This window comes from Acidovorax cavernicola (assembly GCF_003581445.1).
Window position 1 is genome coordinate 1 of the sequence record NZ_QXMN01000032.1, and the last position, 54,780, is coordinate 54,780.

The following is a 54,780-nucleotide window of genomic DNA, read 5'->3' on the forward strand; positions in this document are numbered from 1 at the left end:
GGTGTGGAAGGGGTGTTCGACATGGTTGGCTTTCTCCCTGCGGGCGTCGGTGGCCGGGCATCCTGAGGGTGATCGAAAGGTGACGAAGGGTGGGCTCAGTCGGTCGGCGGCACCAGCACGGTGGGTGCGGTGGGCTCGGCCAGCGAAGGGTAATCGCGACTGAAATGCAGGCCACGGCTCTCGTGGCGGGCCTGCGCGGAACGCACGATCAGCTCGGCCACCTGTACCAGGTTGCGCAGCTCGAGCAGGTCGCGCGTGACGTGGAAGTTCGCGTAGAACTCCTGGATCTCTGCCTGCAGCAGCGCGATGCGGTGGCTCGCACGCTCCAGGCGCTTGTTGGTGCGCACGATGCCGACGTAGTCCCACATGAAGCGGCGCAGCTCGTCCCAGTTGTGGGAGATGACTACGGCTTCGTCGGCGTCGGTGACGCGGCTTTTGTCCCAGGCGGGCAGCGCCACGCGTTCGCGTGCCGGCGCGTCGGCGATGGCACTGGCGGCAGCGCGCGCATAGACCATGCACTCGACCAGCGAGTTGCTGGCCAGCCGGTTGGCGCCGTGAAGGCCGGTGCAGGCGGTCTCGCCAATGGCGTACAGGCCCGGGATGTCGGTGCGCCCCGCCAGGTCGCTGAGCACGCCGCCGCAGGTGTAGTGCGCGGCGGGCACCACGGGAATCGGCTCGCGCGTGATGTCGATGCCCAGCTCCAGGCAGCGCGCCAGGATGTTGGGGAAGTGTTCCTTCAGGAACGCGGGGGGCTGGTGCGAGATGTCGAGGTACACGCAATCGAGCCCGTGCTTCTTCATCTCGAAGTCGATGGCACGGGCGACCACGTCGCGCGGCGCGAGTTCGGCGCGCTCGTCGTGTGTCGGCATGAAGCGTGTGCCGTCGGGCAATTTCAGCAGCCCGCCTTCACCGCGCACCGCCTCGCTGATCAGGAACGACTTGGCATGCGGGTGGTACAGGCAGGTCGGATGGAACTGGATGAACTCCAGGTTCGACACCCGGCAGCCCGCGCGCCAGGCGGCGGCAATGCCGTCGCCGGTGGCGGTGTCGGGATTGGTCGTGTACAGGTACACCTTGCCCGCGCCGCCCGTCGCCAGGATGGTGTGCGGCGCGCGAAAGGCCAGCACCTCGTCGGTCTCGTCGTCCAGCGCGTACAGGCCCTGGCACGACGGATCGTCCAGCCCGAGCTTGGTGCCGGTGACGAGGTCGACCAGCGTGTGATGCTCGAACAGCGTGATGTTCGGCGTGCGGCGCACGCGCTCGATCAGCACCTGCTGCACCGCCGCGCCGGTGGCGTCGGTCACGTGCACGATACGCCGCTGGCTGTGGCCGCCTTCGCGCGTCAGGTGCAGGCCTCCACCGTTTTCCTTGCCTTCTTCCGAGAAGGGCACGCCCAGCTCGCGCAGCCAGGCGATGGCCTTCGGTGCGCCCTCGACCACGAAGCGCGTGGCCTCGGGGTCGCACAGGCCGGCGCCGGCGATCAGCGTGTCTTCCACGTGGGCGTCGAAGCTGTCGCCCGCCGCCAGCACCGCCGCGATGCCGCCCTGCGCCCAGGCGCTGGAGCCGTCGTTCAGCGCGCGCTTGGTGAGCACGGCCACGCGGTGCGTGGGAGCCAGGTGGAGCGCGGCGGACAGGCCTGCGAGGCCGCTGCCGACAATGAGGACATCGAAGTCGCGAACGGCGGAAGTCACAGGCAAGGGAACCGGTTGGGTCAGGCTGGGGAGTAGGCCAGCCGGACGTAGATGGGGGCGAAGGCCTCGGCCTGCATGATGTCGATCAGCGTTTCTTTCGCGAGCTCGAGCATCGCGATGAAGGTGACGATCAGCACCGGCACGCCGCGCGAAACGTCGAAGAGCTTCTCGAACTCGACGAAGCGCTGGCCCTGCAGGTGGCGCAGCACGATGCTCATGTGCTCGCGCACGTTGAGTTCTTCGCGCGAGATCTTGTGGTGCTGCACGAGCTTGGCGCGCTTCATGATGTCCGCCCAGGCGTCGCGCAGCTCGACCACGTCGACGTCGGGGAAGCGCGGCTTGATCGACTGCTCGATGTAGACCTGCGCCTTCCAGAAGTCGCGCCCGTAGGTCGGCAGCGCGCTGATGGCGGCGGCCTGCAGCTTGGTCTGCTCGTACTCCATGAGCCGGCGGACCAGTTCGGCGCGCGGGTCTTCGGCTTCTTCGCCGTCCGCCATCTTCTTGGGCGGCAGCAGCATGCGCGACTTGATCTCGATCAGCATCGCGGCCATCAGCAAATACTCGGCCGCGAGTTCGAGGTTCGTCTGGCGGATCTCGTCGACGTAGCTCAGGTACTGCCGCGTGAGCCCCGCCATCGGGATGTCGAGGATGTTGAAGTTCTGCTTGCGGATCAGGTACAGCAACAGGTCGAGCGGACCCTCGAAGGCTTCGAGAAAGACCTGCAGCGCCTCGGGCGGGATGTACAGGTCCTTGGGCATCGCGAACAGCGGCTCGCCGTACAGCCGCGCCAGGGCGACCTGGTCGACGACCTCGGGCATGCTGGCCACGATCGTGCCGTTGTCCTCGTCTGCGCTCATGAAGCGGTTGCTATCAACTTAATAGCTGCGTGCGCAAGCCGGGCGGGCACCGTTCACTTGGGTTGGGTCTGGTAGACGTAGGCCTGCTGGGGCACGCGGGCTTCGCTGTACTCCTGGAGCAGGCTGCGGTCGAGGTGCTTGTCCCAGAGCAGGGCGCGGCCGGCGCGCTGTTCGGCTTCCAAGGTCGGCTTCTTTTCCTTCATCGTCTCGATGAAGTTCGTGATCTCGGAGGTGTAGTGGGGGCGGCGGAAGATGGACATAGACTGGACCTTTATGGCTCGAATTTTACCGGGGACGGCATGAAGCGAATTCAGAAGGGCCTGATCGGCCTTGCAGCGGGACTGCTGGCAGTGCTCATCGGGCTCGCCGGCTGCGATCCGCAGCGCATCAGCGAGCTGGAGGAAGGCGTTTCGACCGAGGCCGACGTGCGCGCCCGTTTCGGCGAGCCCGAGAACGTGTGGGACGTGCCCAACGGCCGCGTGCTGGAGTTCAACCGCCAGCCGCAAGGCCAGAAGAACTACATGATCACCATCGGTGCCGACGGCAAGATGAGCGCGCTGCGCCAGGTGCTCACGCCCGAGAACTTCGCCAAGGTGCAGCCCGGGATGATGATGGAAGACCTGCGCAAGCTGCTGGGCAAGCCGGCCAAGGTCACGCCCTATGCGCTCAAGCGCGAGACCGAATGGGAATGGCGCTGGGTGCAGCCGCCCAGCTCGGCGATGGTTTTCACCGCCACATTGAACGACGACCAGCGCGTGGTGCGCAGCGGGTCGTCGCCCGATCGGGGCACCGAGGCGCCCTGAGCGCTCGGGCCACCGTAAACGCCGCGCTTACAGCGTCGCCGCGTGCACCGCGGGCCGGCGCGCGGCCCAGGGCATGGCCTGTTCGAGCTGCGCGGCGAGCTGCAGCAGCGTGGCCTCGTCGCCCATCGGGGCCATGCAATGCACGCCGATGGGCAGGTCGCCCGCCATCGCCAGCGGCAGCGAGATCGCCGGCTGGCCCGTGAGGTTGGCCAGCGGGGTGCAGGTGGCGTAGTCGAACAGGTGATCGAAGAAGCCCCGCGCGTCGCGCGAGGCGTCGTCCTGGTCGAGGTAGCCCAGCGGCACGGGCGGGGTGCGCATCGTCGGCGACAGCAGGATGTCGTAGCGCGCGAAGAAGGGCGCGACCTCGCGCGAGACCGCGTTCATCTGCATCAGCGCCAGTTCCAGGTCCAGCGCGCGCAGGCCCAGCCCGTACTCGGCCGTGACGCGGGTGCAGGCCTGTACCTGGTCCAGCGCCTTGTCCAGCGGGATCTGCAGCGCCTGCGCCATGCCCGCCACGCCAGCGGCCAGGAACGAGGACCAGAAGGTGCGCGTGGCCGAGAGAAAAGCCTCGTGCGTGTAGGCCGGCGTGGCCCATTCCACCGCATGCCCCAGGCCGGCCAGCGTGCGCGCCGTCGCCTCGACCGCCTCGACGCAGGGCTGCGCCGACGGCTGCGTGCCGGGGAATTGCGTGCTCACCGCGATGCGCAGCTTGCGCGGCAGCGACTGGATGGCGCGGGCGTAGGACTGCGCGGGCGCCTGCATCAGGAAGGGGTCGCCGGGCTCGTTGCCGTGGATCGCGTCGAGCGCGGCGGCGGCGTCGCGCACCGTGCGGCACACCACGCCCTCGATGCCCAGGCCCATGAGCGGCTGGCCGTAGTCCGGGCCGGCGCTGACGCGGCCGCGGCTGGGCTTGAGCCCCACCAGGCCGCAGGCGGCGGCGGGCACGCGGATCGAGCCGCCGCCGTCGTTGGCATGCGCGATCGGCACGATGCCGGCGGCCACCGCCGCGGCCGAGCCGCCGCTGGAGCCGCCCGAACTGTGCGCCAGGTTCCACGGGTTGCGCGTGGCGCCGCCCAGGGCGCTCTCGGTGGTGGCGTTGAAGCCGAACTCCGGCGTGTGGGTGCGCCCGAGCGTGGCGAAGCCGGCGCGGCGAAAGCGCGCCATCAGCGCGCTGTCCGCCGCCGCCACCACGCCGTCGCCGAAGAGGCGGCTGCCGGCTTGCGAACGCACGCCCTCGGCATGCAGCACGAGGTCCTTGATGAGGAAGGGCACGCCGCCGAACGGCCCCTTCGCGTCGTGCGTCAGCGGCGCGTCGAAGAGTTCGATGACGGCGTTGATGCGCGGGTTGAGCGCGGCCGCGGCCTCGCGCGCGCACTGCTGCGCCTCGGCAGCGCTGATTTCCTTGTCGCGGATGCATTCGGCCAGCGCGGTGGCGTCGAGGCGGCTGTAGTCGGCGAGGTTCATGGCAACGGTGTCCTGTGAGTGCTGTGGTTGGGAACACCGTGCAGCGTAGGCAGACGAGCCCCGGGGCGGCAGTCGTTCAGATGAACGATGCGGGAATCTCCGCTGCCCGCGCGGGCGGGCCGTCTCTAAGATCGCGCCGCATGGAACAGATGGGTTCTTCGTCGGTGTCGAGCATCCCGGCCGCGCAACTCGGCGCGCTGTTGCTGGAGCTCTATCCGCGCGCGGCCGAGCCTGACGCGCCGGACGCCGGCGGGCTGCTCGAATGGCTGTCCGGGCACATCGCTTTCGACGCCGCCTGGTTCGGCCGCTCGGTGCTCGAAGCAGGGCTCCTGCGGCCGGAGGGCGGCCACACACACGGCCTGGCGCCGGGTTTCGTGGCCGACTGGTGCCGTGTGCGGCACCTCGATCCGATGGTGCCCGCGGCACTGGCGCACCTGGGCCATGGCGTCGCGATGACGGCGCAGGAGTTGCCGCAGGCCGCCTCGATGCGCGCCTTCGCCGCCGACCACCGCATCGACAACGCGCTCAGCGTGATCGTGCACGCGCCCGATTCCCCGTGGTGGATGCATCTCTCGCTCTACGGCCGCGACGCCGCCTTCGGCGCGCGCGAACGGGCGCTGCTGGAACTGCTGATGCCGCATCTGGTGTCGGCGCAAGGGCTGCGGCTGCGCGATGCCGCGGCGCCCGTTCCGGACGGGCTGGCGCTGCTGAGCCGGCGGGAGGCCGAGGTGGCCCGTCTCTTCGGCGAAGGCCACAGCTACAAGATGGTGGCCCGCACGCTCGGCAGCTCGCCGGCCACCGTGCGCCATCACCTGCGGCAGGTCTACGCCAAGCTCGGCATCACGAGCAAGGTGCAGATGGCGCGGCTGGTCTGCGGGCAGGCGGCGCAGGTCTAGGCGGACCTTTCCTCGGCGCGCCCCGCTGCCAGCTCCTCGGCCAGTCCTGAGCGCTCGATCACCTCGCGCGGCTGCGGCTGCAGCGACTCGATGCGCAGCAGCCCGTCTCGTGCCAGTACCGCCCGGTGCAGCTGCCGCAGCGCATCGACGCCGGTGGCGTCGATGTAGATCAGATGGGTGGCGTCCAGCACCACCGTCATGCCGCGCGGCGCGCGCTCGGCGGCGTTCATCGCCTCGTCGAGCTTGGCGGCTGCGCCGAAGAACAGCGCGCCGTACAGCTGGTAGGTGAGCACTGGCGGTTGCAGCGTGACGAGTTCGACGCTGAACAATCCGCTCATGCGCCGGATGAACAGCGCGCACGCGAGCACGATGCCCACCTGCACCGCCACCGTCAGGTCGAACACGACGGTGAGGAAGAAGGTACCGAGCATCAGCAGCCGGTAGTGGCGACTGAAGTGCCGCAACTGGCCGGGCGTGAACTCGCGCCATTCGCCCATGTTGAGCCCCACGAACACCAGGATGCCCGCTAGCACCGCGAGCGGCACGTGGCGCGCCAGCGGCGCGGCGAGCAGCACCACGACCAGCAGAGTGAGCGCATGCACGATGCCCGCGATCGGCGAGCTGCCGCCGGAGCGGATGTTGGTCACGGTGCGCGCGATGGTGCCGGTGGCCGGCATGCCGCCGAAGAAGGGCGTGACCATGTTGGCGATGCCCTGCGCCATCAGCTCCTGGTTGGGGTCATGGCGCGGCTGGCCGCTGACCTGATCGGCCACGCGCGCACACAGCAGCGACTCGATGGCGCCGAGCAGCGCGATGGTCAGCGTCGGCGTCACGAGCTGCTTGACGGTCTCCCACGAAAAATCGGGCAGCGCGAAGGCCGGCACGCCCTCGGGAATGCCGCCGAAGCGCGTGCCGATGGTCTCCACCGGCAGCGCGAAGCCCCACGACACGAGCGTGAGCGACACCAGCGCGACGATCGGCCCCGGCACGCGCCCGATCATCTGCACCGGACGCGTCTGCACCCAGCGCCCGCCCACGCGCTGCACGGCGCGCGCCAGCACCGAGTCGCCGCGAAACAGCCGCGACCACGCCAGCAGGCCGAGCACGCAGGCCAGCCCGAGCGCGAAGGCATGCGGGTTGAAGGTGTCCAGCCGCAGCGCCATCGCGTGCAGTTGCGAGAACACGTCGGCCGGCATGCGCTCCACCGTGAGGCCCAGCAGATCCTTGAGCTGCGACAGCAGGATCAGCACCGCGATGCCGTTGGTGAAGCCCACCACGATCGACAGCGGCACGAAGCGCACCAGCCGCCCGAGTCCGAAGAGCCCCGCGAGGAACAGCAGCCCGCCCGCGCAGGCGGTGGCGATCAGCAGGTTGGCGACACCGTAGCGCTCGACGATGCCGTAGACGATCACGATGAAGGCGCCGGCCGGCCCACCGATCTGCACCGCCGAGCCGCCCAAGAGAGAGATCAGGAAGCCCGCGATGATCGCGGTCCAGATACCGGCCTCGGGCTTGAGCCCCGACGCGATGGCAAAGGCCATGGCCAGCGGCAGCGCCACGATGCCCACCGTGGCGCCCGCGCCGAGGTCTCTCAGGAACCGTCCCCGGTCGTAGTCCGCCAGCGTGTCCAGCAGGCGAGGGCGGAAGCGGGTGAGGTTCAGCGGAGAAGACATGTGGGGCCATTGTGGCCCGCCCTCCGCGAGGTGCCGAGCCTATCGACCCGCGGATTCGTCGGGATCGTTCGTGCCGGCCTGTTCGTCGAGGCGGCGCTGCAGCAGTTCCATGGCCGCGGCCGCCAGCGCTTGCAGCTCGGCGAGCTTGTGCGCGGGCAGTCGGCGGGGCTCGAAGTCGTAGGCGCACAGCGTGCCGACGGTCTGCCCGTTCAGCACGAGGCGGCTCGCTGCATAGAAGCGCACGTGCGGCGGGCCCTTCACCAGCGGGTGGTCGGCGAAGGCCGGATGCCGGGCGGTGTCTTCCGCCACCACGAAGCTGTCGTCGGTGCCGAAGAAGACCTCGCAGAACGATGTCTCGGCCGCCGATTCCGCCACCGGCAGGCCCACGCAGGACAGGAACCAGTCCCGCTTCTCGTCGAGCAGGTTCACCATCGCGATGGGCACGCCGAAGCTGTTCGCCAGCGTCCGGGTGAGGTCCTCGAACACGCGCTGCGGCGAGGTGTCCAGGAGGGCGAGGCGGCGCAGCTGAGCCAGCCGTTGGGGGGAATTGCGCATGCGGGAATGCTAAAGATTTTTTTCGCAGCGCAGGGCTGCGGGCGCCTCAGCGCGGTCCGGCCGCGGCGAGCAGTTGCTCGATCCACCGCACAGGGATCGCGCCCGGCACGAAGGTGCTGTCGCTGAAGACCAGCGCCGGCGTGCCCCGGATGCCGAGCTTGCGTCCGAGCGCGGCGTTGCGTTGCAGCGCCGATGCATCGCACGGGCCAGCGGGCGCGGCGGGCTCGGTGCCCGACGCGATCCAGGCTTCCCACTGCCGGGCGCTGTCCCTGGCGCACCAGAGCTTGCGCGCCTTGGCCGACGAGTCCTCGCCGAGCACCGGGTAGAGGAAGACATGGACCGTGACGTTGCCGAGCGTTTTCAGGTCCTGGTCGACGCGCTTGCAGTGACCGCAGTTCGGATCGGAGAACACCGCGATCTGGCGCTTGCCGTCGCCGTGCACGACCTTGATCGCATCCTGGAAGGGCAGCTGGTCGAAGCGCAGTCCGTCGAGCTTGCCGAAGCGGCCTTCGACGGTGTCGGAGCGGCGCTGGGCGATGGCGGCCGGCAGCGCGCCGAACGCGCCGAACGCGCACGCGGCCAGGAGAAGGGTGCGGCGCAGAGCGAGAGGTATTTTCAAGGTCAGGCGTGTTCCAGGTGATCGGATTCGGCGAGCGATTCTCGCGGCCACAGCGCGAGCCCGCCAGCCAGGCTCCAGGCCTGCGCATGGCCCAGGCGGCGCAGTGCGCGCGCGGCCTGCGCGCTGCGGTTGCCGCTGCGGCAGAAGAACAGCACCGGGGTCTCATCCGGCAGGGCCAGCCAGTCGGGCAGGGCGTTGACCAGGCGCGACAGCGGCACCGCCCGCGCCTGCATCGCGGCGTCGGGCGCGAACGCGTGTCCGAGGCGCTGCTCGTAGGGCTCGCGCACGTCGACCAGCACCAGCCCGGGGTGGGTCTGCCGCAGGGCCGCCAGCGCCTCGGGCGTCAGTTCGAGCGGTGCCGCGCCAGCGGTGCAAGTGTCGACGCGGGCGCCGCAGGCCATGGTCTGGTACGCGGTCAGGCCCAGGTCGCGCTCCAGCGCTTCCTTGGCGTGCGCGAAGCCGGCCGCGTCGAGCGCGCCGCGCAGCACCTCGCGCAGCAGCGGCTGCGCCGCGCATTCGGTGCTGAGCGTTGCGGCGAAGCGGTCGTCGTAGTCGTGGCCCGGCAGCATCAGCGTGTCGGGTTGCAGCGCCTGCTGCAGCTTCAGCAGCGAAGGGCCGAAGGCCAGCGGCTCGCTCTGTGCGAAGTCGCTGCGGCCCAGGGCGCCGGGCATCACGGTGTCGCCGACGAAGGCCAGGCGCAGGCCGTCGGTGTCGTGCAGAAGGTAAGCCACGGCGTCGGCGGTGTGGCCGGGTACGGCCAGCCGGGTGAGCTTCAGTGTGCCGAGCGCGATCTGCTGCGCGCCTTCAGGCCACCCGAGCGCATCGACGGGCCCGGGCTCTCGTTGCGACGGCGGCACGGCCGCGCGCAGCACCGGCGCCGAGGAGGCGTGGTCGCCGTGGCTGTGCGTGTCGAGCACGGCCGCCAGCGTGTAGCCGTGGCAGCCCAGCCACTGCGTCAGCTGGCCGGTCAGCTCGGGCAGCGGATCGATGACGACGCAGCGCCGGCTGTCCGCGTCGGCGAGCAGGTAGCAACACGCGCCGTCGACGACGAAGCGGGTCAGCCGGTCGGGCGGCAGCGCGTGGTCTTGCGGTGTGGTGCTCAGGCAGCTCTCGCGCAGCGAGACGCCGCATTGGCTGATGCGGGCGCAGGCTTCGTCGATGAAGCCGTCGTCGGTCGCGGGGCCGAAGGACAGTCGCACCGCTGAAGCGCTCTGCCACGCGGGCAGTCCCATCGCCTCGAGCACGTAGCTCGGCAGCGCCTTGGAGGCGCCGCAGGCGGAGCCGCCGCTGACGCGCAGGTCGGCGGCGTCGAACAGGTCCAGCAGCAGCTTGGCGCTCAGGCCCGGCACGGAGAAGTTCAGCGTCGTGGGCAGCGACAGCGCCGGCGGCGCGTTGAACACGAGGCCCGGGAACGCGCTCTGCAGCGCGGCGGCGAGGCGCTCGCGGTAGACGGCGAGCCGGTCGTGGTCCTTGAAGGTCCGGCCGTCTTCCAGTGCCGCCAGCACGGCGCCCAGCGCGGCGATGCCCGACATGTTCTCGGTGCCGGAACGCAGCGCGCCTTCCTGGCCGCCGCCGGCCATCAGCGGCGTGAAGGGCGCGCCCTCGCGCACATAGAGCAGGCCGATGCCCTTGGGCGCGTAGAGCTTGTGGCCCGAGAACGGCGCGTAGTCGATGGGGCGCTCGCCCAGCCGCAGGGGCAGCTTGCCCAGGGCCTGCACGCTGTCGACCATCCACAGCGCCGGGCTGCCCACGAGCGCCGCCGCGATGCCGTCGAGGTCGCTCACCACCCCGGTCTCGTTGTTGGCCGCCATCGTGCAGACCAGGCCGGCGCGCGGCGCATGGGCGCGCAGCCAGTCGAGGTCGTGGCGTCCGTCGCGGCCGACCGGAATGGCCTGCACCTGCAGGCCCAGGCCCAGCAGCGTGTTCCAGTGCTTCAGCGCCTCGGGCACGGCCTTGTGCTCGGTCGCACCGTAGAGCAGCAGTTCCAGCGTGGCCTCGCCGGCCTGGCGCCGCGTGCGCAGGGCGCTCAGTGCCGACAGCACCGCGGTCTGGATGCCCTCGGTCGCGCCGCTGAGAAAGAGCAGCTGCCCCGTAGGCGCGCCGATCACCCGGCGCGCGCGGGCGCGCACCGCATCCATCAGCGCCCGGGCCTTCAGGCCGGTGGTGTGGGTGCTGCTGGGGTTGCCGAAGTCGCCGGCCATGGCGGCCAGCGCCGCGCTGCGGGCCTCGGGGAGAACGGGGGTCGTGGCGTTGGCGTCCAGATAGATTTCCATGCCGGAAATTCTGATCAGCCTCGCGAGGAAAAGGCTTGCGTCGTAGACTCTGATTTCTCTGTTTTTGAGAATTTCATTCTCATTTCAATGAAGAAGATAAAAATTGATTCCGTGGATCGCAAGATCCTGGAACTGCTGCAACGCAACGCCGAATGGCAGATCGCCGAGCTGGCCGCGCAGGTCGGCCTGTCGCAAACGCCCTGCTGGCGGCGCGTCCAGCGGCTGAAGGAGGCGGGCGTCATCACCCGCAGCGTGGTGCTGCTCGACCCGCAGAAGGTGAATGTGGGCGTCACCGTGTTCGTCGCGGTGCGCACCCGCACGCACACGCAGGCGTGGTTCGAGCACTTCAAGGCCGTGGTGGACGTGATCCCCGAGGTCGTCGAGTTCTATCGCATGAGCGGCGACATCGACTACCTGCTGCGCGTGGTGGTGCCGGACATCGCGGCCTACGACAAGGTCTACAAGCGCCTGATCGCCGACACCGACCTGTCCGACGTCAGCTCCAGCTTCGCGATGGAAGAGATCAAGTTCACGACCGCGCTGCCGCTGTCTTACGTCGAGTGAGACGGAGGCTGTGAACTTTCGGCCAACTTATCCAAGTCGAGGGATATCGATACATTTTTGACATTCATTCACATTTCGTCACTCACCTGACGGTGCCTCCCGATGCACATCCTGCTTGTCGCAAGTGCGTTCAACAGCCTGACGCAACGGGTGCTCACCGAACTCCAGGACCGGGGACACACCGCCGGTGTCGTACTGGCACTGGGTGACGACGAGGCGCTGCGTGAGGCGGTGCGCCAGCACGCCCCCGCGCTGATCGTCGCGCCGATGCTGACCACCGCCATCCCCGAGGACATCTGGCGCGCCCACACCTGCCTGATCGTGCATCCCGGCCCGCCCGGCGACCGGGGGCCTTCGTCGCTCGACTGGACCCTGCAGGCCGGCGCCGAAAGCTGGGGCGTCACCGTGCTCGAAGCCGTGGCCGAGATGGACGCGGGTGACGTCTGGGCGTGGTCGCCGCTGAAGGTGCCGCCGCTGGCCGGCAAGAGCGACCTCTATCGCGGCGAGGTGGCCGATGCGGCCGTCGACGCGGTGCTGCAGGCCGTCGAGCGCTTCGGTTCGGGGCGCTACAAGCCGAAGCGGCAGAAGGCGGCTGACCTTGCCGCCGGCTGGCGCCCGTTCCTGAAGCAGGCGCAGCGGCGCATCGACTGGGCCACGGACTCGACCGACACGGTGCTGCGGCAGCTGCGCGCGGCCGATTCGCAGCCCGGCGTGCTCGACGAGCTGCTGGGCGCGCCATGGCACCTGCACGGCGGCCATCCCGAGGACGAACTGCGCGGTGCGCCCGGCGAGTTGCTGGCGACCCGCGACGGCGCGATCTGCCGCGCCACCGTCGACGGCGCGGTCTGGATCGCGCAGTTGCGCCCGCCGGGCCTCTGCGCGTCGAGCTTCAAGCTGCCGGCCACCGAGGCGCTGGGCGCACGGCTTCCCGACAGCGTGCCCGAGGTGCCCGCGCCGCTCGACCTGCCGGCCAGCCGCCGTACCTGGCGCGAGATCCGCTACAGCGAGCGTGGGCCAGTCGGCGTGCTGAACTTCTCGTTCGCGGGCGGCGCCATGAGCACTGCGCAATGCCGCCGCCTGCTGGACGCCTACCGCTTCGCCTGCGCCCGGCCGACCTCGGTGCTGGTGCTGGGCGGGCTGCGCGACTTCTTCTCCAACGGCATCCATCTGAACGTGATCGAGGCGGCGGCCGATCCGGCGGAGGAATCTTGGGCCAACATCTATGCGATGAACGACCTCGTCGAGGCCGTGCTCACCACCACCGACCGGCTCACCGTGGCCGCGCTCGGCGGCAATGCGGCGGCAGGCGGCGTGATGCTCGCGCTGGCGGCCGACGAGGTGTGGTGCCGCGACGGCGTGGTGCTCAACCCGCACTACAGGCTCATGGGCCTGCACGGCTCCGAATACTGGACCTACAGCCTGCCACGCCGTGTCGGCGTCGAGGAAGCCGAGCGGCTCACGCAGTCGGCGTTGCCCGTCAGCGCGAAGCGGGCGGTGGCGCTGGGCCTCGCGCAGCGCGTGCTGCAGGCCGCGCCGGAAGAACTGGGCGACGAGGTCGAACGGCTGGCCGCGCAGCTGGCGGCATTGCCGGACCTGGCTGCGCGCATTGCGCAGAAGCAAGAGGCACGTGCCCGCGACGAGGCCATCAAGCCGCTGCAGGCCTACCGCGACGAGGAACTGGCGCACATGCGGCGCAATTTCTTCGAGGCGGGCGAGCCTTATCCGGCGTTGCGGTCGGCCTTCGTGCGCAAGCACAAGGCGCTGCACACGCCGCCGCATCTCGCGGCGCTGGGCCTGCCGCGCTGAGGCGCGAAGGAAGCGTTCAGTCCTTGCTGTCGGGAATCACCGCGTCGGCCGCTGCACCCACGGCCTTGCCGGTGATGCGCGCGGTGCCGATGGCGGCATCGGCCGCGAGGCCGACCGCGCCGGCGCCCACGCTCACAGCGGTGCTCGCGACGCTGACCACCGCGCAGCCGCCCAGCAGCAGGGCGCTCGCGAGGCCGAGCGCGGAAAGGATGAGGGGGCGGAGGCGGTCACGGCTTTGCATGGGCCGGATTCTGCACCCGTCGGCCTTGCCCTGCTCAGGCCTGCGCCAGCCCCGCCAGGATGGCCTCGCGGTCCTGGTCCAGCCGCGGCGGCTGCCGCCGCACCTGCGTGCGATGTCCGCCGACATGCACCGGGTTGCCCGCCACCGTGAGCGGCTGGCCACCCTGCGTGCGCACCTGCACCAGCATCTCGCGCGCCTGCACCTGCGGGTCGTTCACCACCGCGGCCACGTCGTTGTAGTCGCCGGTGGGGATGTTGTGCTGCATCAGCAGCGCCTGCCAGTGCGCGCAGGTCGCCGACGCCAGGCGTTCCTCGAGCAGCCGCTTCAGCACCTCGTGGTGCTGGCAGCGCGCAGGGTTGGTGGCAAAGCGGGCATCCTCGGCGAGCGCGGGCAGATCGAGGGCCGTGCACAGGCGCTGGAACAGCACGTCGTTGCCCGCCGCGACCACGAACCAGCCATCCGACGCGCGGAACACGTCGAAGGGCGTGATCGACGGATGCCGCGAGCCGATCGGCCCCGGCGCGCGGCCTTCGGCCTCCATGCGCGAGATCGCGTTCTCGAGCAGCGCGACCTGGCAGTCGAGCATGGCCACGTCGACGCGGTCGCCCACGCCTGTGCGGCCGCGTTGCAGCAGCGCGGCCTGCGTGCCGATGGCCGCGTACAGGCCGGCGCCGAGGTCGCCGATCGACACGCCCACGCGCGTCGGCGGTGCGCCCGGATGGCCGGTGAGGCTCATGATGCCGCCCATCGCCTGCACCACCATGTCGTAGGCCGGGCGCTTGCTGTAGGGCCCGGTCTGGCCGAAGCCCGAGACCGAGGTGAACACGAGTTTCGGAAAGCGCGCGTGCAGCGTCGGCCAGTCGTAGCCCAGCTTTTCCATCGTGCCGGGCCGGAAGTTCTCGACCAGCACGTCGGCCGTGGCCAGCAATTGCTCGAAGACCGTGCGGTCGGCCGGTGCCTTCAGGTCCAGCGCGATCGACTCCTTGTTGCGGTTGACCGACATGAAGTAGGCCGAGTCGCCTTCGACGAACGGACCGATCTGCCGTGCGTCGTCGCCCAGTCCCGGCTGCTCCACCTTGATGACGCGCGCGCCCAGGTCGGCGAGCAGCAAGGTGCAGTACGGACCCGCGAGCACGCGCGTGAGGTCGATGACGGTGAAGCCCTGCAGGGGGCCTGCCTTCGGTGCGTGGGGCGTCATTCGATGCTCGCGCCGGAGCGCTCGGTGAGTTCCTTCGACTTCGCACCCTCGGCCAGCGCCCAGGCACGGAATTCGGCCAGCGACTTCGACGGCGCCGACTCGTTGCCCGACTTCTCCATCCGTGCCTTGACCTCGGGGTCGTTCAGCGCGGCGACGCTGGCGTCGAACAGCTTCTGCGCGATCTCCGGCGGCAGGCCGGCCGGGCCGAAGAGGCCGAACCAGAAGGTGTAGTCGTAGCCCTTCACGCCGGCTTCGGCCACGCTGGGCACGTCGGGAAAGAGCGGCGAGCGCTGGCCCGAGGTGACGGCCAGCACGCGCAGCTTCTGGCCCTGCACCATCGGCAGCACCGACGGCGGCGTGCCGAAGGTGAGCTGCACATCGCCCGCGGCCACGGCCTGGATCGACGGGGCACCGCCCTTGTAGGGCACATGCAGCATCTGCACGCCGGCGGCCTTCTCGAACGACAGGCCGGCCAGGTGCGTCACCACGCCCGCGCCGGACGACGAGTACGCCAGCTTGCCGGGGTTCTGTTTGGCTTCGGCGATCAGCGCCTGCACCGTCTTCGCGCTCACGTCCTTGTTGACGGCCAGCAGCATCGGCGCGGAGCTCCAGCGCGAGATCGGCACGAAGCTCCTGGCGCCGTCGTACTTCACGCCCTTGTAGAGCACCTTGTCGCTGCCGTAGAGGTTGGCGCTGCCCAGCAGCAGCGTGTAGCCGTCGGGCGCGGCGCGCGCGACCTGGTCGGACGCGATGGTGGTGCCGGCGCCCGGCTTGTTGTCGATGACGATAGGCTGGCCGAGCAGCTTGCTCATCTTGTCGCCCACGATGCGCGCCACGGTGTCGGCGCCGCCACCGGCGGGAAAGCCCACCACCAGCGTGATCGGTCGGGCCGGATAGGTGTCGGCCAGCGCGCCGGCCGAGGCCAGCAGCGCGGCGGCCGCGAACGAGAGGGCCCGAAGTTCGTGCTTCATGTGTTGTCTCCTGAGTCTTGTGTGGGGAAGAAGAGGGCGGACCCGATCAGCGGCCCTGGAAGACCGGCGTGCGCTTCTCGCGCCAGGCCCGGCCGCCCTCGGCGAGGTCTTCGGACGCGACGGTGCGCTGCACCTCGCGCGAGATCGAGGCCGCATCGGCGGCGCCGCGCGCGATCTGGTTCAGGTGCTTCTTCATGCCCAGCAGCGCCAGCGGCGCCATGCCGGCGAGCGTGGTGCGCAGGCGCTGCACCTCGGTGTCGAGCGCCGCCGCGTCGTCGACCAGGTGCGTGAGAAAGCCGCAGTCGCGCATGGCGGCGCCGTCGAGCTTCTCGGCGGTGAGGAACAGCCGCTTGGCCGTGTCCACCCCGAGCCGCGACACGTAGCGCTCCATGCCGCTCTGGTAGTAGTGCAGGCCGAGCCGGGCGGCGGGCATGAACATCTCGGCGGCCCGGGCGCCCACGCGGAAATCGCAGGCCAGCACGAGGTCGGTCGCGCCGCCGTAGACGCCGCCATGCACCGCCGCGATGGTGACGGCGCGGCAGTTTTCGAACACATCGACCATCTCGCCGAAGCTGCGGCCCTCGGTCTGGCTCTGCGAGGCCACCTCTGATATATCAAAGCCGCTGCAGAAGTACTTGCCCTCGGCGCGCAGCACCAACACCAGCACCTCGGGCGTGCGGTTCACCGTTTCCACATGCTGGATCAGCACGGGTAGGTCGTCCGGCGTGAGCTTGTTGGCGGCCTGGGGACGCTGCAGCGTCAGGTAGGCGACGTGGCCGTCGATGGCGAGGGAGGGAGACATTGATGTACCAAATAGATGAATTGATATATCTGTAAGGTTAGCTAATATCCAAACCGCCATGCAACCCGCGAAAACCCTCGACACCCACAGCCTGCAGGACCGCATCCGCGCCCGGCTCGAACAAGACATCCTGGGCGGGGCGCTGTCGCCCGGCATGGCCATCGACGAAAAGGCCCTGGCTCTGAGCTTCAACACCTCGCGCACGCCGGTGCGCGAGGCGCTGCTGCTGCTGAGCGCGCGCGGGCTGGTCGACATCGTTCCGCGCACCGGCATCTACGTGCGCCAGCTGCGGGCGAACGAACTGGTCGCGATGATGGAAGCGCTCGGCGAGCTGGAAGGCGTGCTGGCGCGGCTGGCGGCGCTGCGCATCGGGCCGGCGCTGCGCGACGAGCTGCTGCGCGCCCTGGCCGGCACCGCCGCGCAGGCGCAGGCGGACGACGCCGAGGCCTACCAGCAGGCCAATGCCGCGCTGCACGACGTGATCTACCGCGCCAGCGGCAACCCCTTCATCGTGGAGCAGGCGCAGACGGTGCGCCTGCGCATCTCGGCCTACCGGGGGCGGATGTTCGAAAAGCCCGGCCGGCTCGCCGCTTCACAGCGGGAGCACGAACGGGTGGTCGAGTGGATATTGAAAGGCCACGCGGACAACGCCGCGGAGGCGATGCGCGACCACATCTCGGTGGGCGGCAAGGTGTTTGCCGACCTTGTGTTGAACAACAAGTTCGGCTGATTCGTCTGTCTTCGGGTCAGCGCACGCGCATGCCCGGCGTCGCGCCCGCCCAGGGCTCGAGCACGTGGATGCCCGGGTGGGCCTTCTCATCGCCGTGGCTCGCGGCCAGCACCATGCCTTCGCTGATGCCGAACTTCATCTTGCGCGGCGCGAGGTTGGCGACCAGCACGGTGAGCTTGCCCACGAGCTGCTCGGGCTGGTAGGCCGAGGCGATGCCGCTGAACACATTGCGCGTCCTGCCTTCGCCCGCGTCGAGCGTCAGTCGCAACAGCTTGGTCGAACCCTCGACCTTCTCGCAGGCCACGATCTTCGCGATGCGCAGGTCGATCTTCACGAAATCGTCGATGGTGATGGTGGGCGCGATGGCTTCGCCGCCCGGCAGCTCCGTCGCCTCTGCTGCAGCGGGCGCCGCTGCGGCTGCGGCTTCAGGCACGTCGAACAGCTTGTCGACCTGCTTGGGGTCGGCGCGCTGCATCAGGTGCTTGTACTCGCCGATGGCGTGGCCGGCCGGCAGCGCCTGCGCGGCGTCGGTCCAGGTCAGCGGCGAGATCTTCAGGAAGGCCTCGACGTTGAGCGCCAGTGCCGGCAGCACCGGCTTGAGGTACAGCGTGAGCAGGCGGAAGGCTTCGATGCATACCGTGCACACGTCGTGCAGGCGCGCCTCGGCGCCTTCCTTCTTGGCCAGTTCCCAGGGCTTGTTCTGGTCGACGTACTCGTTCACCTTGTCGGCCAGCGCCATCACCTCGCGCAGCGCGCGGGCGTAGTCGCGGCTGTCGTACAGCGACTGCACCTGCGTGGCGGCTGCGCGCAGCGTCGACAGCAGCGCTTCACCGTCAGCCGACACCGCGCCCAGCTGGCCGCCGAAGCGCTTGCCGATGAAGCCGGCCGCACGGCTGGCGATATTGATGTACTTGCCCACGAGGTCGCTGTTCACGCGTGCCACGAAGTCGTCGGGGTTGAAGTCGATGTCCTCGTTGCGGCCGTTGAGCTTGGCGGCGATGTAGTAGCGCAGCCATTCGGGGTCGAGCCCGATCGACAGGTACTTGAGCGGGTCGATGCCGGTGCCGCGGCTCTTGCTCATCTTCTCGCCGCTCACCGTCAGGTGGCCGTGCACGTACACGGCGTTGGGCGCCTTGCGGCCGCTGAAGTGCAGCATCGCGGGCCAGAACAGCGTGTGGAAGGTGATGATGTCCTTGCCGATGAAGTGCACCTGCTCCAGCTCGGGGTCGGCCATGTACTCGGTGTACGAGATGCCGTCGCCGCCCAGCTCGATGCAGCGCTTGTCCAGCAGGTTCTTCAGCGAGGCCAGGTAGCCCACGGGGGCGTCGAGCCACACGTAGAAGTACTTGCCCGGTGCATCGGGGATCTCGATGCCGAAGTAGGGGGCGTCGCGGCTGATGTCCCAGTCGCCCAGGCCGCCCTTGCCTTCATCGTCCTTGTAGAGCCATTCGCGGATCTTGTTCTGCACCTCGGGCTGCACGTGGCCGGGGGCGGCGGTCCATTCCTTCAGGTAGGCCTCGCAGCGCGGGTCCGACAGCTTGAAGAAGAAGTGCTCCGAACTGCGCAGCTCGGGCTTGGCGCCCGACAGGGCCGAGTAGGGGTTGATCAGCTCGGTGGGCGCGTACACGGCGCCGCACACCTCGCAGTTGTCGCCGTATTGGTCCTTGGCGTGGCAGTTGGGGCATTCGCCCTTGATGAAACGGTCGGCCAGGAACATGCCCTTTTCAGGGTCGTAGAACTGCTCGACGCTCCTGGTCTCGATGAGGCCGTTGGCGCGCAGGTCGCGGTAGATGTCCTGCGCGAGCTGGTGGTTCTCGGGCGCGTCGGTCGAGTGCCAGTTGTCGAAGGCGATGTGGTAGCCGTCCAGGTAGGGCTTGCGGCCCGCGGCGATCTCGGCCACGAAGGCCTGCGGCGTCACGCCGGCCTTGTCGGCCGCGATGGTGATGGCCGCGCCGTGGGCGTCGTCGGCGCACACGAAGTTGACGTCGGCGCCATTCATTCGCTGGTTCCGCACCCAGATGTCGGCCTGGATGTATTCCATCATGTGGCCGATGTGGAACTTGCCGTTGGCATACGGCAGGGCGGTGGTGACGAAGAGCTTGCGCGGGGCGGACATCGGGGAGGGCGCTTTCGGGAGTGACGAACGGAAGGGGCGCGGGGCCCGTGGAGGCGGCCAGGGGCCGCGTCCGGGAACCGGGCATTTTAGGCGGCCCGTCCCGAGGCCGCAGCCATGGGGCCGATCGCCCCCGGGGGCGAGGCGCCCGGAGTGACCCCGAGGCCCGCGGGGGTGTCTCCGGCGCGACGTATGCTCACGGCCTCTTTACAGAAAGTGAGCCGCCGCCGATGACCACCTCGATCCCCGCAACCCTCATCCCCGGCGACGGCATCGGCCCTGAAATCGTCGATGCGACCCTGGCCGCGCTCGATGCGCTGAAGGCGCCTTTCGCCTGGGACACCCAGATCGCCGGCCTCGGCGGCGTCAAGGCCTCAGGCGACCCGCTGCCCAAGGCCACGCTCGACAGCATCCGCGGCACGCGCCTGGCGCTCAAGGGCCCGCTCGAAACCCCCTCGGGCGGCGGCTACCGCTCGTCGAACGTGCGGCTTCGCGAGGAATTCCAGCTCTACGCCAACCTGCGTCCCGCGCGCACCATCATCCCGGGTGGCCGCTTCGACAACATCGACCTCACCGTGGTGCGCGAGAACCTGGAAGGCCTGTACATCGGCCACGAGCACTACGTGCCCATCGACGGCGACCCGCACGCCGTGGCCATGGCCACCGGCGTCAACACCCGCAAGGGCAGCCGGCGCCTGCTCGAATATGCGTTCGACACGGCGGTGGCCACCGGTCGCAAGAAGGTCACGCTGGTGCACAAGGCCAACATCATGAAGGCGCTCACGGGCATCTTCCTGGAGACCGGCCTCGATCTGTACGAAGAGAAGTACAAGGGCCAGTTCGAGCTCGACACCGTGATCATCGACGCCTGCGCGATGAAGCTGGTGCTCAACCCTTGGCAGTTCGACATGCTGGTCACGACCAACCTGTTCGGCGACATCCTCTCGGACCTCGTGGCCGGCCTGGTGGGCGGGCTGGGCATGGCGCCCGGCGCCAACATCGGCACCGACGCCGCGATCTTCGAGGCCGTGCACGGCTCGGCGCCCGACATCGCCGGCAAGGGCATCGCCAACCCGACCGCGCTGCTGCTGGCCGCCGCGCTCATGCTCGACCACGTCAAGCGGCCCGAGCTGGCCACGTGCCTGCGCACCGCCATCGACCAGACGCTCAACCTGGACAACGTGCGCACCGGCGACCTCGGCGGAACGGCCGGCACGGCGGCCTTCACCAAGGCGCTGGTCGCGCGCATCAACGGCGGTTGAGCCAGAAAACGGCAGCGCAGGTCGTCGCATGAAGAAACTGCTGCTGCCTGCGCTGGTCTTCCTGCTGGCCGGCCTGGCGTGGTCCGCCGCCGTGGCCGCGGACCCGCCGCGCTACACCGTCGTGAAGGTCGACCTTCGCACCGAACGGCTCGCGCTGTTCCTGAACGACGACACGGGCGCCGCGTTCAAGCGCTTCGACCGGCTCGAAGCCTGGTTGAAGGCGCGCAACAAGCAGCTGCTGTTCGCGGTGAATGCCGGCATGTACCACGCCGACTTTTCGCCGGTCGGCCTGCTGGTGCGCGAAGGCCGCGAGGAAGCGCCCTTGAACCTTGCCGACGGCGTCGGCAATTTCTTTCGCAAGCCCAACGGCGTGTTCCTGGTGACGGCCGACGGGCCGCGCATCGTCGAGGCCTCGGAGTACCCGGCGCTCGCGAAGGCCCTCCGCAAGGGCGCCGTGCAACTGGCGACCCAGTCGGGCCCGCTGCTGCTGCACCACGGCGTGGTGCATCCGGCGCTCATTCCGAATTCGGATTCGCGCAAGACCCGCAACGGCGTATGCGTGTCGGGCGCCACCGCGATCTTCGTCTTTGCCGAGACGCCGGTGAATTTCCACGATTTCGCGCTCTACTTCCGCGACGTGCTGCATTGCCGCGACGCGCTGTACCTCGACGGCACCGTGTCGGCGCTGTACTCGAAGACACTGCAGCGCAACGACTTCGTGCGCGACCTCGGGCCGATGCTGGCCGTCGTCTCGCCCTGAAGCACTTCCCACTCTGTCATCTGTCTCTTCTTTTCGAGCCATGTCCACACCGCTGCCCGTCTTGTCCCTCCTCGAAACCCGCGTGCTCGGCGTGCTGGCCGAAAAGCAGCGCACCGTGCCCGACAGCTACCCGCTCACGCTCAACTCGCTCGTATCGGGCTGCAACCAGAAGACCAGCCGCAACCCCGTGCTCGAACTCAGCGAGTCGCAGGTGCAGGCCGCCATCGACAGCCTGAAGGGCTACAGCCTAGTGGCCGAGACCAGCGGCGGGCGCGCCTTCCGCTACGAGCACAACGTCGACCGCGTGCTGCGCATCCCCTCGCAGTCGGTCATCCTGCTCACCGTGCTGATGCTGCGCGGCCCGCAGACGGCCGGCGAGCTGCGCATCGCCTGCGACCGCATGCACAACTTCGCCGACATCTCGTCGGTCGAGGGCTTCCTCAACGAACTCGCCGAACGGCCGGCCGGCGCGCTGGTGGTGAAGCTCGCGCGCCTGCCGGGCGCACGAGAAAGCCGCTGGGCGCACCTGCTGAGCGGGCCGCCGGCGGAAGAGGTGGCCGGACCGGGCGCATCGGGCGACGCAGCCTTTGCCACGCACGGCGATTCGCTCGGCGAAGTCGCGGCGCTCAAGGCCAACGTGGCGCGGCTCGAAACCGAGGTGGCCTCGCTGAAGGCGCTGCTGAGGCGCGTGTGCTCGGAGCTGGGCATTTCCGCCGACGTACCCGAAGCCTGATCCCGCCGCTTCACACAGGCTTCATCCAGGCCGCACATGCGCGGCCTACCTTCGGACCCATTGCGAACCCCAATGGAGCTCCGACCATGGACCACGGACAGACCGCCGCCTGGCGCGACCACACCCCCTTCGACGACATCACCCGCCGCCTGCTGGGCTGGCTCGCGGCGTTCGCCGGCCTCGCCAGCCTCTACGCCTTCTTCTGGTGGGCCGCCTCGGCCACCGGCTTCCTGCTGTTCGACGGCTGGTGGCACACCTGGCGCGGCCTGGGCACGGCCCTCGCATTCCGCGACGCGGATTCGGCGATCTACCTGCTGAGCTGGACGCTGTCGGTCCTCGGCGGCGCGTTCGGCTGGGTCGCACTGATCGCACTCGCCGTGACCCATCGGCGCGGCTGGGGCGCGGTGCCGATGTGGATCAAGGTCGGCTGCCTCCTTGGCGCCTTCGCAGGGCTGGCCTTCGAGCCTGGGCGGCTGCTGGCGCTGGCGCCGATCGTCGGGGCGGTGCTGCTGATGCTGCGGTCGATGTTGTCCGTGCGCTGATCCCATCGGCTATCGTCGGCTTCCTCGTTGTTCGCGGGAGCCGCATGACCTACGTCTGTCCCCATTGCCATCAGCCGGGCATCGCCGCCATGGCCAAGCGCTGGTCCAGTCGCGCTTCGCCTGCGGTGTGCGGGCTCTGCGGCAAGCTCTCGCATGTGTTGGCCAGCACGTCGAGCGGGATCGGGGTGGCGGGCCTGCTGATCGTCGTGCTGTCGGGCATCGCAGCGGCCGCATGGGACATGGCGCCTCTGGTACTGCTCGGCCTGGGCCTGGCGGTCGCCAACAACTTCCGGGCCTGGCGCCGCGCCACGCTGTGGCCGATCTCGAAGGAAAGTGCCGACAACGCCAGGAAGGTCGGCTGGTTCGTCGCAGGCCTGCTGGCACTGTTCGGTCTGGGCTCGTGACGCTGCGCGCGCTCAGCCGCCCGCCGACACCGGCACATCCAGACTGACCTTCACCGGGTCCATCGTCACCAGCGTGCGGAAGCGCTTGACGTTGTTGCTCTGGAAAAACAGCTGGCGCGTCAGCGCCGTGTACTGCGCCATGTCGCGCACCACGCACACGAGGATGAAGTCCCACTCGCCCGTCACGTAGTAGCACTGCTGCACCTGCGGGCAGTCGCGAAAGCTCTGCTTCATGGCGTCGAGCCGTTCGATCTGCTCGCTCTCGGCCTCGACCTCGACCACGATGGTGAGCGGGTGTCCGAGTGCGGCCGGCGACAGCACGGCGCCGTGGCGCTGGATCACGCCCTCGTCGCGCAGGCGCTTGAGCCGGCGGTTCACCGCCGCCGTCGACAGGTGGATGCGCTCGCCGAGTTCGCCCTGCGAGAGGCGGCTGTCGGCCTGGATCAGTTCCAGCAGGTGCAGGTCGAGGGCGTCGAGGGGTGTCATGGGAGGGTGTAGCGCTCACGCAAAAACGTTGCGTGGCAGCGGCTTATTTTGCGCACCTGTCCCGCTGCGTTGTCAATAGCATCTCGCCATGAAGTTTCCAGACCACCCCCTGCGCGACCAGCTGGCCGGCTGGCGGCACCAGCTGCATGCGATGCCCGAGACCGGCTTCGAGGAAGCGAAGACCTCGGCCTTCATTGCGAGCGCGTTGCGCGCGCTGGGGCTCGAGGTGCACACGGGCATTGGCGGCACCGGGCTGGTCGCCAGCCTGACGGTGGGCCGCGGGACGGGCGTGATCGGCCTGCGCGCCGAGATGGATGCGCTGGCCATCACCGAGCTCGCGACCGAGCGGCCGTACGCCTCCGCTGCGCCGGGGCGCATGCACGCCTGCGGCCACGACGGCCACATGGCGATGGTGCTCGGCGCGGCGCAGCTGCTGCGCGAGCGGCGCGATTTCGACGGCACCGTGCGCTTCATCTTCCAGCCGGCCGAAGAGCACGGCCGCGGTGCCCGGGCCATGATGGACGACGGCCTGTTCACGCGCTTTCCGGTCGACGAGATCTATGGCCTGCACAACATGCCCGGCCTGCCCGCCGGCACCTTCGCCACGCGCGCGGGCGGCCTGATGGCGAGCGAGGACAACTTCGTCATCCACATTCACGGCCGGGGCACGCACGCCGCGCGGCCGCACATGGGCATCGACCCGATCGTGATCGGCGCGCAGATCGTGCTGGCGCTGCAGACCATCGTGTCGCGCACGCTCGATCCGGGCGCGCAGGCGGTGGTGTCGTGCACCGAGTTCATCACCGACGGCATCCGCAACGCCATTCCGTCGAACGTGACGATCAAGGGCGACACGCGCAGCTACGACCCTGCCGTGCAGCGCATGCTCGAGACGCGCATGCGCGAGATCAGCGAAGGCATCTGTCGCATGCACGGCGCGCAGTGCAGCTTCAGCTACACGCACGAGTTCGCGCCCACCGTGAACTGGGCCGAGTGCGTGCCCACGGCCGTGACCGCAGCCACCGCCGTGGTGGGCGCCGAGAAGGTCGATGCCAACGTCGCGCCGATGATGATCTCGGAGGACTTCGGCGCCTTCCTGAAGGCCGTGCCGGGTGCTTTCGTCTTCCTGGGCAACGGCGCTGAAGGTAAGCCCGGCGGCACGCCGCTGCACAACGGCCGCTACGACTTCAACGACGCGGTGCTGACCACGGGCGCGCGCTACTTCGCGGAGATCGTGCGGCTGCGTCTTCCCTTGCCCGCTGCGGCCTGACCGACTTTTCCTCTTCAGTTTTCCCCATGCTCTTCGCCAACCCCCACGCGCAACGGCGCGCCTACGACGCGGCCCTGAAGGCCGTCATGAACATCGAACGCGGCCGCGAGAGCCGTCAGTGGCTGTCCACCTGGGACCGGCTCGCGCCGCAGCCGACGCCTGCGTGGCGCTTGCCGCGGCTTGCCGCGCAGCTCGGCGTCGGGCAGGTGATCGTGAAGGACGAATCGCGCCGCTCCGCGCTCGGCAGCTTCAAGGTGCTCGGCGCGCCCGTCGCCTTGCTGCGGCTCGTGCTGCGTCGCTGGCCCGACAAGGGCTGGACGCCCGCCGACCTGTTCGCGGGCCGGCACGCACAGGCGCTGCGCGACTTCGTCGTCATCAGCGCGACCGACGGCAACCATGGCCGCGCGCTGGCCGCCGCTGCGCAGAGCATGGGCTGCCGCTGCGTGATCGTGCTGCACGCGCAGGTCAGCGAGGAGCGCGAGGCGCCCATCGCCGCGCTCGGCGCCGAGATCGTGCGCATCACCGGCAACTACGACGCCTCGGTGGAAGAGGCTGCGCGCCTGGCGAAGGCGAACGGCTGGGAGGTGGTCTCCGACACCTCCTACGAAGGCTACGAAGAGATCCCGCGCGACGTAATGCAGGGCTACGGCATCCTCGTCGACGAGCTGCTGGAGAACACCGCGCCCGGCGCGCCGTGCCCCTTCACCCACGTCATCGTGCAGGGTGGTGTCGGCGGGCTCGCGGCCGGTGTGGCCAGTCATTTCTGGGAGCGCTACGGCGCTGCGCGGCCGACGCTGATCGTGGTCGAGCCCGAACAGGCCGACTGCCTGCTGCAAAGCGCGCGCAGCGGCCGCCCCGACCGCGCGACCGGCAGCGTCGACTCGGTGATGGCCGGGCTGGCCTGCGGCGAGACCTCGCCGCTCGCGTGGCGCTTCCTGCAGCCTTCGGTCGATGTCTTCATGACCGTCACCGATGCCGACGCCGAGCACGCCATGCGCACGCTTGCCACCGGCGCGGCGGGCGACGTACCCGTGCTGGTCGGCGAATCCGGCGCGGCCGGGCTTGCAGCGTTGCAGGTGCTTGCGGCCGACCCCGAACTGGCGCGCGCCGCCGGCCTCGATGCCGATTCGCGCGTGCTGCTGTTCAGCACAGAGGGCGCGACCGCGCCGGGCGTGTATCGCGCACTGACGGGGCGTTCAGGTGAGGAAGTCGTGGCGGCGCAGGCGCAATGGCTGCAACGCGAAGGCATCACCGAAGCCGCCTTGATGGCACGCATCGACGAACACGCCGCCATCGGCGCGATCGCGCAGGGCGGCGTCTGCCGCATCGCACTCACGGACGCCGACCGCGCGGGCCGCGACCGGCTCGTGCAGTGGATGCAGGACCTCGGGCTCACCGTGCGCGTCGACCGCATCGGCAACATCTTCGGCATCCGCCCCGGCCGGCAGCCCGACGCAAGACCGGTGATTACCGGCTCGCACATCGACACCGTCGCCACGGGCGGGCGCTACGACGGCAACTACGGTGTGATGGCGGGGCTGGAGGTCGTGCGCTGGCTCAACGACAACCAGCGCGAGACGCTTCGGCCCTTCGTGGTTGCTGCGTTCACCAACGAGGAGGGCGTGCGCTTCATGCCCGACATGATGGGCTCGCTGGTGCATGCGGGCGGGCTGCCGCTCGACGCGGCGCTCGACACCGTCGGCACCGACGGTGCGCGGCTGGGCGACGAACTCGCACGCATCGGCTATGCGGGCGACATGGCCTGCGGCGCACTGGTGCCGCACGCCTTTGTCGAGCTGCACATCGAGCAGGGCCCGGTGCTGGAGGCCGAGGGCATCACCATCGGTGCCGTGGCCGACCTGCAGGGCATCTCGTGGCAGGAGATCGTCGTCACCGGCCAGTCGAACCACGCGGGCACCACGCCGATGCGCCTGCGCCACGATGCGGGTTACTGCGCCGCCGCCATCGCGGTGTTCGTGCGCGAACTGGCGCGGCGGTACGGCGGTAGCCAGGTCGCCACTGTCGGCGCCATCGACCTGCACCCCAACCTCATCAACGTGATCGCGGCCCGCGCCACGCTCACGGTCGACCTGCGCAACACCGACGAAGCCACGCTGCAGGCGGCCGAAGTTGAACTGGCCGACCATCTGCGGCAGCTCGAAGCGACCGAAGGCGTGACCATTGCCGCCCGCACGCTGGCCCGCTTCGAGCCGGTGCGGTTCGACGAGCGACTGGTGCGCGTCATCGAAGCCAGCGCGCATGCGCGCGGCCTGAGCCACCGCCGCATGACCTCGGGCGCGGGCCACGACGCGCAGATGATGGCGCGCATCGGCCCAGCCGCGATGATCTTCGTGCCCAGCGTGCGCGGCATCAGCCACAACCCGAAGGAGCACACGGCAAGCGCCGATCTGGTGCAGGGGGCGAACGTGCTGCTGGATGTGGTGCTGGGGCTGGTGGACGAGGCGGGGTGATGCGGCGCCTGCTTGGGGCTCAGCTCGTCGGGTTCTCGTGCAGCCCGACGATCTCGATGACCTCGACATCGCCGACCTTTCGTGCACCTTCCATGAAGTGGCCGCGCACGCCGACCGCGATGCGGGCCCGGTGAACCGTGCTGCGCATGGCAGGAAACAGCACCCACATCGACGCCTTGCCTTCCAGCGGCACCGTCACGTCCTTTTCGAGCGGTACGCCGGCGTCATCCAGAAACTCGGGGTGGATCGCGAAGATGCCGTCGGCTTGCGGGTCGTCGCCTGCATAGAGAAAGTCGCAGCGCAGATGCTGCAGCGTGGATTTGCGGCCACCTGCCGACGGCGGATAGAGGCGATAGCGCACGACGAAGTCCGGCCCGTGCCCGCGAACGTGCGCATAGCTTTTCATGCGGCGCGCGCTATCGGCAGACCGCGTACAGAAAGCACGACCGCGGCTCGTTCGACAGGTTGGGATGCACCGTGTGGCGGGCGAGCCGGCCTTCCAGGGTGAAGCCGCTCTTTTCGAGCATGCGCGCCGAGGGTCGGTTGTCGACGTCGCAGGATGCTTCGACGCGGAAGACCTCGTCGCGCGACAGGGCCAGCCGCGCGAACGCGCGCAGGGCTTCCGGCATGAGGCCATGGCCCCAGTGCGACCTGGCGAGCACGTAGCCGACATTGACCGTGTGCGCCGACACCCGGCCTTCGAGCATGCCGATGGGCTCGTCCGATGCATCGGCCGTCCTGCGCGTGAGCACATAGGGCAGGGCACTTCCCCGTTGCCAGCCTTCGATGCAGTACGCCACGAAGTCCTGCGTTTCGCTCAGTGCGGCATGGGGCTTCCACACCATGTAGCGGCAGACCTGAGCGTCTTGTGTGTAAGCGGCGAAGAGTGCGGCTGCGTCTTCGGGCCGGGGCGGACGCAAGACCAGTCGGTCGGTCTCGATGCGGGAGGGATAGGGTTGCGGCATAGGCGTCGGACCTTACACCGGCGCCCACCCGAAGAACCGCACCACCTCGTCCCTCTGCCGCATCGCATCCGCGCGCCCGAGCGCCATCAGGTCGCGCGTGTAGGCCGCTTCGAACAGCAGGTAGCTTGCCAGCGCGCCGCCCTTCACGTCGGCCGCGACCTTCGAGCCGCCCAGCAGGTGCCGCACGGCGCCCGGCAGGGCATCGACGTGGCGCGCGGCGATCACGTCGATGCGCTCCGACGGCGAGATCACCAGCAGGTCGAGCGGGCGCAGCGTGCTCGCCGCGCGGGCTTCCTCGGGGATCAGGCCCAGCGTGTGGTTGATGCGGCGCAGCCGCTCGATGTCGACCGCCAGTGCATCGAGAAAGATGCTCGACAGCGCATGGCCCGCGATCTGCGCCATGGTCGGGTAGCCGCTGTGGGTGTTGGGTGCGGCCTCGTCGCGCGGTTCGTGCATGCGCCCGGCGCCGATCACCACGATGCGTTGCGCGCCCAGGTGGATCGCCGCCGCGATGGGCGCCGACTGGCGCATCGAGCCGTCGCCGAAGTATTCGACATGGCCCGCCGGCATCGGCAGTTCGGTGGCCGGGAACACGAACGGAATGGCCGACGATGCCATCAGGTGCGCGTGCGTGATGCGGTCGCGCACCGACAGGCGCTGCGAGCGCACCCAGGGCTCCATCGGCACGGCCGCCTCGAAGAAGGTGACGTGCTCGCCCGAGCTGTAGCTCGACGCCGTGACGGCCAGCGCCTGCACGTGGCCCTGCTGCATCAGCATCGGCAGGCGGTCCAGCGGCACCATGCGCGCCAGCAGGCCGGCCAGCGGCGTGTTGTCGAGCAGCGACTTCGGCTTGATGCGTGCCCAGTTGGCCGCGAAGCGCCCCAGGCCCAGCAGCATGCGCCAGCGCGCGCCGCTGCCGAGCACCGAGAGCGAGTCGGCGCGGTAGATCTGCTCGGCGCGGAACTCGCCCCACACCTGCGCGATGTGCGCCACCACGTGGTCGAAGTTGTCGGCGCCGCAGGCCAGCGCGGCGGCGTTGATGGCGCCGGCCGAGGTGCCGGTGATGACTTGGAACGGGTTGCCGCTGCCGACTGCCGCACCCGCCGCGATGGCGTCGCGCCGGATCTCGGCGATGGCTTCGAGCACGCCGACCTGGTAGGCGGCGCGGGCGCCGCCGCCTGTCAGCAGCAGGCCGGTGGCGGGGCTTGTCTCGGGCATTGAGGTTTTTCTTGTTCGGCGTTTTCGGCGAGGGATTGGGCGCGGTCCGGTACGGGCTTGGCGGGCCGAATAGACTAAGCCCCATTCAGGAGCTAGAACAATGGCACTCACCCCCGAAGGGCTCATGGACGCGCTCAAGAGCGTCACGGACCCTAACACCGGCAAAGAATTCGCGGCGACCCGCTCGCTCAAAAACCTGCAGATCGCGGAGGGCGATGTCTCGTTCGACCTCGAACTGGGCTACCCGGCGAAGAGCCAGCGCGCGGCCATCCGCAAGTCGCTCGTGGCCGCGGCCAAGACCGTGCCGGGCGTGGAGAACGTGTCGGTCAACATCGTCACCAAGGTCATCAGCCATGCGGTGCAGCGCGGCGTGCAGCTGATGCCCAACGTGCGCAACATCGTGGCCGTGGCCTCGGGCAAGGGCGGCGTGGGCAAGAGCACCACGGCCGCCAACCTGGCGCTGGCGCTGGCCGCCGAGGGCGCCACCGTGGGACTGCTCGACGCCGATATCTACGGCCCCAGCCAGCCCATGATGATGGGCCTGGAAGGCAAGCCCGAGAGCCTGGACGGCAAGACCATGGAGCCCAAGGAGCGCCACGGCGTGCAGGTGATGTCGATCGGCTTCCTGGTCGACGCCGACCAGGCCATGATCTGGCGCGGCCCCATGGCCACGCAGGCGCTCGAACAGCTGCTGCGCCAGACCAACTGGAAAGACCTCGACTACCTGATCGTCGACATGCCCCCGGGCACCGGCGACATCCAGCTCACGCTGAGCCAGCGCGTGCCCATGACCGGCGCGGTGATCGTCACCACGCCGCAGGACATCGCGCTGCTCGACGCCAAGAAGGGCATCAAGATGTTCGAGAAGGTCGGCGTGCCGATCCTGGGCATCGTCGAGAACATGGCGGTGCACATCTGCTCGAACTGCGGCCACGCGGAACACATCTTCGGCGCCGACGGCGGCAAGAAGATGGCGGCCGAGTACCAGATGGACTACCTGGGCGCGCTGCCGCTGAACATCAACATCCGGCTGCAGGCGGACAGCGGCGCGCCGACCGTGGTGTCCGACCCCGACGGCGAGGTGGCCGGGCTCTACAAGGCGGTGGCGCGAAGCGTGGCCGTGGGCATCGCCGAGAAGGCGAAGGACTTCTCGGCGAAGTTCCCGACGATCTCGATCAGCAAGAACACCTGAGGGTGGAGATCCTGGAGACCCCGGAGACGCGCGAGGTGCTGCAGCGATGAATCTCTTGGCCTCCATGCGCTACCTCGTTGCGCTCAACGAGCACAAGCATTTCGGTCGCGCCGCGCAGTCCTGCCACATCACGCAGCCGGCGTTGTCGAATGCCCTGCGTGCACTGGAGACCGAGTTCGGCGTGGTCATCGTCAAGCGCGCCCGCGTGTACGTCGGCCTCACGTACGAAGGCGAGCGCGTGCTGGCGACGGCCCAGCGCATGTTGCGCGACAACGAAGTGTTGCTGCAGGAGCTGCGCAGCGAAGAGGGCGATCCGCGCGGGCACTTGCGCATGGCGGCGGTGCCGACGGCCATCCCGATGCTGTCCCGCTTCGCCGCGCTGTTGCACCAGCGGCATCCGGGCATCATGCCGGCCGTGCTGTCGATGAGCTCGCAGGAACTGGAGACGGGGCTCGAGAGCCTGTCGATCGACCTGGCCCTGGGCTACACCGAGCGCATGCATCTGCCGGGCATCAAGCTCACGGCCTGGCCGCAGAGCATCGAGCACTATTTCCTGCTGCGCCGCGCGCAGACGCCGTCATCCGACACGCTGCGCATCGGCGAGCCGATCGCGTGGGCCGAGGCGGGCAAGTTGCCGCTGTGCCTGCTCACGCCCGACATGCACAACCGGGCCATCATCAACCAGGCGCTTCGCGAGGCCGGGGTGCCGGCTGTGCCGGCCATCGAGACCAACTCGGTGCTCACGCTGGCATTGGCGGTGAGCATCGGCACCGTCAGCAGCGTGCTGCCGGGCGGCATGGTCGCGGCGGTGCGCAGCCACCGCGAGCTGGAAGCGCTGCCGTTGGTGGCGCCCGAAGTCCGCACGCCCATCGGCTTCATGACCCAGGAAGGCGTGCGGCCCTCGCGCGCGCTCGATGCGGCCGTGGCCTTCCTGCAGACGCCGCAGTGGCGTGAGCAGATCCGCCTGCACAGCGGCGCGCTCGACGGCTGACAACCGGCATGCACGGCCCCCTGCCGTGCCCCTGGTTGGTGCATTCAATTCTTGAATCGCGCCATGCGCGGATCGAATTTGACGGCGCGCAAAGTACCCACTCACACTCCGCGGCCGGATTCACAACCAGTCACACACCCGGCCAACAAGGAGACATATGGCAGGCTCAACGGCAGGCGTTCTCGAGGGAGATCGCATCAACGGCGCAGGGCAGCAACAGCAGCCCGGCTTCCTCGACAAGGAACGCATCATCGCGGGCCGCGGCTTCAACCGGTGGCTGGTTCCGCCGGCCGCGTTGGCCATTCACCTGTGCATCGGCATGGCCTATGGCTTCTCGGTGTTCTGGCTGCCGTTGTCGAAGGCGTTGGGCACGGCCGGCACCGGCGCGCAGGCCTGCGCCAAGGACATGAGCTTCTTCGCCGAACTCTTCGCCACGACTTGCGACTGGCGCGTGGCCACGCTGGGCTGGATGTACACGCTGTTCTTCGTCTTCCTCGGGTGCTCCGCGGCCCTGTGGGGCGGTTGGCTCGAACGCGCGGGCCCGCGCAAGGCCGGCGTGGTGTCGGCGGTGTGCTGGTGCGGCGGCATGCTGCTGTCGGCGCTGGGCATTCACCTGCACCAGTTCTGGCTGATGATCCTGGGCTCGGGCGTGATCGGCGGCATCGGCCTCGGGCTGGGCTACATCTCGCCGGTGAGCACGCTGATCAAGTGGTTCCCCGACCGCCGCGGCATGGCGACCGGCATGGCCATCATGGGCTTCGGCGGCGGCGCGATGATCGGCTCGCCGCTGGCCGTCGACCTGATGAAGCGCTTCTCGACCTCGACCGACGTGGGCGTGATGCAGACCTTCGTCGTGATGGCGCTGGGCTACTTCGTCTTCATGATGGCCGGTGCGTTGGGTTACCGCGTGCCGCCCTCGGGCTGGAAGCCGGAAGGCTGGACGCCGCCGCCCGCGCAGACCAGCAACACCATGATCACGCAGCGCCATGTGCACGTGAAGAAGGTCTGGGGCATTCCGCAGTTCTGGCTCGTGTGGCTGGTGCTGTGCATGAACGTGAGCGCCGGCATCGGCGTGATCGGCATGGCTTCGCCCATGCTGCAGGAGGTGTTCGGCGGCGCGCTGATCGGCGCGACCGGGAAGTTCGGCCAGCTCGACAAGACACAGCTGGCGGCCATCGCTGCCGTGGCCGGCGGCTTCACCGCGCTGCTCTCGCTGTTCAACATCGGCGGGCGCTTCGTGTGGGCCAGCCTGTCGGACAAGCTGGGCCGCAAGCTCACCTACACCGTGTTCTTCGTGCTCGGCGGCATCCTGTACGCGAGCATTCCGTCGTCGGCCGGCGCGGGCAGCAAGCTGCTGTTCGTGGGCGCCTGCTGCGTCATCGTGTCGATGTATGGCGGCGGCTTCGCCACGGTGCCGGCCTACCTGGCCGACCTGTTCGGCACGCAGTTCGTGGGCGCCATCCATGGCCGCCTGCTCACGGCGTGGGCCACGGCAGGCATCCTCGGGCCGGTGGTGGTGAACTACATGCGCGAGTACCAGTTGGGCCTGGGCCTGCCGCGCGAGCAGGTCTACAACCAGACCATGTACATCCTGGTGGGCATGCTGGTCATCGGCTTCATCGCCAATCTGCTGGTGCGTCCGGTGGCCGACAAGCACTTCATGACCGACGCCGAACTGGCCGTCGAGAAGAAGCTGGCGCACGAGAAGGCCTCGGCCGCCGAAGTGGGCAGTGGCTCGGGCAGTGCCGACACGGTGAGCCCGGCGGTGGTGGTGCTGGCCTGGCTGGCGGTGGGCATTCCCCTGGCGTGGGGCGTGTACAAGACCCTGGTCAGCGCGGCCAAGTTTTTCGGCTGATCGCGGATATCGCGGACATTGCGGCGCGGGCCGCAGGCGGACAATGGCGACCCCCATTGGGTTACCCTTTCCGCCACCATGAAATCCAAAGCCCAGTTCCGCCTGCGCATCTACCGGGACGACACCATCGCCATCGGCCCCGGCAAGATCGCCGTGCTCGAAGCCGTGGCCGAGACCGGCTCGATCTCGGCGGCGGCCCGCCTGCTCGGCATGTCGTACCGCCGCGCCTGGATGCTGATCGACGAGATGAACCAGACGCTGGCCTCGCCGGCCGTGAACACCGCCGCCGGCGGCTCGCGCGGCGGCGGCACGGCGCTCACGCCAGTGGGCGAGGACATCGTGAAGCGCTACCGGGCCATCGAGAACGCGGCGCGCCTGGCGACCGCGGCCGACGTTCGCGCGCTCACGCGGCTGCTCGCGCCATGAGCGATGAGGCCTTCGATCCTGTCGTCTGCCGCCCGGTCGGCATCGTGCGCAGCCGCTTCACCGAGACCTCGGGCATGCCGATCCAGACGGCCGGTGCGCCCGAGGAAACGGGGCGCCTCGAAGTGTTCGCCGAGTTCGCCCCCGGTCTGCGCGACATCGAAGGCTTCGACTACCTGATCCTCGTCACGCACCTGCATCGCTGCGCGCATGAACGGCTCGAAGTGGTGCCCTTCCTGGAACAGGGCAACGCGTCTCACGGCGTCTTTGCCACTCGCGCACCGGCACGGCCCAACCGGCTGGGCCTGTCGATCGTGCGGCTCACGGCGGTGGAAGGCGCGACCTTGCACTTCAGCGGCAACGACATGCTCGACGGCACGCCCGTGCTCGACATCAAGCCCTACGTGCCGCGCTTCGACGTGCGCGAGACCGAGCGCGTGGGCTGGTTCGGCGCGCGGCTCGATCAGCTGCCGCGCACGCGATCCGACGGCAGGATGGATTGATCGCTGTCGGGTGAGCCCGGCAGCAGGTCGCCCTGCCAGCACGACCAGACGTTCTGCGACAGCGTCTCGCGCGCCTGCGGCGGCGCCTCGCGGATCGTGCCCATGCTGATGAAACCCGCCAGGTACTCGCCCGGCTGCACGCCGACCTGACGCACCAGCGTCTCGTCGAAGCAGCGCTCGCCGCTGAGCACGATGGCGCCATAGCCCAGCTGGTGCGCGGCGGCCAGCAGGTTGCCCAGCGCTGCACCGGCACCCAGCCACTGCTCGCGCGCCGGGATCTTGCTGCGCTCGCGCGGCGACACCACGAAGCCCAGCAGCAGCGGCGGCCGCGTGGCGTGCTCGCGGGCGCGCCGCAGATCGGTGGGGCTGGCGAGCGGATCGCGGCGCAGCTTCTCCTGTTCGAAGCACCAGGCCAGCGCCTCGCGGTTCTGCGGACGGAACTCGATCACGCGCCATGGATGCAGCCCGCCGTGGTCGGGCGCGCGCAGGCCGGCCTGCAGGATGGCGTCGAGTTCGTCGGGGTTCGGTCCGGGTGATTGCAGACGCCGCGGCGAGACGGAGCGCCGCGTCAGCAGCACTTCGAGGATGCGCTCCGCACCCGTCATGTGGCGCCACTGGGTTGTCATTGCTCCCGCCGGTCGGTCCACGCCGCGCTGCGGCGCAGCACTTCGCCGATGTCCTGCGCGTCGCCCGGCGCCACCAGGAACGACTGGCTCTCGCCGCCCGGCGCGATGATCGACAGCACGAAGCCGCCCGCGTCCAGCGTGCGTTCGATGCGCCATTCGTGCACCTGCGTCACATGGCGAAGCTCCGGCCTGCCGGAGGTCGAACGAACCACGGTGTCGTGAAGGGAAGGGCGCATGGGGCGGATGGACAAAGTCTCCAACGCTGTATCCGTCAGTATATGAAGATGGGTGCATTCGTGCACCCCCGAGTGAACCAGAATGCGGCTCATGTAACAATTGCGCCGTATCTCAATGAACACGACGACCGCTTCACTCATCGCCACCACCGACTGGTCTCCGCTGGTCCTGTCGCTGCAGGTCGCGGCGGTCGCGACGGTGCTGGCGCTGGTGGTGGGCGTGGCGCTGGGCTGGGTCTTCGCGCGCAAGCAGTTCGTCGGCTCGGGCGTGCTCGAGGCCGTGTTCATGCTGCCGCTGGTGTTGCCGCCCACGGTGATCGGCTACGCCATCCTGGTGGCGGCGGGGCGACGCAGCCCGCTCGGCGCCTGGCTGCGCGAGCACTTCGACTACACCATCATCTTCAGCTGGCACGGCGCGGTGGTGGCCTCGGCCGTGGTCGCGCTGCCGCTGGTGCTCAAGTCGGCCAGCGCCGCGTTCTCGAATGTCGATCGCTCGCTCGAAGCCGCCGCCAGCACCTTGCGCCAGTCGCCGTTCTCGGTGTTCCTGCGCGTCACGCTGCCGCTGGCCTGGCCCGGCATCCTGGCCGGCACGCTGCTCGCCTTCGCGCGCGCCATGGGCGAATTCGGCGCCTCGCTGATGGTGGCCGGCTCCATTCCCAAGCAGACCCAGACCCTGTCGATGGCCATCTACGACGCCGTGCAGGCCGGCCACGACGACCTGGCGCTGCTGCTGGTCGTCGTCACGTCGGTGCTGTCGATTGCCGTGCTGGTGGTGTCGAACCGCTTTTTCTCGCTTCGTTGATTTCCACTTTCCAGGAGACTGTGCTCATGCGTCCGTTCCGCCCGTTTCGTCTGTTGTCCGTCGTGCTTGCCCTGGCCCTGCCGCTCGCGGCTGCCGCGCAGCAGATCACCGTGTCCGCTGCCGCGAGCCTGACCGATGCGTTCAAGGAAATCGGTCCCAAATTCGAGGCCGCCAAGGCCGGTGCCACCGTACGCTTCAACTTCGCCGCCTCGGGCGTGCTGCTGCAGCAGATCGGGCAGGGCGCGCCGGTCGACGTGTTCGCCAGCGCCGACCAGGAAACCATGAACCGCGGCAACGACCAGAAGCTCATCGACGCCGCCACCCGCAAGGACTTCGTCACCAACAGCCTGGTGCTGGTCGAGCCCGCACAGGGCGCCATCGGCCTGAAGTCGCTGCAGGACCTGAGTGCCGCCAACGTGAAGAAGATCGCTGTCGGCAAGACCGCCACCGTGCCGGTCGGCCGCTACACCAAGCAGGTGCTGGACAACGCCAACCTCTGGACCGCGCTCGAACCCAAGTTCGTGCAGGCCGACAGCGTGCGCCAGGTGCTCGACTACGTGAGCCGGGGCGAGGTCGAGGCCGGTTTCGTCTACCGCACCGACGCGGCCGTGGCCGGCGACAAGGTCAAGGTCGCCTTCACGCCCACCGGCCACACGCCCGTGACCTACCCGATCGCCGTGGTGGCCGAGAGCAAGCAGAAGGCACTGGCCGGCGACTTCATCGCGTTCCTCGCGACGCCCGCCGCACAGGAAGTGCTCACGCGCTACGGATTCGGCAAGCCATGATCGATGTCGATCTGCAGCTCACGGTGAAGGACGGAGCCCGGCGCTTCGACCTCGCCGTGCGCTTCCAGACCGACGTTCCCTTTGCTGCACTCTATGGCCCCTCGGGGGCCGGCAAGTCGCTGACCTTGCAGGCCATCGCCGGCCTGCTGCATCCATCGGCGGGCCATGTGCGGCTGGACGGCCGCACGCTGTACGACGCCGCGCAACGCATCGACGTGCCCGCGCCGGCGCGGCGCATCGGCTACCTGTTCCAGAACTACGCGCTGTTTCCGCACCTGTCGGTGCGCGAGAACGTGGCCTTCGGCCTGACCGCGTGGCACCGCCGAACGCTGCCGGCACGCGACGCCGAGCGCGTGCAGGCGCTGCTCGAAAGCTTCGGCCTCGCCGCGCTGGCCGACAGCCGGCCGCAAAAACTCTCCGGCGGCCAGCAGCAGCGCGTGGCGCTGGCGCGCGCGCTGGCCTGCGAGCCGCAGGTGCTGCTGCTCGACGAACCTTTTGCCGCACTCAACCCCATGCTGCGCGCCGAGCTGCGCAACGAGTTGGCACAGGTGCGCAAGCAATGGGGCATCCCGGTGTTGATGATCACGCACGACATCGAGGACGTGCTCGCCCTGGCCGACGTGGCCTTCGTCTACAAGGACGGACAGGTGGTGCGGGAGATCGACCTGCACAACGCCGAAAGCCGCGACTTCGCGCTGCGCGAGATCGCCGGTGTGCAGGAAGTCGAGGAGACGCCGCTGCGCAGCAAGTTGCGGGGTTTGCTGATGGGGGGCGCGCGCGGCGGCTGAACCTGCCGCGTCAGGCGCGGAAGCCCGTGCGGTCTTCCGCGGTGATCTCCCGCAGCACCCTGCACGGCACGCCCGCCGCCAGCACATTCGCCGGTATGTCCTTTGTCACCACGCTGCCCGAACCGATCACCGCGTTGTCCCCGATGGTCACGCCCGGGTTGATGTGCACGCCGGCGCCCACCCACACGCGGTGGCCGATTCGCACCGGCCGGGCCTGGCAGGCGCCTGCCGTGCGCTCGGCGGCGTCCAGCGCATGGTTGGTGGTGTAGATGCCCACGCGCGGGCCGAAGAGCACCTGGTCGCCGATGTCGATGCCGCCGCCGTCGAGCATCACGCAGTCGAAGTTGGCGTAGAAGCCCCGGCCCACCGAGATGTTGAAGCCGAATTCGCAGCGGAAGGTGGGCTCGAAGTGCGCGCCGTCGCCCACCTGTCCCAGCAGTCGGCGCAGCAGCGCCATGCGTTCCTGTGCCGGCCGGCCGAAGCTCCGGTTGTATTCGTCGGTGCGCAGCACGGCGGCTTCGCGGGCCGCCAGCAGTTCCGGGGTCAGGTCGTCGTAGACGGCGCCGGAGAGGATGAGGGCACGTTGTTCTTCCAGGGTCATCCGGTCCACTGTACAGAGCCCGGCGCGGCACGCGAAAAAGACCCCGCAGCCCTTCATTTCCGTTTTGAATCAAGGCATGTGCCAATCCAATTTGACGGCCGGCCCTCGCGCGCGAACACTCCCGGTATGAGCGAGCAGAAGATCGAGTTTTACAAGGGCCCCGCCGGCGGCTGGGGCGCGTTGCGCAGCGTGACGAATGCGCTGCTGCGGCAGGACATCCCGGTCAAGGGCGCAAAGACGCTGCTGTCGGCCAACCAGCCCGACGGCTTCGACTGCCCCGGCTGCGCCTGGCCCGATCGCAACCATGCCTCGACCTTCGAGTTCTGCGAGAACGGCGTGAAGGCCGTGGCGGCCGAGGCCACGGCGCGGCGTGCCGGCCCCGAACTGTTCGCGAAGCACACGGTGGCCGAACTGGCCGCGCAGAGCGATTTCTGGCTTGAAGACCAGGGGCGCCTCACGCACCCCATGGCCTACGACGCGGCCAGCGACAAGTACCTGCCCATCGAATGGGACGACGCCTTCGCGCGCATCGCGCAGCACCTGAACGCGCTGCCCGACCCCAACCAGGCCATCTTCTACACCTCGGGCCGTGCGAGCAACGAGGCGGCTTTCCTGTACCAGCTGTTCGTGCGCGAGTACGGCACCAACAATTTCCCCGACTGCTCGAACATGTGCCACGAGCCCAGCGGCAGCGGCATGCGCCCGCAACTGGGCGTGGGCAAGGGCACGGTCACGCTCGACGATTTCGAGAAGGCCGACGCGATCTTCATCTTCGGCCAGAACCCCGGCACCAACCATCCGCGCATGCTCGGCGAACTGCGTGCGGCTTCCAAGCGCGGCGCGCGCATCGTGAGCTTCAACCCGCTGCGCGAGCGCGGGCTGGAGCGTTTCGCCGATCCGCAGGACAAGCTGGAAATGGCGACGCTGGGCTCCACGCCCATCAGCACGCACTACTTCCAGCTGCGCGTGGGCGGCGACTTCGCGGCGGTGAAGGGGATGATGAAGCACGTCATCGAGTGCGACGACGCAGCGGTGGCGCGCGGCGAAGCTTCGTTGCTCGACCGCGATTTCATCGCCACGCACACCACGGGCTTCGAAGCCCTCGCCGATGACCTGCGCGCCGAATCGTGGCCGCTGCTGGTGCAGGAGTCGGGCCTGAGCGAAGCGCAGATCCGTGCCGCGGCCGATGTGTACCTGGGCGCGAAGCGCGTCATCGCCTGCTGGGGCATGGGCATCACGCAGCACCAGCATTCGGTGGCGACCATCCAGATGATCGGCAACTGGCTCATGCTGGGCGGCCACATGGGCCGCGAAGGCGCGGGCGCCTGCCCGGTGCGTGGCCACAGCAACGTGCAGGGCGACCGCACCATGGGCATCTGGGAGAAGCCGCCGGCTGCGCTGCTCGACCGGCTGCAGCAGGTGTTCGGCTTCGAGCCGCCGCGCCGCAACGGCGTCGACACGGTCGAGGCGATCCAGCACATGCTCGACGGCAAGGGCAAGGTGTTCTTCGCGCTCGGCGGCAACTTTGCGGCGGCCACGCCCGACACCTACCAGACCTGGAAGGCGCTGCAGCAGTGCGACCTCACGGTGCACGTGACCACCAAGCTCAACCGCAGCCACGTGATCCACGGGCGCGAGGCGATCATCCTGCCGTGCCTGGGCCGCACCGAGATCGACATGCAGGCGAACGGCCCGCAGGGCGTGACGGTCGAAGACTCGATGAGCATGGTGCACATCTCGATGGGCATCAACCCGCCGGCGTCGGAGCACCTGCTGTCCGAGCCGGCCATCGTGGCGCGGCTGGCCGCCGCCACCATCGGCGCGCGCAGCAAGACGCCGTGGCTCTGGCTCGTCGAAGACTACGCGCGCATCCGCGACAAGATCGAAGCCGTGTTCGACGACTTCAAGGACTTCAACGCGCGCGTCGCGCACCCCGGCGGCTTCCGCTTGCGCAACACGGCGAGCGAACGCGTGTGGAACACCGCCTCGAAGAAGGCCGTGTTCTTCACCCATGCCGTGCCGCTGGACACCCACGCGCACCGCGCCCGCGCGCGCTTCGCGTCGCAGAAGGACACGGTGGTCTTCACGCTGCTGACCACGCGCTCGCACGACCAGTACAACACCACCATCTACGGCATGGACGACCGCTACCGCGGCGTGTTCGGCCAGCGCCGCGTGGTGTTCATCCACGCCGACGACATCCGTCAGCTCGGCATGAAGGACGGCGACTGGGTCGACATCCAGACCGTGTGGAGCGACGGGCAGGAACGCCGGGCGGACCGCTTCAAGCTGGTGGCCTACGACATCCCGCGCGGCAATCTCGCGGCCTACTACCCCGAGACGAACCCGCTGGTGCCACTCTCGTCAGTGGCGGAGAACGCGGGCACGCCGACGTCCAAGTCGATTCCCGTGGTGCTGTCGCTGCATGTGGCGCCGGTTGCGGTGGACGCCGACGCCGTGGCGGCATGAGCACGGGGTTCGACGCCGATTCCTTTTCCATCGCGATCCTGCGCGCGCTCGCCGAGGCACCGGGCGAGGGCGGCATGTCGCTGCCGCGCCTGGGCAAGCGGCTGGGGCAGGGCGCGAGCGTGGTCATGCGCCAGCTCACGCTGATGGGCGATGCCGCCATCGGCGGCGTGCGTGGGCCCGGCTGGGTGCGGGTGGTGCAGCTGGATGACCGATGGGTCGCGCACCTCACAGACGCCGGGCGCGCGCTTGTCGACAACCTGCCGGCTGACGAAAACCACGGCTGAGCGGACAATGGCCGCGGCCATGACAAACCTCCCCGAATCCGACTCCCTGCCGCCCCTCGCGCGGCACGCTGTGCACGTCTTCGGCGAACGCGGCCTTGCGCCCGAGGGCGTGGTGCGCGACGACACGCTGGCCGCCGAGGTGCCGGTGGCGCTGGTGTTCAACGGCGTCTCGCACGCGGTGATGATGGCCACGCCGCAGGACCTCGAGGCCTTCGCCCTGGGCTTTGCATTGAGCGAGGGCATCCTCGACAGCGCCGCCGATTGCCGCGGCATCGACGTGCGGGTGATCGATGCCTCCGAGGCCGGCCTGCCCGAGGGCATGCCGGGCATCGAGGTGCAGCTCGACATTTCCACGCGCAGCTTCGAGCGCCTGAAGGACCGTCGCCGCAGCCTCGCGGGCCGCACCGGCTGTGGCGTGTGCGGCGTCGAGAGCTTCGCGGGGCTCGACCTGTCGCCGCAGCGCGTGCCGCCGCGCGACTGGATCGAACGCGTCGATCTCGCCACCGTGCTGCGCGCCTTCGCCGCCATGTCGCCGCGCCAGCTGCTCAATGCCGAAGCCGGCGCGATTCATGCGGCCGCCTGGGCCACGGTGGACGGTGAACTGACGGACCTGATGGAAGACGTCGGCCGCCACAATGCGCTCGATAAATTGCTCGGCAAGCTCGCGCGTGCGAATCGGCTCGATGAGCCGGGCTTCGTGCTGATGTCCAGCCGTGGCAGCCACGAGCTGGTGCGCAAGTGCGCGCGCTTGGGCATCGCGGCGATGGCGACCATCTCGGCGCCCACCGCTATGGGCGTGCGCATGGCCGAGCTGTGCGGCCTGCGCTTCTGGGGGCTGTGCCGCGCGCCGCGCGGCGTGCTCTATGCCGACGGGCTGGCCGTGGCTGCGTCGGGTAGCGCGAGCACCGCGTCGGCCACGGCCTCGATGCCCTGATCCGACAGGTCGGACGCCGCCACGCGCTGGCGCTTCGCCCACGCGCGAAAGTGCGTTTCCTGCGACTTCTCGTAGTGCGGGTCGTAGTGCAGTGACATCAGCTCGGCGAACAGGTGCGGCAGGTCGGCGTCGTGCGCCCACTGCTGCCAGCGCGTCACCGTCTCCTTGCCCTGCAGCTCCTTCAGCACGCCCATCTTCTCGGCGAGCGCTGCGCGGTCGTCGCCCAGGTAGGCGTAGTCGCGCAGCAGGTAGTCCAGCCGGGCTTCGGGCGTGGCCGCCACCTCGATGCACGGCGCCGCGCGCATCTGCGCCACCAGCGGCAGGGGCAGCGAGAGCCGGCCGATGCGCACGCTCTCGCCCTCCACGTACAGCGGGCGCGACAGGTCGATGGCGTCGAGCACGGTCGCGATGCGCGTCTCGAAGTGCTTCTGCGAGGGTTGCGCCACGCCCGGCAGCGCGCCGAGCAGCGAGCCCTTGTGGCTGGCGAAGTCTTCCAGGTCGAGCACCTGTGCACCGCGCGCGGCCAGCGCGTGCAGCACGCGCGTCTTGGCGCTGCCGGTGGCGCCGCAGACCACGCGCAGGTCGAGCTTGGGCGTCAGCGCGTCGATCTGCGAGATCACGTGCCGGCGAAAGCTCTTGTAGCCGCCCGCGAGCTGCTGCGCGTCCCAACCCACGAGGCGCAGCCACGTGACCATCGAGCCGCTGCGCATGCCGCCGCGCCAGCAGTAGACCAGCGGCTTCCACTTCTCGGGGCGGTCGGCCAGCGTGTCGCGCAGGTGCTGCGCGATGTTGGCGGCCACCATCGCGCCGCCGATGCGCCGGGCCTCGAAGGCGCCCGTCTGCACGTAGACGGTGCCGACGATGTGGCGCTCCTCGTCGTTGAGCACCGGGCAGTTGATGGCGCCGGGGATGTGGTCGAGCGCGAACTCGGCCGGCGAGCGGGCGTCGATGATGGCGTCGAAGGCGTGGCGATCGGCCACCCGGACGGGCTTGCGATGACTCATGGGAGCAGGAACCTTATGCCCCGATTGTCGGCCAGTCAGGCGTACGCGGGGCCGAGGCCCTTTCGCAAGCGAGCGCTCGCCAAGTCGACAAAGGTGACCAGAACGAACATCGCGATCAACACCGTCATCGCCTGCTGCTGCTGGAAGATCGACAGGTGGAAGTACAGCAGCTGTCCCAGCCCGCCGCCACCGACGAAGCCCAGCACAGCCGCCATGCGGATGTTCATTTCCCAGCGATAGAGCGCGTAGGCCACCCACTGCGGCAGCACGATCGGCAGGCTGGCATAGCTGAAGGCGGCGACGGGGCCGGCGCCCGAGAGCGCCAGCGCCTGCTCGGGCTCGCGCGGCGCGTTCTCCAGCGCCTCGGCGAAGAGGCGGCCGAGCACGCCCGTGGTGTGCAGTGCCAGCGCCAGGGCACCGGCGAACGGCCCGATGCCGGCGGCCAGCACCATCAGCGCGGCCCACACCAGCTCGGGCACGCTGCGCAGGAAGTTGAGCACGAAGCGCGCGCCGTGGCGCAGCATTCCGCCGGTGCGTCCTGAGGCCGGCAGCGCGAGCACGGCGCCGGCCACGGCGGCCAGCACGGTGCCCAGCGCCGACACCGCGAGCGTCTGCAGCGCGCCGTGGCCGACTTTGGCGAGGAAGTCCGGCGACACATCGGGTGGGAAGAACTCGGCGATGAACTTGCCCATCAGCTTGAGGGATTCGGCCGAGCCCAGCGCGCCGTAGTCGATGCCCAGATAGACGAAGCTCACGACCACCGCCGCGGCGATCAGCGCCACGGCCAGCCAGCAACGCAGGCACACGGGAGGGCGTGGTGGCAGCGTCGTCATGCCAGGAGCTTTCGCAGCGCATTGCTCAGCATGTCGGCCAGGAGCACAAGCGCGAGAAACACGAGAAGGATGCTGCTGGCCTCGCCGCCGTTGAGCATCTTCATCGACTGGTCCATCAGCTGCCCGAGGCCGCCCGCGCCCACGAAGCCCATCACCACCGAGGCGCGCACCGCGCATTCCCAGCGGTACACGGTGTACGAGGCCAACTCCTGCGCCGTGTGCGGCAGCAGGCCATAGCACAGCGCCGCGAGCCGGCCGCTGCCGCTTTCGAGCAGCGCGCGCGCGGGGCGCGTGTCGGTCGATTCGAGGATCTCGGCGTAGACCTTGCCCAGCATGCCGCCATAGGTGATGGCCAGCGCCAGCACGCCGGCCGCGGGGCCGAGCCCGAGCGCGCGCACGAACAGCAGCGCCCACACGATCTCGGGGATGGCGCGCAGCACCATCAGCAGCCAGCGCGCGGCCTGCCGGACCACGCCGGCCTGCACGCGGCCGGGGCCCGGCCCGAGGCGCGAGATGGAGAGCGCGCGCGTGGTCACGAAGCCCAGCGGCGCGCCGATCAGCAGCGCCATGGCCGTGCCGGCCGTGGCCATCGCCAGCGTCTCGAGCGTGGCTTTCGCCAGCAACGCGAGGAAGGCCGGCGAGCCGTCGGGCGGGAAGAAGCCCGCGAGAAAGCCGCCGATGACCGCGAGCTGTCCGCTACCGAACAGCGCCCACGGCTTGAATTCAGACAGCGCGAGCACCGGCCATGCGATGACCAGCGCCGCGAGCCAGCCGGCCAGGCGGCGGCTTGCATACGGATCGCGCAGGGCGGGAGACGGGAGTGTCGTCGCGGTCACGGGCAGTCCGGTCGATGGAAGGTCGGCTCGGCGGTGCCGGCCAACGGTGCGACCGGCATCGGCCCCTGCGTCGCCACGCCGCCTTCGCTGGCATAGAGCGCATCGAGCAGCGCGGGTGTGACCTCGGCGGCCGGCAGGTCGAAAGCAACCTGCCCGTCCCGCATGCCCACGATGCGCGGAAACCAGCGCAGCGCCAGGTCCACCGCGTGCAGCGACGCGACCAGCGTGGCGCCGGTCGATTCGCTCTGTGCCACCAGCTGGCCCACGGCCGCGTGCGCCAGCGTGGGGTCGAGCGCCGACACCGGCTCGTCCGCCAGCAGCAGTGCGGGGCGCTGGTACAGCACGCGCGCGATACCCACGCGCTGCAGCTGGCCGCCCGATAGGCGGTCGCAGCGGTCGAACAACCGGTCTTCGAGCGCGAGCCGGGCCAGCGCTTCATGGGCGCCCGCGATGTCGGACGGATAGAAAAGCGAACCCAGCGCGCGCAGCGCCGACCACTGGCCGAGCCGGCCCGCGAGCACGGCCGTGACCACGCGCAGGCGCGGCGCGATCGGCGGCGCCTGGTGCACGGTGCCGATACGCGCGCGCAGTTGCTTCAGCGCACGCGCCGGCAGGTGCCACGGGTGCTGGCCCAGCGCCTGCACCTGGCCTTCGCCGGGCCGCAGGGCCGCGCCGAGCACGCGCAGCAGCGTGGTCTTGCCCGCACCCGAGGGCCCGATGACGGCGATGCGCTCGCCGTCGCGCGCGGCCAGTGTCACGCCGGCCAGCGCGCGCTGGCCGTTGGGGTGCACCACGCCTGCGCTGTCGAGCGAAAAACTCATCCGGGCGATCCGCCTACTTGATGAGCCCAGCCGACTTGCCCGCCGTCTCGATGCCGTCGTAGTTCGACGACTTGGTGGGAATGAACTTGCTCGCGCGCTGCAGCGCCATGATCTCCTTGTGCGCCGGGTTGGCCGGGTCGAGCTTGAGGAAGGCGTCGGTCAGCTTCTTCGTCACGGCCGCGTCGAGGCCGGGGCGCACGGTCCAGTTGTAGTCGTAGTAGGTCGGCGTGGTCGCGAGCACGCGCACCTTGGCGGCGTTGGGGTTCTTCGATTCGACCAGCTTGTCCCACACCGAGGCGTTGAGCACGCCGGCTTCGGCGCGCGAGGCGGCCACGAAGGCCACGGTGGCGTCGTGCGCGCCCGAGAAGGCGACGGTCTTGAAGTCCTTCTCGGGGTTGATGCCGGCCTGCAGCAGGAAGTAGCGCGGCATCAGGCTGCCCGAGGTGGACGAGGGCGCGCCGAAGGCGAAGGTCTTGCCCTTCAGATCGGCCAGGGTCTTGGCGGTGCTGTCGGTGGGCACGATGAACTTGCTGGTGAACACCTCGTCTTCCGCGCGCTGCACGATCGGCACCGCGCCGCCGTTGGTGCGGATGCGCGCCTGCACGAAGGTGAAGCCGCCGAGCCAGGCGAGGTCGATCTTGTTCGTCGCCAGGCCTTCGACCACGGCGGCGTAGTCGGTCACGGGCGTGAACTGCACGTCCATGCCGGTTTCCTTCTTGAGGTAGTCGCCCAGCGGCGTGAACTTGCGCTGCAGCTCGGTGGGCGCTTCGTCGGGAATGGCCGACACGCGCAGCACGCCCTGCGCGAAGGCGCCCAGCGCGGTGAGGGACAGCGCCAGCGCGAGCGCCAGCCGGGACACGGTTTGTTTCGATTTCATGAGAGGGGCTTTCGGGGGTGAAGGGAAAGGGTGTGTTCGCACGCGCGGGCAGACGGTGGCGCGGGCTTCGATAATCGCGGCTTGTTCCATTCGACAGAACCGTTGCCATGATCGAAGCTCCGCCCTCCAAGCTCCTGAATCCGCTGGCGCCGCTGCGGCTCACCAGCTTCTCGCATGGTGGCGGCTGCGGCTGCAAGATCGCGCCGGGCGTGCTGTCGCAGATTCTTCGCAACCATGCGGGCGGACTGATCCCGCCCGAACTCATGGTCGGCATCGAGACCGCCGACGACGCGGCAGTCTACCGGCTCAACGACGAGCAGGCGTTGATCGCCACCACCGATTTCTTCATGCCCATCGTGGACGACCCCTACGAGTTCGGCCGCATCGCCGCGACCAACGCGATCAGCGACGTGTACGCCATGGGTGGCCGGCCGATCATGGCGCTCGCGCTGGTCGCCATGCCGATCAACCAGCTGCCGGTGGAAGTGATCGCCGAGATCGTGCGCGGCGGGCAGGACGTGTGCCGTGCGGCTGGCATCCCCATTGCAGGCGGCCACACCATCGACTCGGTCGAGCCGATCTACGGGCTGGTCGCGATGGGGCTGGTGCACCCGAAGCGCGTGCGGCGCAATGCCGACGCGCAGGCGGGCGACGTGCTGGTGCTGGGCAAGCCGCTGGGCGTGGGTGTGCTGTCGGCGGCGCTCAAGAAGCAGCAGCTGTCCGAAGCCGGCTACCGCCAGCTGATCGAGAACACGACCAAGCTCAACACGCCCGGCATCGCGCTGTCGGCGCTCGACGGCGTGCATGCGCTGACCGACGTCACCGGCTTCGGCCTGGCCGGCCACACGCTCGAACTCGCGCGCGGCGCGGGGCTCACGGCGGTGGTCGAGTGGTCGAAGGTGCCGCTGCTCGACAACGTGATCGCGATGGCCGGCGGCGGCATGGTCACCGGCGCATCGGGCCGCAACTGGGCGGGCTACGGCGGCGACGTGCAGCTGCACGAAGGCCTGCCGGCCACGGCACAGGCGCTGCTGACCGATCCGCAAACTTCGGGCGGCCTGCTCGTGAGCTGCGCGCCCGAGGCGGCTGAAGCCGTGCTGGATGTCTTCCGGCAGGAGGGCTTCGGCCACGCAGCGGTGATCGGCCGCGTGGAGGCCGGCGCGCCGGGTCTCGCGGTCATCCCCTGAGAGGGTGCGAAGAAAAGAGGGGCGGAAGGGAGAGGGAGTCGAACCCTCCCGGCGACGACTGGCGCCACCCACTGGGTTTGAAGCCCAGCCGCCCCACCAGGGACGATTCCCCCCCATGAACAGTGCCCGCGATGACGATGTCATCGCCGCACCGCCTCGAACAGCACGGTGTCGGGGCGCAGCAGGTGCGCGTCCTTCACCCGCCGCGTGAAGCCCACGCGGTCGAAAAATTCAAGCAACTGGATCGCGCGCTTGCGGCCCAGGCCGGTGGCGTCGCGAAAGCTCGCGGCCTGCAGGCCTTCGGGTCCGTCGAGGCAGCCGCGCGCGAGCACGGCCAGCCGTTCGACGGTCGCGAGCGGATAGTACAAGTCTTTCACCACCTGGAAGGCTTCGCCGCGCCGCGCGAGGCTCGCGAGCGTCTGGCGCACCAACGGCTCGCTCACGGCGCAGTCTTTTGCGAGGTCGCGCACCCAGGGTGGATCGAAGCCGCCGTCGGCGAGCTTCGGCAACAGCTTCTGCGCGAGCTTCTGTTCGGCTTCGCCGAGCCGCGCCGCATGGTCGGGCAGGTGCAGCCAGGTGCCGCTGCGCGCGAGCGCGGCGCGTGACAGCAGCGCGTCGATCGCGTGGCGCCACAGCGCGTCGTCGGTGCGCGGGGCGGCCAGTCGCTTGAGGCGTCGAGCATCGGGGCCGACCTCGTCGGGCGCGTCGCGGTGAAAGTCGGCCAGTCGATCGACGATCTGCGTCTGCAGCGCATCGAGATGATCTTGCGCGATGGCGGTGGCGCCGATGCGCACTGCGTCGGCGGGCAGCGGCAGTGCGGCCTCGCCGGGCAGCGAGAGCGCCTGCGCGAGGCGCGCGGCATCGAGGCCGAGCGGTGCGTGGTGCAGCAGCGCGGCCACGCAGGTGTCGCGCTCGTCGACGGCCCACGCCGCGAGCGTGCGCAGCCGTTCGGGTGTGCGGCGATAACGCACGGGTGCGAAAGGGTCGAGTACGCGCACGCCGGCGACGGTGCGGCTGGCCGAGGCATCGCGCAGCACGCCGCGATCGCCGTGCCAGGCGCCGACCGCCTCGCGCAGCACGAGCTGCGCCAGCGCCGTCTCGCCCGGTGCCAATGCCTCGCGGTCGAGCAGCGCGACCGAGGCCATCACGTCGCTGGCACCGAGGTGCGCATGCACCGTCGCGCCCGAGCGCAGGGCGCGCGTCTCGTCGGGCCACAGCGTGAGCAGCACGTCGATGCGCGCGGTGGCCAGCGCAATGGCGGGCGCGCAGATCCAGTCGCCGCGATGCACATCCTCCTTGGCGAGTCCGGCCAGCGCGAGCGCGCAGCGCTGGCCCGCGTGCGCCGACTCGGCGGCCTGGTTCTGTGCATGGATGCCGCGCACGCGCACCGGGCGCGCGTGCGGCGCGAGCGTCAGTTCGTCGCCAATGCGCACCGTGCCGCTGTGGACCGTGCCTGTGACCACGGTGCCGACGCCGGACAGCGTGAAGGCGCGGTCGGCCGCGAGGCGGAACGCGAGGTCGTCGGCGCGTGTCGGTTGACCACGCGCCACGGCCAGCAGCCGCTCGCGCAGTGCATCGATGCCGTCGCCGGTGGTCGCCGCGACCGGGAACACCGGGGCCTGCGCGAAGGGCGTGGGCGCGAGCAGTGCGGCGATCTCTGCGCGCACTTCGGCCAACCGTGCGTCGCGCGCGGCAGCGTCGATGCGATCGATCTTGGTGAGCGCGACCGTGGCCTCGCGCACGCCGAGCAGCGCGACCACGGCCAGGTGCTCGCGCGTCTGCGGCATCACGCCGTCGTCCGCGGCCACCACCAGCAGCGCGTGGTCGATGCCGGTGGCGCCGGCCAGCATGGTGTGCAGCAGGCGTTCGTGACCCGGCACGTCGACAAAGCCCAGCGACACGCCATCGGGCGCATGCAGGTAGGCGTAGCCCAGCTCGATGGAAATGCCGCGTCGTTTCTCCTCGGGCAGGCGGTCGGTGTCGACGCCCGTGAGCGCGCGCACCAGCGTGGTCTTGCCGTGGTCGATGTGGCCGGCGGTGCCGATGATCATTGCAGTGCGTCGCGCAGCAGGGGCAACTGGGCGACGAAGGGGGCGCTGTCTTCGAGGCAGCGCAGGTCGAGCAGCAGGCGGTCTTCCGCGATGCGCCCGATCACCGGCAGCGGCAGGCCGCGCAAGGCGGTGGCGAGTTGGTCGAGCGCCGTGCCCAGGCCTTTCTTCGCGGTGCCGGCCGGCGCGAGCGCGAGGCCGGCGGAAGGCAGGCGTTCGACCGGCAGCGAACCCGAGCCGATCTGGCCGAGCAGCGGCACGACCTCGACGGTGAAGCGCGGCGATACGGCGGCCTGCACGGCGGGCTGCAGCGCCTCGGCCATCTCGCGGATCGCGTCGGCGGGGCGTGTGAGCAGTCGCAAGGTCGGCAGGTCCTGCGCGAGGCGCTCGGGGCGCAGATAGAGCGAGAGCGTGGCTTCGAGCGCGGCCAGCGGCAGCTTGCTCATGCGCAGCGCGCGCTTCATCGGGAACTTGCGGATGCGGCCCACGGCCGCTTTGCTGCCCACGATGAGGCCGGCCTGCGGCCCGCCCAGCAGCTTGTCGCCCGAGAAGGTGACGACGTCGCAGCCGGCGGCGAGCATCTCCTGCGGCAGCGGTTCGCGCGGCAGGCCGTAGTGCGCGAGGTCGACCAGCGATCCGCTGCCCAGGTCGGTGGCCAGCGGCACGCCGCGCGCGTGCGCGATGCCGGCCAGCGTGGCTTCGTCGACGGCGGCGGTGAAGCCCTGCACCGCGTAGTTGCTGGTGTGCACCTTCATCAACAGGCCGGTGTGCTCGTTGATGGCGCGCTCGTAGTCGTGCGGATGCGTGCGGTTGGTGGTGCCCACTTCGACCATGCGCGCGCCCGCGCTGGCCATCACGTCGGGCATGCGGAAGGCGCCGCCGATCTCGACCAGCTCTCCGCGCGAGACGATCACCTCGCGCTCGCGCGCCAGCGCCGAAATGGTGAGCAGCACGGCGGCGGCGTTGTTGTTGACCACGGTGGCGGCCTCGGCGCCGGTGATGCTGCACAGCAGTTCTTCGACCAGCGAGTCGCGGTCGCCGCGTCCGCCCGAGCCGAGGTCGTACTCGAGGTTGTTGGGCGAGGTCATCAGCGTCATGAGCCGCTGCAGCGCCGCGTCGGCCAGCAGGGCGCGCCCGAGGTTGGTGTGGATCACCGTGCCCGTGAGATTGAGCACGGCGCGCATGCGCGGCGCGATGCGGGCCTGCACGCGTTCGGTGAGTGCGTGCGCCAGGGCTTCGGGTTGCACGTCGGCGGCGGGCAGCGTGCCGGCCACGGCCCGCGTGCGAAGCCCGTCGAGCAGCGCACGGGCTTCACCGACGACAAGGGTGCGGCCGTGTTCGGCCAGCAGGGCGCGCGGCGTGTCGCCACGCAGCAGTTGATCGACAGAAGGCAGATCCTGGGGCCTTGCCGTCGAGCCGTGGACCACGGACTCTTCGGGCGCTGCCATCAGCCGCCTCCGCCGTCGTCAGGGATTTCAGGGTCGCCGAACAGCAGCATCAAGTTGTGGCCGCTGCGCTGGTGGCCCGCGTCGGACACGAGCAGGTCGAGCGTCACGCTGGCGAGGTCGTCGGCAACGGGTTCGACCTCCGGGTCTTTCTCCATGACCACCTGCTTGAGGTAGTGGCCGCAGCTGTCGCAGCACTCGGCCTTGACGGCGCCTTCGCGCGCGCCGGTGGCCGGCAGCTCGACGCCGGGTTCGGGCGCGAGCGATTCGAAGTGAATGCCCTTGGTGCTTTCGCAGTGCGTGCACTTGATGCGCACGTAGTGCCACTCGGTGCTACACAGTGCGCAGTGCAGGTAGCGAAATCCCGCCTCGTCGGCGCCGATGCGCGAGATGCTCGCGGTGGGCGCGCTGCCGCAGCAGGGGCATTGGTTGCCGGGGTCGGTGCGGCCGAAGATGTTCTCGCCGTGCCGCTGCGCCACCTGCAGCACGAGCTGGGTCCAGTAGGCCTGCAGGCCGGCGGCAATCAATGGCGCGGCCGCCAGGTCGAGGCCGAACATGATGCGGCGAGAGAGCTGGTCGGCCTGCTGGTCGAGCCAGGCGTCGTCGGCGGCCATCACGCGGTCGAGCGTGTCGCGCGCCGCGCCCTCGACCACCCGCGCACGAAAGATGCCGAGCAGCCGGCGCAGCTCGTTGCGCCACACGGGGTCGCGCGGCCAGCCGAAGGCGGGCATCGGCGGCTTGAGCGCCTGCGATGCGGCCTCGAGCGCAGCGGACTCGGGCAGCGCGACGTCGGGGTAGTCCTGCAGCACCTGGTGCTGGGCCTGCGCAAGGTCGGCAATGAACAGCAGGTACTCGCGCATCGCGTGCGAGGCCGCGAGCTGGCGCAGCCGCAGTTGCCGGTCGGAGAACACGGCGGCGCGCACCGGCAGGCGCAGGAACGGCATCTGCCGCCCGGCCTGCATGGCGATCTGCTCGGGGTCGAGAACGCGCGTGGTGCGAATGGGCGGTGGCGTACCGGGGGGAATGCTCATTCAGATGACTCTACAGCGATTCACTCGATTTGCGATGCGTGATCAGCCCCGACGCGGTCTCGCTGGAGGTCTGTTCGTGGAACATCGCGGAACCGGCTTTGCCGGGCCGCTGGTGTTGCCCCCGGAAGGGGGTTGGCGAAGCGACACGAAGTGCGCGAAGCCTGGGGGAGAACCTAATCACTCACCACGCGTCATCTTGCGATGCCACAAGGGGTGGTTCAGCTTTGCCCATCCCTCGGTGACGGTGCCACGCGTCATCGCACGCATTGTGCCCTTGACCCAGATCGCGGCGTAGATGTGCGTGATGACCGACAGGATCAGCACCACGGCCGAGGCCGAGTGCACGACCACCGCGATGCGCCGCACGAGGATCGGGAAGAAGCCCACGAACCACGGGCTCCAGAACATGAACCCCGTGACGAGCAGCAGCAGCAGGCTGATGCCGAAGGCCCAGAACACGAGTTTCTGGCCCGCGTTGTACTTGCCCACCGGCGGCATGCCGGACTTGTCGCCCTTGAGCATCTGTGGCGCCTTGGCGATCCATTCGCGGTCGGTGCGGTCCAGGAGGTTCTCGCGCCACATCGTGAAGAACAGGAACACGAAGCCGAACACCATCAGCAGGCCCAGGAACGGATGCAGGATGCGCGTCCACGGGCCGCCGCCGAACAGCGCGCTCAGGAAGAACAGGGCGGGGTGGAAGAAGGCCAGACCTGACAGGGCGGCCGCGAAGAACATGAGCGCGACGAACCAGTGGTTCATGCGGGTGGCATCGCGGTAGCGGCGAAGGTAGTAGCGTGTCATCGCGTGCTCCTCAGGCATGGGGGGCGGTGGACGAGGGCGATGCCGTTGCGGGCGGTGCCTCGATCACCACTTCCTCATCGGGCTTGCCGTCGCGGTCGGCATCGGGGTGCTCGTCCTTGGGCTCGATGGGGCCGGTCTTCATGTAGTGGAAGAAGCTGCCGACCACGGCGCCGATCATCGCGACCATGGCCAGCGGCTTGGCCACGCCCTTCCACAGCGAGACCAGCGGGCTGATGTGCGGGTCTTTCGGCAGGTTGGCGTACAGGCCCGGACGGTCGGCGTGCTGCAGCACGTACATGACGTGCGTGCCGCCCACGCCGGCGGGGTCGTACACGCCGGCGTTGGAGAAGCCGCGGTCCTTCAGGTCGACGATGCGCTCCGCGGCGTATTCGTGCATGTCCTCCTTGGTGCCGAAGTGCAGCGCGCCGGTGGGGCAGGCCTTCACGCAGGCCGGCTCCAGGCCCACGCCCACGCGGTCGGAACACAGCGAGCACTTGTAGGCCTTGTTGTCGGCCTTGCTGATGCGCGGCACGTCGAACGGGCAGCCGGTGACGCAGTTGCCGCAGCCCACGCAATGTTCGCTGATGAAGTCGACGATGCCGTTGGCGTACTTGACGATGGCGCCCGGCGCCGGGCAGGCCTTGAGGCAGCCCGGGTCGTCGCAGTGCATGCAGCCGTCCTTGCGGATCAGCCATTCGAGCTTGCCGGCTTCGGGTTCGACCTCGGAGAACTTCATCACCGTCCATGAGGCGGGCGTGAGGTCGTTCGGGTTGTCGTAGGTGCCGTGCGTGGTGCCGACCTCGTCGCGCAGGTCGTTCCATTGCATGCACGCGACCTGGCAGGCCTTGCAGCCGATGCAGGTCGTCACGTCGATGAGCTTCGCGACCTCCTGCACCTGCGGGCGGTGGCGGATCTCGGGCGACGGCGTGGTCGTGGCCGAGCGGGCGGCGATGTCGAGGGTTTGGAGGGACGACATCGTTCAGGCCTCCCGCCGGGCCGCCCCAAGGGAGGCCTGCGCCCCCTCGGGGGGCAGCGAACACACGAAGTGATGAGCGTGGGGGTTCATCTCATGCCTTCTCGATGTTGACGGTGAACGACTTGTACTCCGGCGTCTGCGTGTTCGCATCGCCCACGAACGGCGTCAGCGTGTTCACCAGATACCCGGGCTTGGCGATGCCGACGAAGCCCCAGTGGTTCGGCAGCCCCACCGTGTGCACGGTGCGTCCATCGACCTGCAGCCCGACGATGCGCTTGGTGACCAGCGCCACGGCCTTGATGTAGCCGCGCTTGCTCGACACCTTCACCATGTCGCCGTTGGCGATGCCTTTCTCCTTCGCGAGCTCTTCGCCGATCTCGACGAACTGCTGCGGCTGGATGATGGCCGAGGTACGCACGTTCTTCGTCCAGTAGTGGAAGTGCTCCGTGAGGCGGTAGCTCGTGGCCACGTACGGGAAGTCCTTCGGCGTGCCCAGGCGTTCGAGGTCGCCCTTGAAGATGCGTGCCGCGGGGTTGGCGCGCGCCTTCTCGTTCTTCGGATGCATCAGGTTGTTCACCAGCGGCGACTCGAAGGGCTCGTAGTGTTCGGGCAGCGGTCCTTCGGCCATGCCCGTGGGCGCGAACAGCCGCGCCACGCCTTCGGCCGTCATGATGAACGGGCGCACCGCGTCGGCATCCGTCGGGTTGGCGTCGGGCCGGATGTCGGGCACGTCGGCGCCGGTCCACTGCTTGCCGTTCCACGCGACGAGGTTGCGCCGGGCGATCCACGGCTTGCCGGTCTTGGGATCGGTCGAGGCGCCGTTGTAGAGGATGCGCCGGTTGGCCGGCCAGGCCCATGCCCAGTTCTGCACCATGCCGATGCCGTACGGGTCGGCGTTGTCGCGCCGCGCCATCTGGTTGCCGGCCTGCGTCCAGGCGCCGGCGTAGATCCAGCAGCCGCTCGCGGTGGAGCCGTCGTCGCGCAGCAGGCCGAAGCCCGCGAGCTGCTCGCCGGCCTTGGCCAGCGGCGGCTTGCTCGGGTCCTTCGGGTCGAGCAGGTCGGTGA

General features: G+C 69.5%; 55 protein-coding genes, 1 tRNA gene and 1 pseudogene (1 of these 57 only partly in view). 25 read left to right on the forward strand and 32 right to left on the reverse strand.

Annotated features, from left to right (window positions below; translation table 11 throughout):
* Positions 1-95: 95 nt before the first annotated feature.
* From nadB to D3H34_RS22070, 3 genes are read right to left on the reverse strand one after another with little or no spacing between them, the layout of a single operon-like run.
* Complete coding sequence (gene nadB, locus D3H34_RS22060) at positions 96-1,691, reverse strand: L-aspartate oxidase (protein WP_119556388.1); 1,596 nt, start codon at positions 1,689-1,691, stop codon at positions 96-98.
* Positions 1,692-1,711: 20 nt separating this feature from the next.
* Positions 1,712-2,548 carry a segregation and condensation protein A gene (locus tag D3H34_RS22065; RefSeq protein WP_119556389.1) on the reverse strand — a complete coding sequence of 279 codons (837 nt, stop codon included), beginning with the start codon at positions 2,546-2,548 and terminating at the stop codon, positions 1,712-1,714.
* A 53-nt stretch (positions 2,549-2,601) separates the two neighbouring features.
* Positions 2,602-2,808, reverse strand: a complete 207-nt coding sequence (locus D3H34_RS22070; RefSeq protein ID WP_119556390.1) for a DUF3460 family protein — start codon at positions 2,806-2,808, stop codon at positions 2,602-2,604.
* Between the two features lie 39 nt (positions 2,809-2,847).
* On the opposite strand from D3H34_RS22070, the gene D3H34_RS22075 reads away from it, so the two are divergent.
* The gene (locus D3H34_RS22075; RefSeq protein WP_119556391.1) at positions 2,848-3,351 is read left to right on the forward strand and encodes an outer membrane protein assembly factor BamE; all 504 of its coding nucleotides are present in this window, start codon (positions 2,848-2,850) and stop codon (positions 3,349-3,351) included.
* A 27-nt stretch (positions 3,352-3,378) separates the two neighbouring features.
* Here the strand turns inward: D3H34_RS22075 and D3H34_RS22080 are convergent, their stop codons facing one another.
* Positions 3,379-4,815 (reverse strand): amidase, encoded by a 1,437-nt coding sequence (locus D3H34_RS22080; protein WP_119556392.1) that lies wholly within the window; start codon positions 4,813-4,815, stop codon positions 3,379-3,381.
* A gap of 140 nt (positions 4,816-4,955) precedes the next feature.
* On the opposite strand from D3H34_RS22080, the gene D3H34_RS22085 reads away from it, so the two are divergent.
* Complete coding sequence (locus D3H34_RS22085) at positions 4,956-5,711, forward strand: response regulator transcription factor (protein WP_167481255.1); 756 nt, start codon at positions 4,956-4,958, stop codon at positions 5,709-5,711.
* Here the strand turns inward: D3H34_RS22085 and D3H34_RS22090 are convergent.
* From D3H34_RS22090 to D3H34_RS22105, 4 genes are read right to left on the reverse strand one after another with little or no spacing between them, the layout of a single operon-like run.
* The gene (locus D3H34_RS22090; protein WP_119556394.1) at positions 5,708-7,384 is read right to left on the reverse strand and encodes a SulP family inorganic anion transporter; all 1,677 of its coding nucleotides are present in this window, start codon (positions 7,382-7,384) and stop codon (positions 5,708-5,710) included. The genes D3H34_RS22085 and D3H34_RS22090 overlap by 4 nt on opposite strands.
* A gap of 39 nt (positions 7,385-7,423) precedes the next feature.
* A complete protein-coding gene (locus D3H34_RS22095) occupies positions 7,424-7,939 on the reverse strand; it encodes a GAF domain-containing protein (protein WP_119556395.1) in 516 nt (171 codons plus the stop codon).
* Between the two features lie 46 nt (positions 7,940-7,985).
* Positions 7,986-8,558 carry a DsbC family protein gene (locus tag D3H34_RS22100; RefSeq protein ID WP_286186061.1) on the reverse strand — a complete coding sequence of 191 codons (573 nt, stop codon included), beginning with the start codon at positions 8,556-8,558 and terminating at the stop codon, positions 7,986-7,988.
* A gap of 2 nt (positions 8,559-8,560) precedes the next feature.
* A complete protein-coding gene (locus D3H34_RS22105; RefSeq protein WP_119556396.1) occupies positions 8,561-10,831 on the reverse strand; it encodes an aminotransferase class V-fold PLP-dependent enzyme in 2,271 nt (756 codons plus the stop codon).
* 102 nt (positions 10,832-10,933) lie between these two features.
* Here D3H34_RS22105 and D3H34_RS22110 point away from each other — a divergent pair, with 102 nt between their 5' ends.
* Together D3H34_RS22110 and D3H34_RS22115 are read left to right on the forward strand one after the other, a co-directional pair.
* Entirely contained in the window at positions 10,934-11,395 is a 462-nt protein-coding gene (locus D3H34_RS22110; RefSeq protein ID WP_119556452.1) for an Lrp/AsnC family transcriptional regulator, read from the forward strand.
* 102 nt (positions 11,396-11,497) lie between these two features.
* Positions 11,498-13,201, forward strand: coding sequence for a hydrogenase maturation protein (locus tag D3H34_RS22115; RefSeq protein WP_119556397.1), 1,704 nt, complete (start codon positions 11,498-11,500; stop codon positions 13,199-13,201).
* A gap of 16 nt (positions 13,202-13,217) precedes the next feature.
* On the opposite strand, the gene D3H34_RS22120 is transcribed toward D3H34_RS22115, so the two are convergent.
* Genes D3H34_RS22120 through D3H34_RS22135 form a run of 4 tightly spaced genes read right to left on the reverse strand, consistent with a single transcriptional unit; the run spans position 13,218 to position 16,413 of the window.
* Complete coding sequence (locus D3H34_RS22120) at positions 13,218-13,442, reverse strand: hypothetical protein (protein ID WP_119556398.1); 225 nt, start codon at positions 13,440-13,442, stop codon at positions 13,218-13,220.
* Between the two features lie 34 nt (positions 13,443-13,476).
* Entirely contained in the window at positions 13,477-14,640 is a 1,164-nt protein-coding gene (locus D3H34_RS22125) for a CaiB/BaiF CoA transferase family protein (RefSeq protein WP_119556399.1), read from the reverse strand.
* On the reverse strand, positions 14,637-15,611 hold the full coding sequence (locus D3H34_RS22130; RefSeq protein ID WP_119556400.1) for a Bug family tripartite tricarboxylate transporter substrate binding protein: 975 nt from the start codon (positions 15,609-15,611) through the stop codon (positions 14,637-14,639). The genes D3H34_RS22125 and D3H34_RS22130 overlap by 4 nt, the downstream gene beginning before the upstream one ends.
* Positions 15,612-15,657: 46 nt before the next feature.
* Positions 15,658-16,413, reverse strand: coding sequence for an enoyl-CoA hydratase/isomerase family protein (locus D3H34_RS22135; RefSeq protein ID WP_119556401.1), 756 nt, complete (start codon positions 16,411-16,413; stop codon positions 15,658-15,660).
* Between the two features lie 58 nt (positions 16,414-16,471).
* Here D3H34_RS22135 and D3H34_RS22140 point away from each other — a divergent pair, with 58 nt between their 5' ends.
* Positions 16,472-17,143 carry a GntR family transcriptional regulator gene (locus D3H34_RS22140; protein WP_119556402.1) on the forward strand — a complete coding sequence of 224 codons (672 nt, stop codon included), beginning with the start codon at positions 16,472-16,474 and terminating at the stop codon, positions 17,141-17,143.
* Between the two features lie 16 nt (positions 17,144-17,159).
* Here D3H34_RS22140 and metG read toward each other — a convergent pair whose 3' ends face one another.
* Entirely contained in the window at positions 17,160-19,259 is a 2,100-nt protein-coding gene (gene metG / locus D3H34_RS22145) for a methionine--tRNA ligase (RefSeq protein WP_119556403.1), read from the reverse strand.
* 227 nt (positions 19,260-19,486) lie between these two features.
* On the opposite strand from metG, the gene D3H34_RS22150 reads away from it, so the two are divergent.
* From D3H34_RS22150 to D3H34_RS34005, 5 genes are all read left to right on the forward strand, one after another.
* A complete protein-coding gene (locus tag D3H34_RS22150) occupies positions 19,487-20,518 on the forward strand; it encodes an isocitrate/isopropylmalate dehydrogenase family protein (RefSeq protein WP_119556404.1) in 1,032 nt (343 codons plus the stop codon).
* A 28-nt stretch (positions 20,519-20,546) separates the two neighbouring features.
* On the forward strand, positions 20,547-21,278 hold the full coding sequence (locus tag D3H34_RS22155) for a phosphodiester glycosidase family protein (protein WP_119556405.1): 732 nt from the start codon (positions 20,547-20,549) through the stop codon (positions 21,276-21,278).
* A 40-nt stretch (positions 21,279-21,318) separates the two neighbouring features.
* Entirely contained in the window at positions 21,319-22,011 is a 693-nt protein-coding gene (locus tag D3H34_RS22160) for a YceH family protein (RefSeq protein WP_119556406.1), read from the forward strand.
* An 86-nt stretch (positions 22,012-22,097) separates the two neighbouring features.
* Positions 22,098-22,553, forward strand: coding sequence for a hypothetical protein (locus D3H34_RS22165; RefSeq protein WP_119556407.1), 456 nt, complete (start codon positions 22,098-22,100; stop codon positions 22,551-22,553).
* Between the two features lie 44 nt (positions 22,554-22,597).
* A complete protein-coding gene (locus D3H34_RS34005) occupies positions 22,598-22,957 on the forward strand; it encodes a hypothetical protein (protein WP_147400466.1) in 360 nt (119 codons plus the stop codon).
* Between the two features lie 12 nt (positions 22,958-22,969).
* On the opposite strand, the gene D3H34_RS22175 is transcribed toward D3H34_RS34005, so the two are convergent.
* Positions 22,970-23,443: an Lrp/AsnC family transcriptional regulator gene (locus tag D3H34_RS22175; protein ID WP_101489038.1), complete on the reverse strand. Its 474-nt coding sequence runs from the start codon at positions 23,441-23,443 to the stop codon at positions 22,970-22,972.
* Between the two features lie 88 nt (positions 23,444-23,531).
* On the opposite strand from D3H34_RS22175, the gene D3H34_RS22180 reads away from it, so the two are divergent.
* From D3H34_RS22180 to D3H34_RS34725, 3 genes and pseudogenes are all read left to right on the forward strand, one after another.
* Positions 23,532-24,713, forward strand: a complete 1,182-nt coding sequence (locus D3H34_RS22180) for a M20 aminoacylase family protein (protein WP_119556409.1) — start codon at positions 23,532-23,534, stop codon at positions 24,711-24,713.
* A gap of 26 nt (positions 24,714-24,739) precedes the next feature.
* Positions 24,740-25,939, forward strand: a pseudogene (locus tag D3H34_RS34720) (diaminopropionate ammonia-lyase); the annotation flags it as partial.
* On the forward strand, positions 25,925-27,184 hold the full coding sequence (locus D3H34_RS34725; RefSeq protein WP_434057706.1) for a M20 family metallo-hydrolase: 1,260 nt from the start codon (positions 25,925-25,927) through the stop codon (positions 27,182-27,184). The pseudogene D3H34_RS34720 and the gene D3H34_RS34725, both read left to right, overlap by 15 nt.
* 19 nt (positions 27,185-27,203) lie before the next feature.
* Here the strand turns inward: D3H34_RS34725 and D3H34_RS22190 are convergent, their stop codons facing one another.
* The 3 genes from D3H34_RS22190 to D3H34_RS22200 are packed head-to-tail and all read right to left on the reverse strand — an operon-like array spanning position 27,204 to position 29,367.
* A complete protein-coding gene (locus D3H34_RS22190) occupies positions 27,204-27,590 on the reverse strand; it encodes a hypothetical protein (protein WP_119556411.1) in 387 nt (128 codons plus the stop codon).
* 10 nt (positions 27,591-27,600) lie between these two features.
* Positions 27,601-28,149, reverse strand: coding sequence for a GNAT family N-acetyltransferase (locus D3H34_RS22195; protein WP_119556412.1), 549 nt, complete (start codon positions 28,147-28,149; stop codon positions 27,601-27,603).
* 12 nt (positions 28,150-28,161) lie between these two features.
* Complete coding sequence (locus D3H34_RS22200; protein WP_119556413.1) at positions 28,162-29,367, reverse strand: patatin-like phospholipase family protein; 1,206 nt, start codon at positions 29,365-29,367, stop codon at positions 28,162-28,164.
* A 100-nt stretch (positions 29,368-29,467) separates the two neighbouring features.
* Between D3H34_RS22200 and apbC the strand changes: the two genes are divergently transcribed.
* The 5 genes from apbC (at position 29,468) to tsaA (ending at position 34,331) form a co-directional block, all read left to right on the forward strand.
* Positions 29,468-30,559 carry an iron-sulfur cluster carrier protein ApbC gene (gene apbC / locus D3H34_RS22205; RefSeq protein WP_119556414.1) on the forward strand — a complete coding sequence of 364 codons (1,092 nt, stop codon included), beginning with the start codon at positions 29,468-29,470 and terminating at the stop codon, positions 30,557-30,559.
* Positions 30,560-30,605: 46 nt separating this feature from the next.
* A complete protein-coding gene (locus D3H34_RS22210; RefSeq protein ID WP_119556415.1) occupies positions 30,606-31,550 on the forward strand; it encodes a LysR family transcriptional regulator in 945 nt (314 codons plus the stop codon).
* A gap of 157 nt (positions 31,551-31,707) precedes the next feature.
* Entirely contained in the window at positions 31,708-33,405 is a 1,698-nt protein-coding gene (locus D3H34_RS22215) for an OFA family MFS transporter (protein WP_119556416.1), read from the forward strand.
* Between the two features lie 78 nt (positions 33,406-33,483).
* Complete coding sequence (locus tag D3H34_RS22220; protein ID WP_062478989.1) at positions 33,484-33,831, forward strand: winged helix-turn-helix domain-containing protein; 348 nt, start codon at positions 33,484-33,486, stop codon at positions 33,829-33,831.
* A complete protein-coding gene (gene tsaA / locus D3H34_RS22225) occupies positions 33,828-34,331 on the forward strand; it encodes a tRNA (N6-threonylcarbamoyladenosine(37)-N6)-methyltransferase TrmO (protein WP_119556417.1) in 504 nt (167 codons plus the stop codon). Before D3H34_RS22220 ends, tsaA begins: the two co-directional genes overlap by 4 nt.
* Here tsaA and D3H34_RS22230 read toward each other — a convergent pair.
* Both D3H34_RS22230 and D3H34_RS22235 read right to left on the reverse strand, forming a co-directional pair.
* Positions 34,292-34,957 carry a nitroreductase family protein gene (locus tag D3H34_RS22230; protein ID WP_119556418.1) on the reverse strand — a complete coding sequence of 222 codons (666 nt, stop codon included), beginning with the start codon at positions 34,955-34,957 and terminating at the stop codon, positions 34,292-34,294. The two genes, tsaA and D3H34_RS22230, sit on opposite strands and share 40 nt — an antisense overlap.
* Positions 34,954-35,193: a hypothetical protein gene (locus tag D3H34_RS22235; protein ID WP_119556419.1), complete on the reverse strand. Its 240-nt coding sequence runs from the start codon at positions 35,191-35,193 to the stop codon at positions 34,954-34,956. Before D3H34_RS22235 ends, D3H34_RS22230 begins: the two co-directional genes overlap by 4 nt.
* A 115-nt stretch (positions 35,194-35,308) precedes the next feature.
* Here D3H34_RS22235 and modB point away from each other — a divergent pair, with 115 nt between their 5' ends.
* Genes modB through D3H34_RS22250 form a run of 3 tightly spaced genes read left to right on the forward strand, consistent with a single transcriptional unit; the run spans position 35,309 to position 37,568 of the window.
* The gene (gene modB / locus D3H34_RS22240) at positions 35,309-35,995 is read left to right on the forward strand and encodes a molybdate ABC transporter permease subunit (protein WP_119556420.1); all 687 of its coding nucleotides are present in this window, start codon (positions 35,309-35,311) and stop codon (positions 35,993-35,995) included.
* A gap of 26 nt (positions 35,996-36,021) precedes the next feature.
* A complete protein-coding gene (gene modA, locus D3H34_RS22245) occupies positions 36,022-36,780 on the forward strand; it encodes a molybdate ABC transporter substrate-binding protein (protein WP_119556421.1) in 759 nt (252 codons plus the stop codon).
* Positions 36,777-37,568, forward strand: a complete 792-nt coding sequence (locus D3H34_RS22250; RefSeq protein WP_119556422.1) for an ABC transporter ATP-binding protein — start codon at positions 36,777-36,779, stop codon at positions 37,566-37,568. The genes modA and D3H34_RS22250 overlap by 4 nt, the downstream gene beginning before the upstream one ends.
* 10 nt (positions 37,569-37,578) lie before the next feature.
* On the opposite strand, the gene D3H34_RS22255 is transcribed toward D3H34_RS22250, so the two are convergent.
* Positions 37,579-38,169 (reverse strand): sugar O-acetyltransferase, encoded by a 591-nt coding sequence (locus D3H34_RS22255; protein WP_119556423.1) that lies wholly within the window; start codon positions 38,167-38,169, stop codon positions 37,579-37,581.
* A 126-nt stretch (positions 38,170-38,295) separates the two neighbouring features.
* Here D3H34_RS22255 and D3H34_RS22260 point away from each other — a divergent pair, with 126 nt between their 5' ends.
* From D3H34_RS22260 to fdhD, 3 genes are read left to right on the forward strand one after another with little or no spacing between them, the layout of a single operon-like run.
* On the forward strand, positions 38,296-40,638 hold the full coding sequence (locus D3H34_RS22260; protein ID WP_119556424.1) for an FdhF/YdeP family oxidoreductase: 2,343 nt from the start codon (positions 38,296-38,298) through the stop codon (positions 40,636-40,638).
* On the forward strand, positions 40,635-40,922 hold the full coding sequence (locus D3H34_RS22265; RefSeq protein ID WP_119556425.1) for a hypothetical protein: 288 nt from the start codon (positions 40,635-40,637) through the stop codon (positions 40,920-40,922). Before D3H34_RS22260 ends, D3H34_RS22265 begins: the two co-directional genes overlap by 4 nt.
* A 19-nt stretch (positions 40,923-40,941) precedes the next feature.
* Entirely contained in the window at positions 40,942-41,856 is a 915-nt protein-coding gene (gene fdhD, locus D3H34_RS22270; RefSeq protein WP_286186072.1) for a formate dehydrogenase accessory sulfurtransferase FdhD, read from the forward strand.
* Here fdhD and mnmH read toward each other — a convergent pair.
* The 5 genes from mnmH to D3H34_RS22295 are packed head-to-tail and all read right to left on the reverse strand — an operon-like array spanning position 41,784 to position 46,227.
* Entirely contained in the window at positions 41,784-42,860 is a 1,077-nt protein-coding gene (mnmH, locus tag D3H34_RS22275) for a tRNA 2-selenouridine(34) synthase MnmH (protein ID WP_119556427.1), read from the reverse strand. The genes fdhD and mnmH overlap by 73 nt on opposite strands.
* 35 nt (positions 42,861-42,895) lie before the next feature.
* Positions 42,896-43,693, reverse strand: coding sequence for a phosphonate ABC transporter, permease protein PhnE (gene phnE / locus D3H34_RS22280; protein ID WP_119556428.1), 798 nt, complete (start codon positions 43,691-43,693; stop codon positions 42,896-42,898).
* The gene (locus tag D3H34_RS22285; protein ID WP_119556429.1) at positions 43,690-44,529 is read right to left on the reverse strand and encodes a PhnE/PtxC family ABC transporter permease; all 840 of its coding nucleotides are present in this window, start codon (positions 44,527-44,529) and stop codon (positions 43,690-43,692) included. Before D3H34_RS22285 ends, phnE begins: the two co-directional genes overlap by 4 nt.
* Positions 44,526-45,350, reverse strand: a complete 825-nt coding sequence (locus D3H34_RS22290) for a phosphonate ABC transporter ATP-binding protein (RefSeq protein ID WP_119556430.1) — start codon at positions 45,348-45,350, stop codon at positions 44,526-44,528. Before D3H34_RS22290 ends, D3H34_RS22285 begins: the two co-directional genes overlap by 4 nt.
* 13 nt (positions 45,351-45,363) lie before the next feature.
* A complete protein-coding gene (locus tag D3H34_RS22295; RefSeq protein ID WP_119556431.1) occupies positions 45,364-46,227 on the reverse strand; it encodes a putative selenate ABC transporter substrate-binding protein in 864 nt (287 codons plus the stop codon).
* A 107-nt stretch (positions 46,228-46,334) separates the two neighbouring features.
* Here D3H34_RS22295 and selD point away from each other — a divergent pair, with 107 nt between their 5' ends.
* Positions 46,335-47,414, forward strand: a complete 1,080-nt coding sequence (gene selD / locus D3H34_RS22300; protein ID WP_119556432.1) for a selenide, water dikinase SelD — start codon at positions 46,335-46,337, stop codon at positions 47,412-47,414.
* A 22-nt stretch (positions 47,415-47,436) separates the two neighbouring features.
* Here selD and D3H34_RS22305 read toward each other — a convergent pair.
* From D3H34_RS22305 to fdnG, 7 genes are all read right to left on the reverse strand, one after another.
* Positions 47,437-47,529, reverse strand: a tRNA-Sec gene (locus tag D3H34_RS22305).
* A 25-nt stretch (positions 47,530-47,554) separates the two neighbouring features.
* On the reverse strand, positions 47,555-49,465 hold the full coding sequence (selB, locus tag D3H34_RS22310) for a selenocysteine-specific translation elongation factor (RefSeq protein WP_119556433.1): 1,911 nt from the start codon (positions 49,463-49,465) through the stop codon (positions 47,555-47,557).
* A complete protein-coding gene (selA, locus tag D3H34_RS22315; RefSeq protein WP_119556434.1) occupies positions 49,462-50,910 on the reverse strand; it encodes an L-seryl-tRNA(Sec) selenium transferase in 1,449 nt (482 codons plus the stop codon). The genes selB and selA overlap by 4 nt, the downstream gene beginning before the upstream one ends.
* The gene (fdhE, locus tag D3H34_RS22320; protein WP_119556435.1) at positions 50,910-51,938 is read right to left on the reverse strand and encodes a formate dehydrogenase accessory protein FdhE; all 1,029 of its coding nucleotides are present in this window, start codon (positions 51,936-51,938) and stop codon (positions 50,910-50,912) included. The genes selA and fdhE overlap by 1 nt, the downstream gene beginning before the upstream one ends.
* A gap of 177 nt (positions 51,939-52,115) precedes the next feature.
* Positions 52,116-52,739, reverse strand: coding sequence for a formate dehydrogenase subunit gamma (locus D3H34_RS22325; protein ID WP_119556436.1), 624 nt, complete (start codon positions 52,737-52,739; stop codon positions 52,116-52,118).
* A gap of 10 nt (positions 52,740-52,749) precedes the next feature.
* Positions 52,750-53,715, reverse strand: a complete 966-nt coding sequence (gene fdxH, locus D3H34_RS22330; RefSeq protein WP_119556437.1) for a formate dehydrogenase subunit beta — start codon at positions 53,713-53,715, stop codon at positions 52,750-52,752.
* 91 nt (positions 53,716-53,806) lie between these two features.
* Positions 53,807-54,780, reverse strand: partial view of a formate dehydrogenase-N subunit alpha gene (gene fdnG, locus D3H34_RS22335; RefSeq protein WP_147400467.1) — the 3' end only. The gene runs 2,104 nt beyond the window's last position; 974 of the gene's 3,078 nt are visible here — the last part of the coding sequence; the start codon falls outside the window, past its right edge; its stop codon occupies positions 53,807-53,809.

Coding starts and splice junctions, on each gene's coding strand:
- D3H34_RS22325 (WP_119556436.1), bottom strand. CDS start 52,739: ATGACACGCTACTACCTTCGCCGCTACCGCGATGCCACCCGCATGAAC.
- fdxH (WP_119556437.1), bottom strand. CDS start 53,715: ATGTCGTCCCTCCAAACCCTCGACATCGCCGCCCGCTCGGCCACGACC.
- D3H34_RS22250 (WP_119556422.1), top strand. CDS start 36,777: ATGATCGATGTCGATCTGCAGCTCACGGTGAAGGACGGAGCCCGGCGC.
- D3H34_RS22215 (WP_119556416.1), top strand. CDS start 31,708: ATGGCAGGCTCAACGGCAGGCGTTCTCGAGGGAGATCGCATCAACGGC.
- D3H34_RS22085 (WP_167481255.1), top strand. CDS start 4,956: ATGGAACAGATGGGTTCTTCGTCGGTGTCGAGCATCCCGGCCGCGCAA.
- D3H34_RS22195 (WP_119556412.1), bottom strand. CDS start 28,149: ATGCCGCAACCCTATCCCTCCCGCATCGAGACCGACCGACTGGTCTTG.
- D3H34_RS22210 (WP_119556415.1), top strand. CDS start 30,606: ATGAATCTCTTGGCCTCCATGCGCTACCTCGTTGCGCTCAACGAGCAC.
- D3H34_RS22290 (WP_119556430.1), bottom strand. CDS start 45,350: ATGAGTTTTTCGCTCGACAGCGCAGGCGTGGTGCACCCCAACGGCCAG.
- D3H34_RS22150 (WP_119556404.1), top strand. CDS start 19,487: ATGACCACCTCGATCCCCGCAACCCTCATCCCCGGCGACGGCATCGGC.
- mnmH (WP_119556427.1), bottom strand. CDS start 42,860: ATGAGTCATCGCAAGCCCGTCCGGGTGGCCGATCGCCACGCCTTCGAC.
- D3H34_RS34005 (WP_147400466.1), top strand. CDS start 22,598: ATGACCTACGTCTGTCCCCATTGCCATCAGCCGGGCATCGCCGCCATG.
- selD (WP_119556432.1), top strand. CDS start 46,335: ATGATCGAAGCTCCGCCCTCCAAGCTCCTGAATCCGCTGGCGCCGCTG.
- D3H34_RS22190 (WP_119556411.1), bottom strand. CDS start 27,590: ATGAAAAGCTATGCGCACGTTCGCGGGCACGGGCCGGACTTCGTCGTG.
- selB (WP_119556433.1), bottom strand. CDS start 49,465: ATGATCATCGGCACCGCCGGCCACATCGACCACGGCAAGACCACGCTG.
- D3H34_RS22095 (WP_119556395.1), bottom strand. CDS start 7,939: ATGCGCAATTCCCCCCAACGGCTGGCTCAGCTGCGCCGCCTCGCCCTC.
- phnE (WP_119556428.1), bottom strand. CDS start 43,693: ATGACGACGCTGCCACCACGCCCTCCCGTGTGCCTGCGTTGCTGGCTG.
- D3H34_RS22090 (WP_119556394.1), bottom strand. CDS start 7,384: ATGTCTTCTCCGCTGAACCTCACCCGCTTCCGCCCTCGCCTGCTGGAC.
- D3H34_RS22220 (WP_062478989.1), top strand. CDS start 33,484: ATGAAATCCAAAGCCCAGTTCCGCCTGCGCATCTACCGGGACGACACC.
- D3H34_RS22075 (WP_119556391.1), top strand. CDS start 2,848: ATGAAGCGAATTCAGAAGGGCCTGATCGGCCTTGCAGCGGGACTGCTG.
- selA (WP_119556434.1), bottom strand. CDS start 50,910: ATGGCAGCGCCCGAAGAGTCCGTGGTCCACGGCTCGACGGCAAGGCCC.
- D3H34_RS22235 (WP_119556419.1), bottom strand. CDS start 35,193: ATGCGCCCTTCCCTTCACGACACCGTGGTTCGTTCGACCTCCGGCAGG.
- D3H34_RS22175 (WP_101489038.1), bottom strand. CDS start 23,443: ATGACACCCCTCGACGCCCTCGACCTGCACCTGCTGGAACTGATCCAG.
- D3H34_RS22120 (WP_119556398.1), bottom strand. CDS start 13,442: ATGCAAAGCCGTGACCGCCTCCGCCCCCTCATCCTTTCCGCGCTCGGC.
- D3H34_RS22230 (WP_119556418.1), bottom strand. CDS start 34,957: ATGACAACCCAGTGGCGCCACATGACGGGTGCGGAGCGCATCCTCGAA.
- tsaA (WP_119556417.1), top strand. CDS start 33,828: ATGAGCGATGAGGCCTTCGATCCTGTCGTCTGCCGCCCGGTCGGCATC.
- D3H34_RS22180 (WP_119556409.1), top strand. CDS start 23,532: ATGAAGTTTCCAGACCACCCCCTGCGCGACCAGCTGGCCGGCTGGCGG.
- metG (WP_119556403.1), bottom strand. CDS start 19,259: ATGTCCGCCCCGCGCAAGCTCTTCGTCACCACCGCCCTGCCGTATGCC.
- modA (WP_119556421.1), top strand. CDS start 36,022: ATGCGTCCGTTCCGCCCGTTTCGTCTGTTGTCCGTCGTGCTTGCCCTG.
- D3H34_RS22105 (WP_119556396.1), bottom strand. CDS start 10,831: ATGGAAATCTATCTGGACGCCAACGCCACGACCCCCGTTCTCCCCGAG.
- D3H34_RS22070 (WP_119556390.1), bottom strand. CDS start 2,808: ATGTCCATCTTCCGCCGCCCCCACTACACCTCCGAGATCACGAACTTC.
- D3H34_RS22140 (WP_119556402.1), top strand. CDS start 16,472: ATGCAACCCGCGAAAACCCTCGACACCCACAGCCTGCAGGACCGCATC.
- D3H34_RS22165 (WP_119556407.1), top strand. CDS start 22,098: ATGGACCACGGACAGACCGCCGCCTGGCGCGACCACACCCCCTTCGAC.
- D3H34_RS22295 (WP_119556431.1), bottom strand. CDS start 46,227: ATGAAATCGAAACAAACCGTGTCCCGGCTGGCGCTCGCGCTGGCGCTG.
- D3H34_RS22125 (WP_119556399.1), bottom strand. CDS start 14,640: ATGACGCCCCACGCACCGAAGGCAGGCCCCCTGCAGGGCTTCACCGTC.
- fdhE (WP_119556435.1), bottom strand. CDS start 51,938: ATGAGCATTCCCCCCGGTACGCCACCGCCCATTCGCACCACGCGCGTT.
- D3H34_RS22265 (WP_119556425.1), top strand. CDS start 40,635: ATGAGCACGGGGTTCGACGCCGATTCCTTTTCCATCGCGATCCTGCGC.
- apbC (WP_119556414.1), top strand. CDS start 29,468: ATGGCACTCACCCCCGAAGGGCTCATGGACGCGCTCAAGAGCGTCACG.
- D3H34_RS22135 (WP_119556401.1), bottom strand. CDS start 16,413: ATGTCTCCCTCCCTCGCCATCGACGGCCACGTCGCCTACCTGACGCTG.
- D3H34_RS22065 (WP_119556389.1), bottom strand. CDS start 2,548: ATGAGCGCAGACGAGGACAACGGCACGATCGTGGCCAGCATGCCCGAG.
- D3H34_RS22160 (WP_119556406.1), top strand. CDS start 21,319: ATGTCCACACCGCTGCCCGTCTTGTCCCTCCTCGAAACCCGCGTGCTC.
- D3H34_RS22155 (WP_119556405.1), top strand. CDS start 20,547: ATGAAGAAACTGCTGCTGCCTGCGCTGGTCTTCCTGCTGGCCGGCCTG.
- D3H34_RS22115 (WP_119556397.1), top strand. CDS start 11,498: ATGCACATCCTGCTTGTCGCAAGTGCGTTCAACAGCCTGACGCAACGG.
- D3H34_RS22260 (WP_119556424.1), top strand. CDS start 38,296: ATGAGCGAGCAGAAGATCGAGTTTTACAAGGGCCCCGCCGGCGGCTGG.
- D3H34_RS22080 (WP_119556392.1), bottom strand. CDS start 4,815: ATGAACCTCGCCGACTACAGCCGCCTCGACGCCACCGCGCTGGCCGAA.
- D3H34_RS22130 (WP_119556400.1), bottom strand. CDS start 15,611: ATGAAGCACGAACTTCGGGCCCTCTCGTTCGCGGCCGCCGCGCTGCTG.
- modB (WP_119556420.1), top strand. CDS start 35,309: ATGAACACGACGACCGCTTCACTCATCGCCACCACCGACTGGTCTCCG.
- D3H34_RS22200 (WP_119556413.1), bottom strand. CDS start 29,367: ATGCCCGAGACAAGCCCCGCCACCGGCCTGCTGCTGACAGGCGGCGGC.
- D3H34_RS22255 (WP_119556423.1), bottom strand. CDS start 38,169: ATGACCCTGGAAGAACAACGTGCCCTCATCCTCTCCGGCGCCGTCTAC.
- fdhD (WP_286186072.1), top strand. CDS start 40,942: ATGACAAACCTCCCCGAATCCGACTCCCTGCCGCCCCTCGCGCGGCAC.